56 protein-coding genes and 1 riboswitch (1 of these 57 running past the window's edge) are annotated in these 56739 nt (G+C 57.5%); of the genes, 22 read left to right on the top strand and 34 right to left on the bottom strand.

The window, feature by feature from the left end; genetic code table 11:
* The 8 genes from GOV53_RS16165 to dnaK all read right to left on the bottom strand — a co-directional run.
* Window positions 1-954: the 5' portion of a HesA/MoeB/ThiF family protein gene (locus tag GOV53_RS16165; protein WP_170468305.1), read on the bottom strand. Its footprint begins 9 nt before the window's first position; only the first 954 of its 963 coding nucleotides appear in the window; its start codon is at window positions 952-954; its stop codon lies off the left edge, out of view.
* Window positions 951-1547, bottom strand: coding sequence for a thiamine phosphate synthase (locus tag GOV53_RS16160; protein ID WP_170468303.1), 597 nt, complete (start codon window positions 1545-1547; stop codon window positions 951-953). Before GOV53_RS16160 ends, GOV53_RS16165 begins: the two co-directional genes overlap by 4 nt.
* Window positions 1544-2308 (bottom strand): thiazole synthase, encoded by a 765-nt coding sequence (locus tag GOV53_RS16155; protein WP_170468301.1) that lies wholly within the window; start codon window positions 2306-2308, stop codon window positions 1544-1546. Before GOV53_RS16155 ends, GOV53_RS16160 begins: the two co-directional genes overlap by 4 nt.
* A gap of 3 nt (window positions 2309-2311) precedes the next feature.
* Window positions 2312-2506: a sulfur carrier protein ThiS gene (thiS, locus tag GOV53_RS16150; RefSeq protein WP_170468299.1), complete on the bottom strand. Its 195-nt coding sequence runs from the start codon at window positions 2504-2506 to the stop codon at window positions 2312-2314.
* Complete coding sequence (locus tag GOV53_RS16145) at window positions 2490-3467, bottom strand: FAD-dependent oxidoreductase (RefSeq protein ID WP_170468297.1); 978 nt, start codon at window positions 3465-3467, stop codon at window positions 2490-2492. Before GOV53_RS16145 ends, thiS begins: the two co-directional genes overlap by 17 nt.
* Entirely contained in the window at window positions 3464-4267 is an 804-nt protein-coding gene (thiD, locus tag GOV53_RS16140; protein ID WP_170468295.1) for a bifunctional hydroxymethylpyrimidine kinase/phosphomethylpyrimidine kinase, read from the bottom strand. The genes GOV53_RS16145 and thiD overlap by 4 nt, the downstream gene beginning before the upstream one ends.
* A gap of 46 nt (window positions 4268-4313) precedes the next feature.
* Window positions 4314-4420, bottom strand: a riboswitch (TPP riboswitch).
* A 130-nt stretch (window positions 4421-4550) separates the two neighbouring features.
* On the bottom strand, window positions 4551-5705 hold the full coding sequence (dnaJ, locus tag GOV53_RS16135; protein WP_170468293.1) for a molecular chaperone DnaJ: 1155 nt from the start codon (window positions 5703-5705) through the stop codon (window positions 4551-4553).
* Window positions 5706-5779: 74 nt separating this feature from the next.
* On the bottom strand, window positions 5780-7690 hold the full coding sequence (gene dnaK / locus GOV53_RS16130; RefSeq protein ID WP_170468291.1) for a molecular chaperone DnaK: 1911 nt from the start codon (window positions 7688-7690) through the stop codon (window positions 5780-5782).
* Between the two features lie 213 nt (window positions 7691-7903).
* On the opposite strand from dnaK, the gene GOV53_RS16125 reads away from it, so the two are divergent.
* Window positions 7904-8506, top strand: coding sequence for an alpha-ketoglutarate-dependent dioxygenase AlkB family protein (locus tag GOV53_RS16125; protein WP_170468289.1), 603 nt, complete (start codon window positions 7904-7906; stop codon window positions 8504-8506).
* Here GOV53_RS16125 and GOV53_RS16120 read toward each other — a convergent pair.
* Window positions 8503-9330 carry an ABC transporter permease gene (locus tag GOV53_RS16120; protein ID WP_170468288.1) on the bottom strand — a complete coding sequence of 276 codons (828 nt, stop codon included), beginning with the start codon at window positions 9328-9330 and terminating at the stop codon, window positions 8503-8505. The two genes, GOV53_RS16125 and GOV53_RS16120, sit on opposite strands and share 4 nt — an antisense overlap.
* 122 nt (window positions 9331-9452) lie before the next feature.
* Here GOV53_RS16120 and cysQ point away from each other — a divergent pair, with 122 nt between their 5' ends.
* The 7 genes from cysQ to GOV53_RS16085 all read left to right on the top strand — a co-directional run bounded on the left by cysQ (window position 9453) and on the right by GOV53_RS16085 (window position 17451).
* Window positions 9453-10250 (top strand): 3'(2'),5'-bisphosphate nucleotidase CysQ, encoded by a 798-nt coding sequence (gene cysQ, locus GOV53_RS16115; RefSeq protein WP_170468286.1) that lies wholly within the window; start codon window positions 9453-9455, stop codon window positions 10248-10250.
* Complete coding sequence (locus tag GOV53_RS16110) at window positions 10250-11050, top strand: 3-deoxy-manno-octulosonate cytidylyltransferase (protein ID WP_170468284.1); 801 nt, start codon at window positions 10250-10252, stop codon at window positions 11048-11050. The genes cysQ and GOV53_RS16110 overlap by 1 nt, the downstream gene beginning before the upstream one ends.
* Before the next feature lie 69 nt (window positions 11051-11119).
* On the top strand, window positions 11120-12103 hold the full coding sequence (gene galE / locus GOV53_RS16105) for a UDP-glucose 4-epimerase GalE (RefSeq protein ID WP_170468282.1): 984 nt from the start codon (window positions 11120-11122) through the stop codon (window positions 12101-12103).
* 7 nt (window positions 12104-12110) lie between these two features.
* Complete coding sequence (locus tag GOV53_RS16100; protein ID WP_437436798.1) at window positions 12111-13169, top strand: glycosyltransferase family 2 protein; 1059 nt, start codon at window positions 12111-12113, stop codon at window positions 13167-13169.
* 146 nt (window positions 13170-13315) lie between these two features.
* Entirely contained in the window at window positions 13316-14302 is a 987-nt protein-coding gene (locus GOV53_RS16095) for a glycosyltransferase family 2 protein (protein ID WP_170468280.1), read from the top strand.
* Window positions 14299-15999: a DUF5927 domain-containing protein gene (locus GOV53_RS16090; protein WP_170468278.1), complete on the top strand. Its 1701-nt coding sequence runs from the start codon at window positions 14299-14301 to the stop codon at window positions 15997-15999. The genes GOV53_RS16095 and GOV53_RS16090 overlap by 4 nt, the downstream gene beginning before the upstream one ends.
* 6 nt (window positions 16000-16005) lie before the next feature.
* Window positions 16006-17451 (top strand): nodulation protein NodH, encoded by a 1446-nt coding sequence (locus tag GOV53_RS16085; RefSeq protein WP_170468276.1) that lies wholly within the window; start codon window positions 16006-16008, stop codon window positions 17449-17451.
* Here GOV53_RS16085 and GOV53_RS16080 read toward each other — a convergent pair.
* The 8 genes from GOV53_RS16080 to GOV53_RS16045 all read right to left on the bottom strand — a co-directional run bounded on the left by GOV53_RS16080 (window position 17435) and on the right by GOV53_RS16045 (window position 26657).
* Window positions 17435-17953 carry a L,D-transpeptidase family protein gene (locus GOV53_RS16080; protein WP_170468274.1) on the bottom strand — a complete coding sequence of 173 codons (519 nt, stop codon included), beginning with the start codon at window positions 17951-17953 and terminating at the stop codon, window positions 17435-17437. The two genes, GOV53_RS16085 and GOV53_RS16080, sit on opposite strands and share 17 nt — an antisense overlap.
* A gap of 57 nt (window positions 17954-18010) precedes the next feature.
* Window positions 18011-18796: an ion transporter gene (locus GOV53_RS16075; RefSeq protein ID WP_170468272.1), complete on the bottom strand. Its 786-nt coding sequence runs from the start codon at window positions 18794-18796 to the stop codon at window positions 18011-18013.
* Between the two features lie 15 nt (window positions 18797-18811).
* On the bottom strand, window positions 18812-20041 hold the full coding sequence (locus GOV53_RS16070) for a class I SAM-dependent RNA methyltransferase (RefSeq protein WP_170468270.1): 1230 nt from the start codon (window positions 20039-20041) through the stop codon (window positions 18812-18814).
* A gap of 39 nt (window positions 20042-20080) precedes the next feature.
* A complete protein-coding gene (locus tag GOV53_RS16065) occupies window positions 20081-21913 on the bottom strand; it encodes an ABC transporter ATP-binding protein (protein WP_170468268.1) in 1833 nt (610 codons plus the stop codon).
* Window positions 21910-23748 carry an ABC transporter ATP-binding protein gene (locus GOV53_RS16060; RefSeq protein WP_170468265.1) on the bottom strand — a complete coding sequence of 613 codons (1839 nt, stop codon included), beginning with the start codon at window positions 23746-23748 and terminating at the stop codon, window positions 21910-21912. Before GOV53_RS16060 ends, GOV53_RS16065 begins: the two co-directional genes overlap by 4 nt.
* Before the next feature lie 161 nt (window positions 23749-23909).
* On the bottom strand, window positions 23910-25094 hold the full coding sequence (locus GOV53_RS16055; RefSeq protein WP_170468264.1) for a CCA tRNA nucleotidyltransferase: 1185 nt from the start codon (window positions 25092-25094) through the stop codon (window positions 23910-23912).
* Complete coding sequence (locus GOV53_RS16050; protein ID WP_170426270.1) at window positions 25091-25696, bottom strand: CoA pyrophosphatase; 606 nt, start codon at window positions 25694-25696, stop codon at window positions 25091-25093. The genes GOV53_RS16055 and GOV53_RS16050 overlap by 4 nt, the downstream gene beginning before the upstream one ends.
* Entirely contained in the window at window positions 25680-26657 is a 978-nt protein-coding gene (locus GOV53_RS16045) for an Hsp33 family molecular chaperone HslO (RefSeq protein ID WP_170468262.1), read from the bottom strand. Before GOV53_RS16045 ends, GOV53_RS16050 begins: the two co-directional genes overlap by 17 nt.
* 76 nt (window positions 26658-26733) lie before the next feature.
* On the opposite strand from GOV53_RS16045, the gene GOV53_RS16040 reads away from it, so the two are divergent.
* Window positions 26734-27177, top strand: coding sequence for an NUDIX hydrolase (locus GOV53_RS16040; protein WP_170468260.1), 444 nt, complete (start codon window positions 26734-26736; stop codon window positions 27175-27177).
* Here GOV53_RS16040 and GOV53_RS16035 read toward each other — a convergent pair.
* Window positions 27174-28445, bottom strand: coding sequence for a PP2C family protein-serine/threonine phosphatase (locus GOV53_RS16035; protein ID WP_170468258.1), 1272 nt, complete (start codon window positions 28443-28445; stop codon window positions 27174-27176). The genes GOV53_RS16040 and GOV53_RS16035 overlap by 4 nt on opposite strands.
* A 151-nt stretch (window positions 28446-28596) precedes the next feature.
* Between GOV53_RS16035 and GOV53_RS16030 the strand changes: the two genes are divergently transcribed.
* Window positions 28597-28920 (top strand): Hpt domain-containing protein, encoded by a 324-nt coding sequence (locus GOV53_RS16030; protein ID WP_170468256.1) that lies wholly within the window; start codon window positions 28597-28599, stop codon window positions 28918-28920.
* A gap of 24 nt (window positions 28921-28944) precedes the next feature.
* Here GOV53_RS16030 and GOV53_RS16025 read toward each other — a convergent pair whose 3' ends face one another.
* From GOV53_RS16025 to GOV53_RS16015, 3 genes are all read right to left on the bottom strand, one after another.
* Window positions 28945-29826 (bottom strand): glycosyltransferase family 2 protein, encoded by an 882-nt coding sequence (locus tag GOV53_RS16025; protein ID WP_170468254.1) that lies wholly within the window; start codon window positions 29824-29826, stop codon window positions 28945-28947.
* Window positions 29827-29931: 105 nt separating this feature from the next.
* Window positions 29932-31158 (bottom strand): threonine ammonia-lyase IlvA, encoded by a 1227-nt coding sequence (gene ilvA / locus GOV53_RS16020; RefSeq protein WP_170468252.1) that lies wholly within the window; start codon window positions 31156-31158, stop codon window positions 29932-29934.
* A gap of 58 nt (window positions 31159-31216) precedes the next feature.
* Window positions 31217-31984: a hypothetical protein gene (locus tag GOV53_RS16015; RefSeq protein WP_170468251.1), complete on the bottom strand. Its 768-nt coding sequence runs from the start codon at window positions 31982-31984 to the stop codon at window positions 31217-31219.
* Window positions 31985-32126: 142 nt separating this feature from the next.
* Between GOV53_RS16015 and GOV53_RS16010 the strand changes: the two genes are divergently transcribed.
* The 3 genes from GOV53_RS16010 (at window position 32127) to msrA (ending at window position 34555) form a co-directional block, all read left to right on the top strand.
* A complete protein-coding gene (locus GOV53_RS16010; RefSeq protein ID WP_170468249.1) occupies window positions 32127-33353 on the top strand; it encodes an argininosuccinate synthase in 1227 nt (408 codons plus the stop codon).
* A 150-nt stretch (window positions 33354-33503) separates the two neighbouring features.
* Window positions 33504-33785, top strand: a complete 282-nt coding sequence (locus GOV53_RS16005; RefSeq protein ID WP_170410878.1) for an SCP2 sterol-binding domain-containing protein — start codon at window positions 33504-33506, stop codon at window positions 33783-33785.
* 98 nt (window positions 33786-33883) lie between these two features.
* The gene (gene msrA / locus GOV53_RS16000) at window positions 33884-34555 is read left to right on the top strand and encodes a peptide-methionine (S)-S-oxide reductase MsrA (protein ID WP_170468247.1); all 672 of its coding nucleotides are present in this window, start codon (window positions 33884-33886) and stop codon (window positions 34553-34555) included.
* Here msrA and GOV53_RS15995 read toward each other — a convergent pair.
* Entirely contained in the window at window positions 34552-35424 is an 873-nt protein-coding gene (locus GOV53_RS15995; RefSeq protein ID WP_170468245.1) for a ribokinase, read from the bottom strand. The two genes, msrA and GOV53_RS15995, sit on opposite strands and share 4 nt — an antisense overlap.
* 3 nt (window positions 35425-35427) lie before the next feature.
* Complete coding sequence (locus GOV53_RS15990; RefSeq protein ID WP_170468243.1) at window positions 35428-37683, bottom strand: NADP-dependent malic enzyme; 2256 nt, start codon at window positions 37681-37683, stop codon at window positions 35428-35430.
* A 163-nt stretch (window positions 37684-37846) separates the two neighbouring features.
* Here GOV53_RS15990 and mutS point away from each other — a divergent pair, with 163 nt between their 5' ends.
* A complete protein-coding gene (gene mutS / locus GOV53_RS15985; protein ID WP_170468425.1) occupies window positions 37847-40462 on the top strand; it encodes a DNA mismatch repair protein MutS in 2616 nt (871 codons plus the stop codon).
* Between the two features lie 58 nt (window positions 40463-40520).
* Here the strand turns inward: mutS and GOV53_RS15980 are convergent, their stop codons facing one another.
* Together GOV53_RS15980 and hrcA are read right to left on the bottom strand one after the other, a co-directional pair.
* Window positions 40521-41084: a nucleotide exchange factor GrpE gene (locus tag GOV53_RS15980; RefSeq protein WP_170468241.1), complete on the bottom strand. Its 564-nt coding sequence runs from the start codon at window positions 41082-41084 to the stop codon at window positions 40521-40523.
* A 10-nt stretch (window positions 41085-41094) separates the two neighbouring features.
* A complete protein-coding gene (gene hrcA, locus GOV53_RS15975; protein ID WP_170468239.1) occupies window positions 41095-42159 on the bottom strand; it encodes a heat-inducible transcriptional repressor HrcA in 1065 nt (354 codons plus the stop codon).
* 112 nt (window positions 42160-42271) lie between these two features.
* Between hrcA and rph the strand changes: the two genes are divergently transcribed.
* The 4 genes from rph to GOV53_RS15955 are packed head-to-tail and all read left to right on the top strand — an operon-like array spanning window position 42272 to window position 45097.
* Window positions 42272-42985, top strand: coding sequence for a ribonuclease PH (gene rph / locus GOV53_RS15970; protein ID WP_170468237.1), 714 nt, complete (start codon window positions 42272-42274; stop codon window positions 42983-42985).
* Window positions 42982-43596 (top strand): RdgB/HAM1 family non-canonical purine NTP pyrophosphatase, encoded by a 615-nt coding sequence (rdgB, locus tag GOV53_RS15965; RefSeq protein ID WP_170468235.1) that lies wholly within the window; start codon window positions 42982-42984, stop codon window positions 43594-43596. The genes rph and rdgB overlap by 4 nt, the downstream gene beginning before the upstream one ends.
* Entirely contained in the window at window positions 43586-44740 is a 1155-nt protein-coding gene (hemW, locus tag GOV53_RS15960) for a radical SAM family heme chaperone HemW (protein WP_170468233.1), read from the top strand. The genes rdgB and hemW overlap by 11 nt, the downstream gene beginning before the upstream one ends.
* Window positions 44741-44743: 3 nt before the next feature.
* Window positions 44744-45097: a YbaN family protein gene (locus tag GOV53_RS15955; RefSeq protein WP_170468231.1), complete on the top strand. Its 354-nt coding sequence runs from the start codon at window positions 44744-44746 to the stop codon at window positions 45095-45097.
* Here GOV53_RS15955 and GOV53_RS15950 read toward each other — a convergent pair.
* From GOV53_RS15950 to GOV53_RS15920, 7 genes are all read right to left on the bottom strand, one after another.
* On the bottom strand, window positions 45087-45983 hold the full coding sequence (locus GOV53_RS15950; protein ID WP_170468229.1) for a ParB/RepB/Spo0J family partition protein: 897 nt from the start codon (window positions 45981-45983) through the stop codon (window positions 45087-45089). The genes GOV53_RS15955 and GOV53_RS15950 overlap by 11 nt on opposite strands.
* A 20-nt stretch (window positions 45984-46003) precedes the next feature.
* A complete protein-coding gene (locus GOV53_RS15945; RefSeq protein WP_170426306.1) occupies window positions 46004-46804 on the bottom strand; it encodes a ParA family protein in 801 nt (266 codons plus the stop codon).
* On the bottom strand, window positions 46797-47411 hold the full coding sequence (gene rsmG, locus GOV53_RS15940) for a 16S rRNA (guanine(527)-N(7))-methyltransferase RsmG (RefSeq protein WP_170468227.1): 615 nt from the start codon (window positions 47409-47411) through the stop codon (window positions 46797-46799). Before rsmG ends, GOV53_RS15945 begins: the two co-directional genes overlap by 8 nt.
* The gene (mnmG, locus tag GOV53_RS15935; RefSeq protein WP_170468225.1) at window positions 47408-49276 is read right to left on the bottom strand and encodes a tRNA uridine-5-carboxymethylaminomethyl(34) synthesis enzyme MnmG; all 1869 of its coding nucleotides are present in this window, start codon (window positions 49274-49276) and stop codon (window positions 47408-47410) included. Before mnmG ends, rsmG begins: the two co-directional genes overlap by 4 nt.
* 12 nt (window positions 49277-49288) lie before the next feature.
* Window positions 49289-50575 carry a tRNA uridine-5-carboxymethylaminomethyl(34) synthesis GTPase MnmE gene (gene mnmE / locus GOV53_RS15930; RefSeq protein ID WP_170468223.1) on the bottom strand — a complete coding sequence of 429 codons (1287 nt, stop codon included), beginning with the start codon at window positions 50573-50575 and terminating at the stop codon, window positions 49289-49291.
* A gap of 30 nt (window positions 50576-50605) precedes the next feature.
* Window positions 50606-51877, bottom strand: a complete 1272-nt coding sequence (gene rho / locus GOV53_RS15925; RefSeq protein WP_170468221.1) for a transcription termination factor Rho — start codon at window positions 51875-51877, stop codon at window positions 50606-50608.
* Between the two features lie 122 nt (window positions 51878-51999).
* Window positions 52000-52449 carry a CopD family protein gene (locus GOV53_RS15920; protein ID WP_170468219.1) on the bottom strand — a complete coding sequence of 150 codons (450 nt, stop codon included), beginning with the start codon at window positions 52447-52449 and terminating at the stop codon, window positions 52000-52002.
* Between the two features lie 404 nt (window positions 52450-52853).
* Here GOV53_RS15920 and GOV53_RS15915 point away from each other — a divergent pair, with 404 nt between their 5' ends.
* Genes GOV53_RS15915 through dnaQ form a run of 4 tightly spaced genes read left to right on the top strand, consistent with a single transcriptional unit; the run spans window position 52854 to window position 55588 of the window.
* Window positions 52854-53453 (top strand): Maf family protein, encoded by a 600-nt coding sequence (locus GOV53_RS15915; RefSeq protein ID WP_170468218.1) that lies wholly within the window; start codon window positions 52854-52856, stop codon window positions 53451-53453.
* A complete protein-coding gene (locus GOV53_RS15910) occupies window positions 53450-54283 on the top strand; it encodes a shikimate dehydrogenase (protein ID WP_170468216.1) in 834 nt (277 codons plus the stop codon). Before GOV53_RS15915 ends, GOV53_RS15910 begins: the two co-directional genes overlap by 4 nt.
* The gene (gene coaE, locus GOV53_RS15905; RefSeq protein ID WP_170468214.1) at window positions 54280-54873 is read left to right on the top strand and encodes a dephospho-CoA kinase; all 594 of its coding nucleotides are present in this window, start codon (window positions 54280-54282) and stop codon (window positions 54871-54873) included. Before GOV53_RS15910 ends, coaE begins: the two co-directional genes overlap by 4 nt.
* Window positions 54866-55588 carry a DNA polymerase III subunit epsilon gene (gene dnaQ, locus GOV53_RS15900; protein ID WP_170468212.1) on the top strand — a complete coding sequence of 241 codons (723 nt, stop codon included), beginning with the start codon at window positions 54866-54868 and terminating at the stop codon, window positions 55586-55588. Before coaE ends, dnaQ begins: the two co-directional genes overlap by 8 nt.
* A 27-nt stretch (window positions 55589-55615) precedes the next feature.
* Here the strand turns inward: dnaQ and secB are convergent, their stop codons facing one another.
* Complete coding sequence (secB, locus tag GOV53_RS15895) at window positions 55616-56113, bottom strand: protein-export chaperone SecB (protein ID WP_170426326.1); 498 nt, start codon at window positions 56111-56113, stop codon at window positions 55616-55618.
* Between the two features lie 54 nt (window positions 56114-56167).
* Window positions 56168-56668 (bottom strand): FxsA family protein, encoded by a 501-nt coding sequence (locus tag GOV53_RS15890; protein WP_170468210.1) that lies wholly within the window; start codon window positions 56666-56668, stop codon window positions 56168-56170.
* Between the last annotated feature and the right edge of the window lie 71 nt (window positions 56669-56739).

Below are 56739 nucleotides of genomic sequence, written 5' to 3'. Positions count from 1 at the left end.
TGAGGCCGCGACGAGGACGATCTCGCCCGGCCAATCTGGTTTCAGTTGTTCCGCAGCACGCCAAGCACGCAGGCCGGTGGCACAGCAAAGCGCTAGTCTTTTGCCTGTGTTAGGCTCTATTTTGATAGTTTCCGGTGACTGGCGGCAGGCGTTAGGGTGGATAGGATCAGGGGCTTCATCCGGGCCACGAAGCTCTATGATCAGATCGTTCGCGGTCAGCTGGCTCGCTGAGATGAAAGAGAAATGATCAGCGGGCTCAGGCGCGTCGTCGAAGCGAAACGTACTGCTGCGCAGGGTGCGGGCATCAAACTGCACCATTAAACCCAGTGGAGAGGGGGCCAGGCCGAGTATCACACTCAGCGCCATCTGGGCCTGCATCGCGCCGATCATTCCGACGACAGGCCCCAGCACCCCGGCACTGGCACAGCTGGCTCCGCTTTCCGGCGCATCCGGGAACACGGCCCGCAAAGACGGCGCGCCACCGCAGAAGCCACCAACGTAGCCCGACAACCCCAGAACCGAGGCGCTGATGAGCGGCTTGCTCAGGGCGTGGCAGGTATCGGACAGAGTGTAGCTGGCCGCATAACTGTCCGCACAATCGAGCACGATGTCCGCCTGACCAACGAATTCTGCAGTATTTTCGTTTGTTAGAGCCTGTTTCTCGGCGATTATTGAGATATCGCCATTCAAAGCAATGCAACGCTCAGCGGCGACTTCGGCCTTGGGACGGCCGCAGTCTTGTTCGGAAAACAAAGTCTGTCTGTGCAGGTTCGACAGCGCGACCTCATCGCGGTCCATGATGGTGATTTGACCGACCCCTGCACCGGCCAGCAGTGGCAGCTCGGGGGCTGCCAGCCCCCCGGCCCCGACTACCAGAACGCGTGCGTCAGACAGTTGAGCCTGACCTTCTGCACCAACCTCGGGCAAGATCATTTGTCGGCTATAACGGCTCATCTGGTGGCCTCGATCCACGCCCGCACCCGAGCCTCGGGATCTGCAATCAGCGTGATGTCGGTCACGACCGAGACAATGTCCGCCCCCGCCGCCAACACACCCGGCGCGCGCTCGACGCTCATGCCGCCGATACCTACCAGCGGAATATCCCCCACCCGCGCTTTCCATTCGGTCACACGGGGCAAGCCCTGCTGTTCCCATTTCATCTTTTTCAGGATCGTAGGGTAAACCGGACCCAAAGCGATGTAATCGGGGTCCATGGCCAGCACGCGCTCGAGCTCATCATCGTCATGGGTCGAAACACCCAGTTTCAAGCCCGCGCGGCGGACGGCCTTCAGATCGGCATCGTCCAGATCCTCCTGCCCCAGATGAATCCAGTCGCACCCCGCGTCGATGGCCGCCTGCCAATAGTCGTTCACCACCAGAACCGCCCCATGTTCGCGGCACAGGTCACGAGAGACCGCGATCTGCTCGTGCACCACCGCATCCGGCTGGTCCTTGATGCGCAGCTGCACCAGCTTCACGCCAAGCGGCAGCATCCGGCGCAACCAGTCAGAATGGTCGAAGATCGGGTAAAACCGGTCTAGCTTCATGACAGAAACGCCTTTCCAATCACAGGGGTCGAGGGTTCAGCCATGTCGCGCGCCTCGATCGGATCGGCTTGATGGGCCAGTTGCCCGGCCTCAATCGCCAATTTCATCGCTTTGGCCATCATCACCGGATCCCCGGCGCGGGCCACAGCGGTGTTCAGCAGCACTGCATCAAAGCCCAATTCCATCGCGCGCGCAGCATGGCTGGGTAGACCAATCCCTGCGTCGATCACCAGCGGGACGTCCAGGAATTCCGCGCGCATCGAACGCAGGGCGTATTCGTTGTTTAGCCCCCGACCTGACCCGATGGGTGCCCCCCAGGGCATGAGAACCTCACAGCCTGCCGCCAACAGACGTTCACCCACGATCAGATCGTCGGTGGTATAGGGAAAGACATGAAACCCGTCCTCGGTCAGGATGCGCGCGGCTTCGACCAGTTGGAAGACGTCGGGCTGCAGGCTGTCTGTGTGACCGATCAGCTCCAGTTTGATCCATGTGGTGTCAAAGACCTCATGAGCCATATGGGCGGTGGTCACCGCCTCCTTGACCGTGTGGCAGCCTGCCGTGTTGGGCAAAACCAGAACGCCCAGGTCACGGATCATCTGCCAGAATGTCTGGCCGGCTCCGGACTCGCGTCGCAGCGATACGGTTGCCACCCCAGCGCCGCTGTCGCGAAAGGCCTGCTCCAGGATCGCCGGGCTGGGATATTGCGCGGTTCCCAACATCAGAGGGTTCGGCAACCGCGTGCCATAGAACTCTTTCATCGCTCAGCCCCCCTGCATCGGAGCGACGACTTCGACCCGATCACCGTCTTTGATCTTGTGGGAAGCGCGCAGGCTGGAGGGGACGAAATCCTCGTTCACCGCCGTGGCAACACGACCGGAGAACCCGCATTCCTGCAGAAGTTCCGCAAGAGTTTCGGCACGCACCGCGCGCGATTCACCGTTAAGCACGATCTTCATCGACCATCTCCGAATGTTTGTTGTCCAACGCCAAATCGGCCACGCCCTGTGCCAGCGCCGGGGCAAGAAGGTAGCCGTGGCGATAGAGGCCATTGGCGTAAATTGTCCGCCCCAACCGCCTGATACGCGGCAGGTTGTCGGGGAAAGCAGGGCGCAGATCGACACCGATCTCCAGCACTTCGGCCTCGCCAAAAGCCGGGTTCAGCGCATAAGCCGCGCTGAGCAATTCCAGCATTGAGCGTGCCGTGATCCGGCCGCTGTCCTCGGATTCGATCATCGTCGCGCCCAGCATGTAGACGCCATCACCGCGCGGCACGATGTAAAGCGGCATCCGTGGATGCAGTAGGCGCACGGGCCGGGTCAGGGTTACGTCGGGGCAGCGGATCACCAGCATTTCGCCCTTCACGCCGCGCAGGTCGTGCAAATATTCACGCGCATGCAGACCCCGACAATCAATCGCGTTGTGCAACTGCGTCGGTGCCATTCTTTGGTGGAACGTGACCCCGTGGTCCCGAAGCTGCCGGGCCAGATCCCGCAATGCCTGACGGGGGTCCAAGTGAGCTTCGTCACCAAAGTAGAGACCATTGGCGAAACCGTGTAGATCAGGCTCTAATTCGGTTATTTCGTCCCGAGTGGTTTCAGAAAAGCCTTCCGTTCGGCGTGCAAAACGGCGCAGGTCTGGCAGGTCCCGCGGGTTGGCAACCACCAGCGTACCACGTCTGTGCACCTGAGTGCGCGACGACCACCAGTCGATTGCCGTCTGCCCCAGGCGCAGCACCGGTTCCTCGGTATTCTCATACTCACACCAAGGGGCCAGCATACCGCCCGCCCACCAGGAACAGCCATGCGGGCCGGGAGGACCACCGGGATCGTACATCTGCACACTCGCTCCGCGCGCCACCAGCTCGGATGCGACAGCCAGACCAGCCACGCCAGCGCCTATGACCGACCAGACGGTCATGCAGGCCAAACCTGATGGAAGTGATGCACCGGCCCGTGACCCTGACCGATATTCAAAGCGTCAGCCTTGGTGATCGCACCCTGAAGATAGCCATGCGCCTCGGCAACCGCGCGGTCTAGCGGCAAGCCTTTGGCAAGCCCGGCCGCAATGGATGAGGACAAGGTGCAGCCGGTACCATGCGTGTTGCGCGTCTGTTGACGCGGGGCCTGAAACTCATCGATAACGCCATCTGCCGACACCAGAATGTCGTGACAAATGTCACCTCTTCCATGCCCGCCTTTCATCAAGACCGATTTGGCACCCATGGCGCACAGATTATGGCCTTGTGCGACCATCTGATCCCGATCAACTGCAGGCCCAACCTCCAACAAACAGGCGGCTTCGGGCAGGTTCGGGGTCAACACAGTAGCCCGTGGCAAAAGAACGCCGCGCAAGGTCTGTACGGCCTCTTCTGCCAAAAGCGCATCACCAGATTTGGCGATCATGACCGGGTCCAGAACCACTGGCCCCTGAAACGTTGCGATGCTGTCGGCCACGCAGTGAATGATCTCAGGCGTTGCCAACATGCCGATCTTGACCGCGCTCACGTTGAGATCAGACAAAACGGCCTCGATCTGCGCGGCAATGACATCAAGTGGAACACCGTGGACGGAGGTCACCGCCCGCGTATTTTGCGCTGTCACGGCCGTGATCACACTGGCACCATAAACGCCCAGAGCGGACATGGCCTTGAGGTCGGCCTGTATTCCGGCCCCTCCCCCGCTGTCGGATCCTGCAATTGTTAAGGCAATGGGTGCCATCTCGTTGCTCCAGTTCAAAAGGGGCAACGGGGCATAAAAAACGTCTGTGCACTGCGAGACCGTTCCCTACGCCGGTATTGCCCGGATCAGGTTCGATGGGTTAGCGCAGCTGCGCCTCTCAGCCCTTCAGACAGGGCACCCCAACGGTTGGGCGGACAATCTCAGGGGTTGAGTCCGGAATCAAGGGCCAATTTTGGCGCAGATGATGGTGAAACTGGACTTATAAAAAGCAAAGAGCCGATCCCTTGGACCGGCTCTTGAATGACATTCGAATGAGAGCGTTTCAGCCCTTCATACCGTCCCAGAAGGATTTGACGGATGAGAAAAAGCTTTTTGATTCCGGGTGGTTGTCTTCACCCAAATCGTCGAACTCACGCAGCAGCTCTTTCTGGCGACTGGTCAGGTTGACCGGGGTTTCCACAGCCAGTTCGATGAACATATCGCCCACACCGCCACCGCGCAGGGCAGGCATACCTTTGCCACGCAGGCGCATCTGACGTCCCGACTGGCTGCCCGCCGGGATTTGCACGCGACCACGGCCGCCATCGATGGTGGGCACTTCGATGGAACCGCCCAGCGCCGCCTTGGCCATGCTGACCGGCACGCGGCAATAGAGGTTTACGCTGTCGCGCTCGAACAGCCGGTGTTCCGAGACTTCGACGAAAATGTACAAATCGCCCGGAGGGCCACCTCGCATCCCGGCTTCACCCTCACCAGCAAGACGGATTCGGGTGCCGGTTTCGACGCCTGCGGGGATGTTGACGGACAGCGCGCGCTCTTTTTCAACGCGGCCTGCACCGTTACAGGATTTGCAGGGGTTCTTGATGATCTGGCCCAGACCCGAACAGGTCGGACAGGTGCGTTCGACGGTAAAGAAGCCCTGCTGCGCGCGCACTTTGCCCATGCCGGAACAGGTCGGGCAGGTTGTGGGCTCGACGCCGCCTTCGGCACCGTTGCCGTCACAGGACGAACAGGCGACTGCAGTCGGGACGTTGATTGTTTTTTGCAATCCGGCATAGGCGTCTTCTAACGTCACACGCAGATTGTAGCGCAGGTCCGACCCGCGCGCGGCCCGGCGCCCGCCACCGGCCCCACCGCGTTGCCCTCCCATGAAATCGCCGAACAGGTCGTCGAAAACGTCCGAAAACGCACTGGAGAAATCACCTTGACCGCCAAATCCGCCACCGGGACGGCCACCGCCACCCATGCCGTTTTCAAAAGCGGCATGACCAAAGCGGTCATAGGCGGCCTTTTTGTCTGCATCGCGCAGCACGTCATAGGCTTCGTTCGCTTCTTTGAACTGCGCCTCGGCATCCGGGTTGTCTTTGTTGCGGTCGGGATGCAATTCCTTGGCCTTCTTGCGAAAGCCTTTCTTGATCTCGTCCGCCGAAGCGCCCTTGGATACTCCGAGCACCTCGTAGTAGTCGCGTTTTGACATCAGTTCTTCCTTCTGCCTCAACGTAAATAGGCCGGCCCGGCGAGCGGACCGGCCCACATTGGCCCGGTTACCCGTTATTTACGCTTGTCGTCGTCCAGATCTTCGAACTCGGCATCGACAATGTCATCATCACCGGCCGGAGCAGCATCAGCTGCCGCAGGCTCATCTTCGGCTTCTTCGGACTGCGCCTTGTAGATGGCCTCGCCCAGCTTCATAGCGGCTTCGGTGACGTTCTGGATGCCCGACTTGATCTTGTCGGCATTTTCAGTTTCCAGCTCGTCCTTCAGCGCGGCAATCGCCAGCTCGATGGCTTCGATCGTGGTCGGGTCAACCTTGTCGGCATGCTCTTCCATCGACTTCTCGGTCGAGTGGATGAGGCTTTCCGCCTGGTTCTTGGCGTCGACCAGCTCGCGGCGCTCCTTGTCGGCTTCCGCGTTCTCTTCGGCGTCCTTGACCATCTTTTCGATGTCGTCATCCGACAGACCGCCAGAGGCCTGAATGGTGATCTTCTGCTCTTTGCCGGTGCCTTTGTCCTTGGCCGAAACCGAGACAATGCCGTTGGCGTCGATGTCAAAAGTCACCTCGATCTGAGGCATGCCGCGCGGTGCCGGCGGGATGTCTTCAAGGTTGAACTGACCCAGGATCTTGTTGTCCGCAGCCATTTCACGCTCACCCTGGAACACGCGGATGGTCACGGCGTTCTGGTTGTCTTCGGCGGTTGAGAAGACCTGAGACTTTTTGGTCGGGATCGTGGTGTTACGGTCGATCAGACGGGTGAATACGCCACCCAGCGTCTCGATACCCAGCGACAGTGGGGTCACGTCCAGCAGAACCACGTCTTTGACGTCGCCTTGCAGAACACCGGCCTGAATGGCGGCGCCCATGGCAACCACTTCGTCAGGGTTCACACCTTTGTGCGGCTCTTTACCGAAGAATTTGGTGACCTCTTCGATCACTTTCGGCATCCGGGTCATACCGCCGACCAGAACAACTTCGTCCACGTCAGCAGCCGACAGACCGGCGTCTTTCAGAGCAGCCGCGCAGGGCTTCATCGACTTCTTGATCAGATCCGAGACCAGCGATTCCAGCTTGGCACGCGTCAGCTTCATGACCATGTGCAACGGCTGACCGTTCGAACCCATCGAGATGAACGGCTGGTTGATTTCGGTCTGCGAGGTTGAAGACAGCTCGATTTTGGCTTTTTCAGCAGCTTCTTTCAGACGCTGCAGGGCCATCTTGTCCTGAGACAGGTCGACACCGTGTTCCTTTTTGAACTCATCCGCTAGGTAGTTGACGATGCGCATGTCAAAATCTTCACCACCCAGGAAGGTGTCACCGTTGGTCGATTTGACCTCGAACAGGCCGTCGTCGATTTCCAGAATGGTCACGTCGAAGGTACCGCCGCCAAGGTCATAGACCGCGATGGTTTGGGTTTCTTCCTTGTCCAGACCATAGGCCAGCGCAGCAGCCGTCGGTTCGTTGATGATCCGCAGCACTTCCAGACCGGCGATTTTACCGGCGTCTTTTGTGGCCTGACGCTGTGCGTCGTTGAAGTATGCCGGAACGGTGATAACCGCCTGCGTGACTTCCTCACCCAAATAGCTCTCGGCGGTTTCCTTCATCTTACCCAGAGTGAAGGCCGAGATCTGGCTTGGGGAGTACTTTTCACCGCGGGCTTCAACCCACGCGTCGCCATTGCCGCCATCGACGATGGCGTACGGCACCATTTTCTTATCTTTTTCGACTTCTGCATCATCCACACGACGACCGATCAGACGCTTGACGCCAAAGATCGTGTTGTCGGGGTTGGTGACCGCCTGACGTTTTGCAGGCTGACCGACCAGTCGCTCATCTTCGGTGAAGGCGACGATCGAGGGCGTGGTCCGCGCCCCTTCGGCGTTTTCAATGACCTTCGGCTGCGAGCCGTCCATGATGGCCACACACGAGTTTGTGGTTCCGAGGTCAATCCCGATTACTTTTCCCATATGTTCAATCCCTTTCTCTTCAAGGCGATGTCCCGAGGTCCGGACCCGTTATGGCATCTGGCCCCGATCTGTTTTGCGCAACAGCCCTACACCATTGCGCGTCCCGGCGTATATAAGGGCGAGACCAAAAGCCTGCAAGCGGTGTAAATCGCAGGTTTTCGGGAATCTGTGGCCTTTTTGGGCAAGGTTTTGGCAAGGATTGGGGAATCTTGGATGGCGCGGCTGCTCTTGCGCGGATTTGATATCAGAAAAGCCTATCTGGATGGGGCCGCACAGAGCCAACTGATCGAGGAACTGCGCCCGATTCTGAAATCCGCACCGCTATTTCGCCCTGTCACGCCCTCGGGCAAAGAGATGTCGGTGCGCATGACCTCGGCCGGGGCGCTTGGCTGGGTCACCGACAAAGGCGGCTATCGCTATCAGGCCCAACACCCCAAAGGAATGGAATGGCCCGAGATTCCGGACACAATCCTGAACATCTGGCGCAACTTGGCCAGCCCGGACCGCGACCCTGACTGTTGTCTGATCAACTATTATGCGGAAGGCGCTCGCATGGGTCTGCATCGGGACAAGGATGAGGCTGATTTTTCCTGGCCGGTCCTGTCGATATCGCTGGGCGACGACGCACTGTTTCGCATCGGTAACGAAACACGCGGCGGCAAGACCGAGTCCATCTGGCTGAGCTCGGGCGACGTGGTGATCATGGGCGGGCCAGCCCGCCTGACCTATCACGGGGTAGACCGGATCCGGTTCGGATCATCCAAGCTGTTGCCCAAAGGCGGGCGGATTAACCTGACATTGCGCGTCGCAAATTAACTGCGCGCACCCCAGCTTTTGGATACGTGTTGACGGGTGAAGAAAATGCCCAGCAGCCCGATCAGCAGCAAGACAAGACCGACCCACAGAGGATATTCCCAGCTTGTATTGCGCGGAAAGTAGTTGCGAAACACAAACCCGCGGCACTGGTCAATAATGTGAAACAACGGGTTCCAGATGAAAATCAATAAAGTAAACCCTCCCAAACTGTTTGCTACAAACATCTTGCCCGAGAAAATCATGTTCATACGCCGGTACACGGTCGAGGAAATGGACACAAAAGTTGGCAGCCAAGGCTTCAGCGCCATGAATACAACGCCTACAGCGCATCCCGTGAACCATGCCAAAACCAGCATGTAGAACGCACCACCCGGATCTTGCACCTCAAGCGGTTCGATCGCGACGTGGTATACAAACAGGATCACCAGGATCGAAACGAGCTGAGTATAAAATGTCCCAAAGGCCGCTGCCAAAAGCGACACCATCATGTTCATCGGAGAATGCAACATCATCGGATTGTTGCCCGTTGAAACCCCAGATACACCGCTTACAGATTTCACATGGGTCAGAAATAGAAATACCCCGGACAGCAAAAACAGGATCTGGTTACCGCGAATCTTCGCAACACCCGTGATTTTACCGACCAAGGTCATAATCAGGTAGAAAACCGTTACCAATGCAACGACCTGTATAATGTTCATGATTACGGCAAGGACAGCATTCGAACGTTGCGAGCGAATACTGCGCACAACGGCGTGGTAGATGAGCTCGGAGGTCGTGAAGGCACCGCCAGCCAGCGACTTGTTTCGCTCAAAATAATACACGTAAGCACTCTTTCCCGCTGAATTGCCTGCAACTTGCCACGAATTTCTTGCCGTTCCGTAACCGCCGCATCATAAGGCCGTCAGGAATTTCAATCAATAAACCTCAGGAACGGAGCATTTTTGTGACCTATGACGCCCTTATCCCCGTAATCAGACGTCTGGCGCTGGAAGCCGGGGACACGATCATGCAGATTTATGAGGCAGATGACTTCGACGTCAAAGTCAAATCCGATGCCAGCCCCGTGACCGAGGCGGACGAGGCAGCGGATGCATTGATCTCGGCCGGTCTGCGCGCCGCCTTCCCGGATATTTTGCTGGTGACCGAGGAACAGGCCGCTTCGCATTCCGAGAAGGGTGAGACGTTCCTGATCGTTGACCCGTTGGACGGCACCAAAGAATTCATAAACCGGCGTGGCGATTTCACGGTCAACATCGCGCTGGTCGAAAACGGGGTTCCGACGCGCGGCGTTGTCTATGCGCCCGCACGGGGCCGGATGTTCTATACTCAGGCCAATGGTCAGGCGGTCGAAGAAACCGGTGCGTTGGACAAAGAAACCGTTGGCGAAGTCACTCCGATTTCAGTGTCTAAACCGGACAATTCAGCGCTTTTGATCGTGGCTTCCAAATCCCATCGTGATCAGGCGACCGAGGATTACATCAACAAATACCAGGTTCAGGACAGCAAAAGCGCGGGTTCGTCGCTGAAGTTCTGTCTGGTGGCGACGGGTGAGGCCGACCTGTATCCCCGTGTGGGTCGCACAATGGAATGGGACACCGCCGCAGGCCATGCCGTTTTGGCCGGTGCCGGCGGTAAGGTTGTCCGCTTTGACGACCACACGCCGCTTACCTATGGCAAGGACGGCTATGCAAACCCGTTCTTTATCGCCTACGCTCCGGGTGTTGAATTGAAGGAAGCCTGATGTCCGTTCTTATTGCCATCCCCGCGCGCTATGCTTCGACCCGCTATCCCGGAAAACCTCTCGTTCCTCTAACAGGCGCAAATGGCAACGCCATGACGCTGATCGAGCGATCCTGGCGCGCCGCCTGTTCCGTATCTGGAGTAGATAAGGTGGTCGTTGCCACCGACGACGACCGCATCCGCGACGTCGCCGAAGGCTTCGGGGCCGAAGTTGTGATGACCTCGGAATCCTGCGGAAACGGTACCGAACGCTGCGCCGAAGCACATGAGGCGCTCGGCTCGGGCTTTGACATCGTTGTGAACTTGCAGGGCGATGCGCCATTGACACCGCACTGGTTCGTTGAAGACTTGATCGCCGGTCTGCGCGCCGCGCCCGAAGCCGGGGTCGCTACGCCAGTTCTACGTTGTGACGGCGATGCGCTGAACAGCTTGCTGAATGACCGCAAACATGGGCGCGTCGGAGGCACCACGGCCGTCTTTGCCGCTGACCACAGCGCGATGTACTTTTCGAAAGAAGTGGTTCCCTTCACCGCCGAGACCTTCGCGGGCGATGCATCCACGCCCGTGTTCCACCATGTTGGTGTCTATGCCTATCGCCCCGATGCGCTGGCCGCGTACCCAACGTGGCCTGTGGGACCGCTGGAGCAACTGGAAGGTCTGGAACAGCTGCGTTTCATGGAAAACGGTCGCAAAGTTCTCTGCGTCGAAGTCGAGGCGAAAGGGCGTCAGTTCTGGGAGCTCAACAATCCTCAGGACGTGCCAAAACTGGAAGAAATGATGGCCGCCATGGGGTTGGAATGACCGTTTTTCCCCCTGCAAGCCACAGCAAGAACGTCTAGTGGGACATTGAGCTACAGTCTGGAACAAAGAATGAAGAATATCCTGGTCACCGGCGGTGCCGGATACATCGGATCCCACGCCTGCAAGGCATTGTCGCAGGTCGGATACACGCCCGTGACCTTCGACAATCTCATCACCGGTTGGGAGGACGCGGTGAAGTTTGGCCCGTTCGAGCAGGGCGATCTTTTGGACCGCGCCCGGCTGGATGACGTATTCGCCAAATATGAACCCGTGGCAGTGATGCATTTCGCCGCCCTCAGCCAAGTCGGCGAGGCGATGTCAGAGCCCGGAAAATACTGGTCGAACAACGTGACCGGCTCTTTGACCCTGATCGAAGCAGCAGTGGCGGCGGGATGCCTGAACTTTGTTTTCTCTTCCACCTGCGCCACTTATGGCGAGCACGACAATGTGGTGCTTGATGAGGATACGCCGCAACTGCCGCTGAACGCTTACGGTGCTTCGAAACGAGCGATCGAAGACATCCTGCGCGATTTCGGGGCCGCGCATGGGCTGAACCACGTAATCTTCCGCTATTTTAACGTAGCTGGCGCAGACCCGGACGGAGAGGTGGGCGAGTTCCACCGCCCCGAAACCCATCTGGTGCCGCTGATGCTGGACGCCATCGACGGCAAGCGCGATGGGCTGACAGTGTTTGGAACGGATTACGACACGCCCGACGGCACCTGCATCCGAGACTATGTCCATGTATGTGATCTGGTCGACGCCCACGTCCTTGGGCTGAATTGGCTGGAACAGGGCAAAGGAAGCCGCGTGTTCAACCTTGGAACCGGGTCGGGCTTTTCAGTAATGGAAGTGATCAGCCACTCCAAAGCGGTCACCAATCGCGACGTCCCTTACACCGTTGGACCGCGGCGGGCTGGGGATTGCACCAAGCTGGTCTCAGGATCGGTCCGAGCCGGACAAGAGCTGGGCTGGACACCGAAAAAGTCCACGTTAGAGACAATGATTGCCGACGCGTGGCGCTGGCACCAGAACGGCCACTACGACAAATGAGGCAACCGTGACCGGTACAAAGGAAGATACGCTTCCGCCCATCTCATGGGTGCAAATGTACCGGTTGCGACTGAAACGACGGCGTCTGTTGTGGCGGTCCTTTCGCAGCCGCCATCAACTGTCGTGTCTGGTGGATCGCACGCAGAATATCGGGCCAAATGACATTCTCGCCTTTACCACTCTGCGCAATGAGGTCACCCGACTACCCTGGTTCCTGCACCACTACCGTGCACTTGGTGTCGACCACTTTCTAGTCGTCGACAATGGCAGCGACGACGGTTCGGTCGCCTATCTGAACGATCAACCAGACGTGTCGCTATGGCAGACCCAAGACAGCTATCGTGCGTCGCGCTATGGGTTGGATTGGCTGACATGGCTGCAGATGCGCTACGGCAATGACCATTGGTGCCTGATGGTCGATGCCGATGAGTTGCTGATCTACCCCGATCACGAGGCACGGCCCCTGCGCGATCTGACGCATTGGTTGGACGGACAGGGGCGTGCGGCATTTGGCGCGCTCATGCTGGACCTGTACCCCAAGGGTCCGCTGGGCGCAGACAGCTACGATCCGCAAACCGACCCGACCCGGGTAGTCGGGTGGTTTGATGCAGGCCCCTACCGGACCACCCGGCAATGCCCGCTGGGCAACCTTTGGGTCCAAGGCGGAGCACGTGAACGCATGTTCTTTGCCGATGCCCCACGCCAGTCACCGACCCTGAACAAGATACCCTTGGTCCGCTGGTCGCGGCGCTATGCGTATGTGAACTCGTGCCATTCCGCCCTGCCGCGCCACCTGAACGCTGCATACGCAGGCCCAAACGACGTATCCCCGTCGGGCGTTTTACTGCACACCAAATTCCTGCCCGAGGTCGTGGAAAAATCACAGATCGAAAAACAGCGCCGTCAGCACTTTCACGACCCGGATCAGTTTGCGGATTACTACGACAAAACAAGTCAGCGGCCAGTGATGTGGACTGCAGACTCGAAACCTTACACCGGGTGGAGAGACCTGCAGCGTGAGGGTCTGATGGGCACAATCAACTGGGAAAGTCACAGCTCGGACTAACGGTTTTTAAAGTCGTTGCTTCGAAAGATGTAAAAATGGCATAAAACGGCAATTGTCCGGCACCACTCTGGCTTGTTCAGACCCCGGGCACGCTCGCGTTAGGGAAAAGGTTGGGCAGTCGCGTGGGCCTATTGGATTCATACCGGATGAGACTGCGGCGCAAGCGCCGTATCTTGCGCTGCCTTCGAAGACGGCGCGACCTGGCACCGGTATCTGTTAGAACAGACCAGATACGACGCAAAGACATCCTTTTGGTCAGCGTGATACGGAACGAGAAAATTCGCCTGCCGTATTTTCTGGACTACTACCGCAAGCTGGGCATCAATCACTTTCTGTTCGTGGACAACAACAGCGAGGACGGCTCGGGCGAGTATCTGGCGGCTCAACCCGACGTGTCGGTCTGGCGGGCGGACGCAAGCTATAAGCGTGCAAGCTTTGGTGTCGACTGGTCGAATTACTTGCTGCGCAAATTTGCCCATCGCCACTGGGTGCTGACGGTCGATCCGGACGAATTCTTTATCTACCCGTTCTGCGACACTCGTCCTATCCGAGCGCTGACAGACTGGCTGGATGGATGCGCCGTGCGCAGTTTCAGCGCGATGCTGATTGATATGTACCCCGAAGGACCGGTCGAAGACGCGATCTATACCGAAGGGCAAAACCCGTTCGAAATCGCCAAGTGGTTTGATACCGGAAACTATACGATCACCAAGAATCCAACTTACGGAAATCTCTGGATTCAGGGCGGACCGCGGGCGCGGGTGTTCTTTAAAGAGACTCCCAAAAAAGCCCCTGCGCTGAACAAGATCCCGCTGGTGAAGTGGGACAGGCGCTATGTCTATGTCAGTTCGACCCATTCGCTGCTGCCACGCGGATTGAACCAAGTCTATGACGAGTGGGGCGGCGAAAAAACAAGCGGCGGCTTGCTGCATGCCAAACTGATCAGCACGCTCAGCGACAAGGCCCGCGAAGAGTTGGAGCGCGGCCAACACTACCGCGGCTCGGGCGAGTACCGCGCCTATGCCGAGCAACTGCAGGACAAACCGGTATTCTGGTGCGACACATCCGAAACCTACATCAACTGGCGGCAGCTTGAGATCCTGGGCCTCATGTCGAAAGGAAATTGGGCATGAGCGGTCTTGGCGTCATCATGCTGGTCCACACCGCGCTGAACCGCGCCGGACAGGTCGCGCGGCATTGGACGGCCTCGGGGTGTCCGGTGGTGATCCACGTGGATCGCAAGGTGTCGAATAAGACCTACGATGACTTTGTTGCTGCCTGTGCCGATGATCCACTGATAAGGTTTTCGGACCGCCACGTTTGTAACTGGGGGGGATGGGGCATCGTTGCCGCCTCGCAATCTGCTGCGGCGCTGATGCTTGAGACCTTTCCAGATGTGCACCACATCTATCTGTCTTCCGGCGCTTGTCTGCCGCTGCGACCGGTGGATGAGCTGGTGAACTATCTGGCCGCCCGACCGCGCGTGGATTTCATCGAAAGCGCAACGACCGCAGACGTCAGCTGGACGATCGGAGGGTTGGATCAGGAACGATTTACCCTGCGTTTCCCCTTTTCCTGGCGCAAACAGCGTAAACTGTTTGATGGCTATGTGAAGCTGCAGCGCGCGCTTGGTATCCGCCGCCGCATCCCCGAAGGTCTCGTCCCGCATATGGGCAGCCAGTGGTGGTGCCTGACCCGCCAAACCCTTTCGGCAATCCTGCAGGACCCTAACCGAAAAGTTTATGATCGGTATTTCCGACGCGTCTGGATCCCGGATGAAAGCTATTTCCAGACACTGGCCCGGCTGTATTCCACCCATATCGAAAGCCGGTCCCTGACTTTGTCCAAGTTCGACTATCAGGGCCGCCCGCATATTTTCTACGACGACCATTTGCAGTTGCTGCGCAGGTCGGACTGTTTTGTGGCCCGCAAAGTCTGGCCCAGCGCGGATCGTCTGTATCAGGCATTTCTGACCGATCAGGCCGGAGCAATGAGACCTACAGAACCTAACCCAAGCAAGATCGACCGGGTCTTTTCCAAAGCGGTTGAACGGCGGACACGTGGGCGCGACGGCCTGTATATGCAAAGCCGCTTTCCCCGGCATGGCAATGAAAACGGGCTGACCTCGTCGCCTTACGCGGTCTTTCAGGGCTTTACCGAACTGTTTGAGGATTTTGAGCCCTGGCTTGCAAACGTCACCGGTACTCGGGTTCACGGCCATCTTTTCGCCCCGGATCGCGCCCAGTTCGCCGGAGGGGAAACCATCATCAACGGCGGTCTCAGCGATTGCGCAACGCTGCGAGATTATAACGCAACGGCGTTCATTTCGAACCTGATCTGGAACACGCGTGGCGAAATGCAGTGTTTTCAGTTCGGCCCAGCGGACACGCAAAAGATCAACTGGTTTTTGGCTCGGGATAAGAACGCCCAAATCTCGGTCATTACGGGGGCCTGGGCCATTCCGTTGTTCCGGTCGAACAGGAATTTCGCCGATATCCGGGCTGAGGCCGCCCGCCTGCAACAGATCGAAACCAAACAGCTGGAAGTCTTATCCTCTGTCTGGACCAAAGCTCGTGTCCGCACCTGGTCGCTGGCAGATTTCGTCGAAGCACCGGGCGAGCCGCTGCAGACCGTGGTTGAAGAGACCGGTTTGACACCCACAAGCCACCTGACCGAAGCGCCCAAGATGGTCGATTTGACGGGGTTTGGCCAATTCCTGCAGAACCTCAAGAACCAAGGCATGCATCCCTATCTGATGGGCGATTTCCCACCGGATGACGTTTTTTCCAACCGGGTTCGGCCGTACCAAAAACCCTATCTGGTGCAATAGACCGGTATGACGCCCCAATTCGACTATTTCATCATCATTGCGGCCATGCGCACCGGGTCCAACCTGCTTGAGGCCAACCTGAATGCGATTGAGGGCGTCACGGGCTATGGTGAGGCGTTTAATCCCCATTTCATCGGTCGACTGAAATCCGAAGAGTTGCTGGGCATCACGCTGGAACAACGCGATGACGATCCTGCGGCACTGCTGCAGGCGATCCGTCAGGCCCCGGGCGAAATGAACGGGTTTCGCTTTTTTCAAGGCCACGATCAACGCGTGTTAGAGCCTGTTTTGAATGATCCCCGCTGCGCCAAGATCATTCTGACGCGCAATCCGGTGGACAGCTATATCTCGTTGAAAATTGCGCGTGAGACCAAGCAGTGGCAGCTCAAGAACATCAAACGTCGGCGCGAAGCGCAGGTCGATTTCGATGCCGAGGCTTTTGTCAAATACCTGAACCGCCAGCAGGAGTTTCATCTGTCCCTTACGCACCACTTGCAGAAAAGCGGCCAGGTGCCTTTTCACATCACCTATGACGACTTGAATCAGATCGATATTCTGAACGGGTTGGCTGCGTGGCTGGGCGTCTCCGGCAGGTTGTCGGCGATTGACGATACACTCAAACCGCAGAACCCTGATCGGGCACTGGCCAAGGTGACAAACCCGGACGAGATGGAGCAGGCCCTTTCACAGATCGACAGCTTCAACTTGCACGCTGCGCCGAATTTTGAACCGCGCAGGCGTCCCATCGTTGCGAATTACATCGCGACTCCAAAGACGCCACTTATGTTCATGCCAATTCGCGGTGGAACTGAGGGACCGGTCACAAACTGGATGGCTGCGCTGGATGCCATAAGCGTTGACGGCTTGCTGACAAACCAGAACAGAAGGCAGACGCGTCACTGGCTTCAAACCCATCCCGGGCATCGGAAGTTCACAGTATTGCAGCATCCATTGGCACGGGCCCACCATGCGTTTTGCCGCCATATCCTGAACACCGGACCCGGCGCTTATCTGAAAATCCGACACTTTCTGCGCAACCGACTAAAGGTCCCGATCCCAGGTCAGCTGCGTGACGGAAACTATCCAGTCGAGCAGCATTACGAAGCGTTTTCTGCGTTCCTGACGTTTCTACGCCAGAACTTGGCCCTGCAAACGTCCGTGCGCGTGGATGGGTCCTGGTGCAGCCAATCCCGCGCGTTGGAAGCGTTTGCGGGGTTTGCCCATCCAGACCTGATCCTGCGTGAGGATGAAATCATCACGGCTCTGCCTGATCTTGCACGGCGAATGGGGCACACCAACCCGCCCAAACCGGAATCGGCCGCGCCTGATACTCCGTTCACCCTCGCCGACATCTATGACGACAAGCTCGAAGCGCTGGTCGCCGAGGCATACCAGCAAGACTATGTGCAATTCGGATTTGACGCTTGGAAACCGCTTAAGGGCGCAGAGTGATCAGTGTGCCCCGGCTGACCATCGAATAGATCTCTTCCATCTCGTCATTCTTGACGGCGATGCAGCCTGCGGTCCAATCCGGCGTCTTTTTGGCGCGCTTACGCTCTTTGCGACGGTTCGGCTGTCCATGGATAAAGATATCACCGCCCGGATGAACTCCGGCGGCCTTGGCTTGTGCGATATCTTCCGAATTCGGATACGAAATTCCCAGCGACAGGTGATAGCGGCTGTTCGGGTTGCGGCGGTCGATCAGGTATGTGCCTTCCGGCGTACGACCATCACCCTTTTTGGTTTTGGTTCCGTTGGGCGCAAAGCCAAGATCGACCCTGTATTCCTTCAGGATTTTCTCGTGGTGCAAAAGATATAGCTTCCGCGCACTCTTATTGATGACCAATGAGGTCACCTCGGGTCCATCATAAGTCAGAAATCTGGGGCTAGCCGAGGCGCAAGCTGAGAGGCTCAGCGTTGCCATTGCGCCCAATCCAAATGCTCGACGATCCATGTTCACTGCCTGCTGCTCTTTTTTTGGGTATTATGCCAGAAAACGGAAAAACTGAAATCACTTTTTGATGTATTGCTGCTCGGTCAGGCGGCGCTCGATGCTTTCCAGCCGCTCCAGGACCTCATCACGATAGGCATCGGTTTTAACTTCGTCCTCGGCGTGGTGGGCATCCTGCATCGAATTCACGATCAAACCAACCAACAGGTTCACCACGGCAAAAGTGGTGACCATGATGAACGGGACAAAGAACAGCCAGGCGTAGGGGTAGACCTCCATCACCGGACGCACGATACCCATGGACCAGCTTTCCAGCGTCATGATCTGGAACAGCGTATAGGCCGAAAGACCCAGATCGCCGAACCAATCCGGGAAGGATTGCGAGAACAGTTTGGTCGAGATTACCGCGCCGATGTAGAACAGGATCGCCATCAGAAGGAACACGCTTGCCATGCCAGGCAGGGCCGAGATGAATCCTTCGACCACGCGACGCAGGCGTGGCGCGACCGAAATCACCCGCAAAACCCGCAGAATCCGCAACGCCCGCAGAACGGATAGCGCGCCCGCGCTGGGTACAAGGGCCACACCCACAATCACGAAATCAAAGACATTCCAACCGCTGGTGAAGAACCTTCGCCCGGTGGCAACCAGCTTCATGGCGATTTCTGCGACGAAGATGGCAAGGCACAGTTTGTCGAGCAAAACGATAGCCGGACCAGCGATCTCCATCAGTGTTGGCGATGTCTCCATCCCCAACAGGACCGCATTGAACATGATCACACCGGTGATGAATTTCCCGAAAATCGGCGCTTCGATAATGGGTAGCAAGCGTTGGGCGATCCCCATTCGGGTGGTCTCCTGTCAGGTTTTTGGGTTCAAAGTGAACCGAGCGGCGAGTTCGGTGTGTGACGACCATCGAAATTGGTCAACGACTTGTACCCATTCAAGGGTATACCCGGCGTTAACCAGGTTTTTTGCGTCGCGGGCAAATGTCACCGGGTTGCAGGACACATAGGCAATCACCGGGCGCAAGGCCTGCGCCAGCTCGGCCACCTGCGCCTCGGCGCCCGCGCGCGGCGGGTCGATCACCACCGCATCAAAGGATTTTAGCTCGTCCGGCATCAGCGGACGCCGGAACAGATCGCGCGCCTCGGTCGTCACCCGCTTGAGGCCCTGCGCTCTGCGCCATCCCTGATCCAACGCCTGCGTCATAGCGGCCTCACCTTCGACAGCATGAACCTCGGCATTCTCGGCCAAGGGGAGTGAGAACGTGCCGCTGCCCGCGAACAGGTCAACGATACGTTTGGACGCCCCCACTGCTTGGCAAACCGCCTTTAACAGAGCCTGTTCTCCATCTTTGGTGGCCTGCAGAAACGCGCCGGGTGGTGGGACAACACCGGCCTGACCAAAGCGTTGAACCGGTGGCTCACGCATGGCAATGACTTCCCCGTCCCAGCTGAGCCGCGCCAGACCATGCTTTTCTGTCGCTTGCGCCAGTGCCAGCTCCAGCGGACCATCCAGGGGCTTGCCGCCCTTGACTGCCACATCCAGCCCGCTTTCGGACAGGGTCATCGTAACGGCCAGCACACCCTTGCGGCTGCCGCCCAGAACGGCCAACGCTTCGGCCACAGGAATGGCATCGATAAGAGCGGGGTCCAACAGATGGCAGTCGGGAATCTCGGTGATCGTGTCCGAGGCGCGGCCATGGAACCCGGCCAGCGTACCCTTTTTCGTCCGCCGTACTGCAATCGTTGCCCTGCGGCGTGACCGTTCCGGCGAGGTGTGGATTGGGCGCATCTCGGCCTCAATCCCTTGCGCCGCCAGCGCGGTTCGAACCACTTCGACCTTCCAATCGGCTACAAACGCATCTGCGGCGTGCTGCAACTGGCATCCGCCGCAGGATTTGTAGTGCCGACACGGTGCCTTGACTCGCTGGTCCGAGGGCGTTTCGACACGAATACCGCTGAGAACCTGACCCACTAACGTGCCCGTGACCACTTCACTCGGCAAAGTGCGAGGAGCGTAAATAGGGCCATCAGCGATACCGTCGCCCTGATGGCCGAGGCGGGTAATGGTAAAGGTCTGCGTCATGAGGGGCCTGATAGCGGGGCTTGGCCCACAACAAAACCCTTATTCCGCAGCTTCTGCCTGAATGAACCCACCCGACTGGCGATGCCAGAACCGTGCATACAGCCCACCCTGATCCAGCAAGGCGTCATGAGTGCCGACCTCGACAATACGGCCCTGATCCAGAACGATGATCCGGTCCATCTCGCTGAGCGTGGACAGGCGATGCGCAATTGCCAGCACGGTTTTGCCCTGCATCACCCGATGCAAGGCGGTCTGGATCGACGCCTCAACCTCGGAATCCAATGCCGAGGTTGCCTCGTCCAGCACCAAAATGGGCGCGTCCTTGAGAATGGCACGTGCCAGGGCGATCCGCTGACGCTGACCACCGCTCAACGTCACACCACGCTCGCCCAGATGCGCGTCATATCCCTTGCGCCCTTGTGCATCCTCAAGGCTTAGGATGAACTCATGCGCTTCGGCCTTCTTGGCGGCCTCGATCATTTCGTCTTCAGATGCGTCGGGGCGACCATACAGAATGTTCTCGCGGGCCGAGCGGTTGAACATAGCCGTTTCCTGCGTGACCATGCCGATCTGGCGGCGCAAACTGTCCTGAGTCACCTTGGAGACGTCCTGATCATCGATCAGGATTGCGCCCTTTTCGCCGTCATACAGGCGCAGTAGCAGCGACACCAAGGTCGATTTACCAGCGCCCGACGCCCCGACAATGCCCAGCTTTTCGCCGGGGTGGACCGTGATTTTCACATCCGAAACGCCGCCGACATCTCGTCCGTAAGAAAAGCTGACATGATCAAAATCGATTTGACCATTGGGTACGGACAGGTCCGTCGCACCGGCCTGATCTTCGACCCGTTCACGCTTGGCCAGCGTTTTCATACCGTTCTCGATCTCGCCCACATTCGCGTAAAGGCCCATCAGAGTGAAACTGACCCAACCCGTCATCTGAGCGATCCGGATCGACACGGCCCCCGCCGCCACAATATCCCCCGCAGTGGCCGCGCCAGCTTGCCAAAGCCCCAAGGTGGCACCGATCAGAATAACTGGCAAAACCCCGGCCAGCACCATCAGGATAAAGCGGAAGCTGGCGGATAAGCTGCCAAAAGCCAGCATCTTTTCCCGAAGATCAACCATCGAGTTCCGTGCGGCCCGATCTTCAAATTGGGAATGGGCGAACAGCTTGACGGTCTTGATGTTGGTGATCGTGTCAACCACCTGCCCCGACACCATCGCCCGCGCTCCGGCCCGCGCCGCCGAGCGTTCGCGGATGCGCGGAAGATACCAGCGGATCAACAGGAAATAGACCACAAGCCATGCAGTGAATGGCAACATGACCAAGGGGTGAATCGACCCTAACAAAAGCAAAGAGCCCACAAGAGAGGCCAAAGCGAACACAATCGCGCTGATCGTTTCGGACACGACCGAGGCCATCGCGTTGGATGTCTGCATCTGCTTTTGCGCGATCCGGCCCGCGAAATCGTCATCGAAATAGGTGACGGACTGGCCCAGCGTCCATCGGTTCAACTTGGCCAGCACCAGAGGTGTGATGTTGGGCATGACCACATAAGCGTTCGAGAACGCTGACAGGCCAAACAACGCCGGGCGCAGCAGCATGAAAAACGCAACCACCGCCAACATCATCCAGATATTGCCAGCGGTCCAAAAGCTCTCGGCTCCACTTGTGGTCGCAAGGTCGATCACCAATCCCAACACCCAGGCCGTGCCCGCCTCCATCGCGCCGGCCATGGCCGAAAAGAAGGCCGCGACAAAGATCATCGGCCAGGCGCCGGACAGGCTCCAGCGAATGAACGCCCCCAGCGTTTGCGGCGGGGGCGTTTCGATGTTCTTAAATGGGTCTATGAGGTTGCCGAGCTTCATTCCGCGGCCTCCGGGTTCAGGAAGCCCCCAGATTGCCGCGCCCAGAATTGGGCGTAAAGACCGCCATGAGCCAATAGTTCGGAGTGCCCGCCCTGTTCCACGATCCGACCCCCATCCATGACCAGAATGCGGTCCATCTGCGCGATGGTGCTGAGCCGGTGGGCGATGGCGATCACGGTTTTACCTTGCATCATGCCGTAGAGAGTTTCCTGAATCGACGCTTCGACCTCGGAATCTAGGGCAGAAGTCGCCTCGTCCAACAACAAGATCGGCGCGTCTTTCAAGATCACCCGCGCCAGTGTCACCCGCTGCCGCTGCCCGCCGGACAGCTTCACGCCGCGCTCACCCACATGCGCGTCATAACCGGTGCGCCCCTGCGGGTCTTGCAGATCGAGGATGAAATCATGCGCCTCGGCCTGTTTGGCCGCGGCGATCATCTGTTCCTCGGTCGCATCCGGACGGCCATACAGGATGTTGTCACGCACTGACCGGTGCAGCAGGGCGCTGTCCTGCTGAACCATGCCGATATGGCTGCGCAAACTGTCCTGCGTGACCTTGGCGATGTTCTGATCGTCGATCAGGATCGCACCCTGTTCCACGTCGTAAAACCGCAAAAGCAGCTTAACCAGGGTCGATTTCCCGGCACCGGACCGCCCGATCAAACCAATCTTCTCACCGGAATGAATGATCAGATTGATGTGGTCCAGACCACCGGTTTTACGCCCGTAGTGGTGCGAGAGGTCCTGAATGTCGATCTGGCCATTGGTTAACTGCAGAGGCTTCGCATCCGGGGCGTCCAGCAGGTCGATGGGCTGGGCAATCGTCTCCATCCCCTCGGCAACAACACCAAGCTGGCGGAAGAAACTGGTCAACGCCCACATGATCCAACCGGTCATCGCGTTCAGCCGCAATGTCAGAGCGGTCGCGGCCGCGACCACACCGACAGACGCACTGCCCTGCATCCACAAGGCGATCGCCCAGCCGACCACACCGACGATCAGCAAACCGTTCAGGGTGACCAAAACCGCGTCCATGATAGTGAAGATCCGCATCTCAACCTGGAATGTGCGGCGGGTTTCCTCGATGGCCTCGCGGGCATAATCCAGCTCTTGCTCGTCATGTGCGAACATCTTGACCGAATGAATGTTGGTATAACTGTCGACCACTCGACCCGTCACAGCCGAACGCGCGTCCGATGCCGCCTGTGACGCCGGACCCACCCGCGCAACCGTCCAGCGCACCAGCAGCCCATAAAGCACCAACCAGATCAACAGCGGCAACAACAGACGCGGATCCGCCGCCATGAGCAACACCGCTGCGCCGATCAGATAGGCGATCGAGAACGAGATGGCGTCAAACACCTGAAACACGGCCTCACCCGCGGCAGGTGGCGTCTGCATGATTCGGTTCGCAATGCGCCCGGCAAAATCGTTCTCGAACCACCCAACCGATTGGCGCAGCACGTGCTTATGCGCCCGCCAGCGGATCAACGTACCAAAGTTCGGCAGGATCGTGTTGTTCAGCAGCAGCACGTCGACGACATGCAGCATGGGACGCAGCAGCAGAACAAACACTGCCATCAGGATCAGTTCGGTGCCATGAGCCTGCCAAACCTCGGCAGGGGGACCTGACAACAGGTCTACAACGCGCCCCATGTAGTAGATCAGACCGACTTCGACCGCCGCAACGATGATCGAGATCAGCCCTGCCCAGAAGAACACCCGCATAAATGGCTGCGAGTAGTCCAGCATGAACGGCCACAACCGCGTCGGAGGTGTGTCGGTTTCCTTGTAGTCAACAAAAGGGTCAACGAGGTTTTCGAAATAGCGAAACATGGAGAGTGCTCCGATTGAGCAGAAAATAAGTCATGCGAAGAAAGATGGCGCCAGAACACCACCCCTACGGGTCGAAGTGTTCCAGCCTTAGCTGTCCCAGATCCCGTAATACATTCGCATCCCTCCATTCATGTGACAGGGGCAAGTAACCACAATCTTTTTTACTTGTCATCCCTTTTTGAGACGTCACCCTCGCCTGATAGCAGATCATCGCGGTCCAGTGTGAACCCTGACGCGATCCATTGCGCCTCTAGTTGAGCCAGTTTCTTGCCCAGTGCGGGGCCAGTGAAATCAGGTATCAGGTCAGCGGCTTTGATCGGGAACGTTGCAGCCGCCCCCAAGCGCAGCTCGTGTGAAATCGAGTCTAACCAAGGCTGTTCCAGAAATGCACAGCGCAACAGCGCCTCACTTAACCCGCTCTCTTCACCATAGCGAAACCCCAGCTCGGCAAAACCCGCGACGCCCGCTGCCTCATCCCGCATGCGTGTCAGGCGTTGCAGCTGTGCTCGGCTAAGGCGTAGCGTCTCGGCAACCTCAGGTGGCGCGATCGCTGCTAGCCGCCGTATCGGTTCCGGTTCGGCGCCCGCTTGCTGTTCCAGCGCGATCAAAGGGGCCAGAGCGCGATCATCTGCCCCCGGCAGGACCTGCGCCAGAACACCGGCGCTGCGCATTGTGGACACGGAAGGCGCGGGGTCCGGGGCACCCAACAGCTTCAAAAGCTCTGCGCCGACGCGTTCGCGCGACAGGCCCGCCAACCCCTCAAGGTTCGACGCAATTGCATCCAGGGCGTCAGGGTCAAACCCGGCCTCGGTATCTCCGTACCAGGCATGAAATCGAAAGTACCGCAGAGAGCGCAGGTAGTCCTCGCGAATACGGTTTGCGGCGGTGCCAATGAAGCGGACGCGGCGTGCCTGCAAATCCGGCAACCCGGTCAGAGGGTCCAAAACCGTTCCATCAGGCCGCGCATAAATTGCGTTCATTGTGAAATCGCGACGTGCAGCATCCTCTTCAACCCTATCCGAGAACGCGACTACAGCGCGGCGGCCATCTGTTTCCACGTCGCGGCGGAAGGTCGTGATCTCATGCGGGATGCCCTCGCTGACCACGGTGATCGTGCCGTGTTCGATCCCGGTCGGAATCGCCTTGAGCCCAGCCTTTTCGGCCAGTTCCACGACCTTGTCCGGCCGCGCGTCGGTCGCGATGTCGATATCCGAAACAGGTGCGCCCAAAAGCGCATTTCGCACGCACCCGCCCACAAACAGGGCCTGGAAACCAGTGTCCGTAAGCGCGTTGCACACTCGTTGCGTTGCAGGTTTGGACACCCAGCTTTCTGTGATCTGCGTCATTCGTTGATCCGTGCTGCCAATCCCCGCAGGATGCGTGCCGTTGCGCCCCAAATGTAATAGGGGCCGAAAGGTACCGTAAAATAATACCGTCTTTGCCCGCGCCAACGGCGCGATTCGACGATATAATTCGCAGGGTTGAGTACATGTTCAAGTGGAACCGAAAACACCTCGGCCACTTCGCCCGGTTCGGGCACGGATTGGAAAGGTTCGCGCAGGATCGCTATGACCGGTGTGACGGTGAAAGACGTCACTGTCTCGTGTGTAGGCAGGTGGCCAAGAACCTCGGGCATTTCGGGCGGCAGACCAATCTCTTCGCGCGCTTCTCGCAAGGCCGTTGCGGTCACATCCGCGTCGCCTTCGTCCTGTTTGCCTCCGGGAAAGGCGATCTGTCCCGGATGATGTTTCAAAGCCGACGATCGTTTTGTCAGGATCAAACGCGGAGCGCCATCCGCGACCGAGATCGGGACCAGTACTCCGGCAGGTCGCAATTTGCGCCCTTCGGGTAGGACAAAATCGGGATTCAGGTCGAAATCGCTCGACCCGTGGCCGGGGCGGCGCAGGGCCGCCCTCAGCTGATCGGTTGGATCAAGCGCCGTCAGCATCAAAGCCGACCGTGGCGGGATCCAACACATAGTGTGCACCGCAAAACTGACAATCAGCGGTTACCTTGCCTTCGGGCGTGGTCATCTTTTCGATGTCCTTGGCCGAATAGATCGACAGGCTTTGCCGCACGCGGTCTTCGGAACAGGTACAGCCAAACTGTACCGGTTGCGCGTCATAGACCCGAGGCTGTTCCTCGTGAAACAGGCGGATCAAGAGATCGGTCGGCGCGACAGACGGGCCGATCAGTTCCAGATCCTCGACCGTGTCCAGCAGGATGTTCACGCGGCCCCAGTTTTCACCCTCATCACCATCGACCAGATCGTTGGCTGTCAGGATATTCCCGTCACCCTCGCCAGACGCCACAAAGGGCGAAGCTTTGGGCATGTGTTGCAGCATCACTCCGCCCGCACGCCAGTGTTCGCCGAAACCGGGTTCAGTCGATTTGCCGAAGCTCAGCGAAAACCGCGTCGGCAACTGTTCGGACTGGGCAAAGTACGCCTCAGCACAAGCGCTTAGCGACCCGCCGGCCAGCGGGGTAATCCCTTGGTAGGGCTGCGTGCCTTCGCCCTGATCGATCATGATCGCAAAATACCCTTCACCGACCTGGTCGAAGGGCGCACTGTCGGTCAGGCGATCCCGGTCGAAACTGGCGTAGGCGCGGATACGGGCCGGTTCGCCCTCGGTCTTGGGGGCAAAGTAATCGGTCGCAATCATGCGCACCGCCCCTTTGGACTGAACCTGCAACGACAACTTCCAGCGCAGCGATACAGTCTGGCCGATCAATGCAGTCAGCAGGGCCATCTCGGCCACCAGAGCTTCGACCTTTTCGGGATAGTCATGCTGCTTCAGGATGCCGTCAAGCACGCCATCCAGACGGGCCACGCGGCCGCGCATGTCCGAGACATCGAGTTGAAAGGGCAGGACGGTATCGTCCCACGCGATTTTTGTTCCAAGAGACATGGGGTTTCCTTACACGCCACAGGTTGGCATACCGCCAGCATATAGGTCGAACTATTCGGGTTGTAAGGGGCCATACATGATCAGACGGTTTGGTGAAACCCCTCAGGCCGGGCGAAAATACACGCGCAGGGTCGGAGTTTATGCACTATTGCCCCGCGGCAGAAGCCTGTTGCTAACCTGCCAGACACAGCCCGGGCCCGACCTGCAACTGCCCGGTGGCGGCATTGATCCCGGCGAATCACCAATCACCGCGCTGCACCGCGAAGTGTTCGAGGAAACGGGCTGGCTGATTGCCTCTCCGCGTCGCATTGGGGCTTTTCGCCGGTTCACCTTCATGCCCGAATACGATCTCTGGGCCGAAAAGGTCTGCCTGATCTATCGCGCCCGCCCGGTTCGGCCTGTGGGCCCGCCGACCGAGCCGTTTCACGACGCCCTGTGGATGGACACCGCTGACGCAGCACAGATGTTGGGGAATGCGGGCGATCGCCATTTTGCTGCACAGCACGAGCAACAACTTTAGGGGCCGTTGTACTCGAAAAAAACGGCCGAGACGTCATCATCCATTCCACTGCCTGGAGGCATCGCCTGGGTCAGCCGCCAGAACATGTCGTCCAAGAACTCTGTGCCGCCGCGCCCAGGTCCGCAATCCAGCGCCATCTGACGCAAACCTTCTTCTTCCAGCAAGCTACCATCTTCCAGACCGCATTCCGTGAACCCGTCTGAAAACAACAAAAGCCGATCGCCGGGCTGCATGTAAAATTCGGTCCGCTGAAAACTGACATCGGGCAACAAACCTATTGGCAAACCGCCCTCACCCAGAAACTCGGTTCTGCCATTTTGGCACAACAGCAACGGGTGTGGATGCCCGGCCTGAACCATTTTCACATGCCCGTTGCGCAAATCGACGATGGCGTAAACCATCGTGAAATACTCTTCGATCCCAGTATCTGCCATCAGCCGCGAGTTCAGAGTTTCGGCCACCTGCTCGGGCGGCAACAGCGCGTAGAATTTGTCAAAGCGCCGCTCCATAGCGACGTTTTGTTCAAAATGGCTGCTGGAAAGGTAACTGCCCAAACGCGCTGTCATCATGGCCGAGGTGATACCGTGGCCGGACACGTCGATACTGTAGAAGCCCAACCGGTTAACGCCCGGCGAGAACATGCCCACCAAGTCACCACCGATATGCCCGCAGGTTTTCAACAACATACTGACCTGGGACTTGCCGAATTGGCGCGTCAGCTCGGGCACCAGAGATTCCTGGATCTTGCGTGCCTGAATCAGATCTTTGTCGATCGCATCATGTGCCACACGCAGCTCTTCCAGCGCGTTTTCGATCATCTGGTTTTTGCGCGATAGCTCGCGCTGCATGCCCAAGATACGCGCCCCGGCCGAAATACGCGCGCGCAGCTCGTCTGCCTCAAGCGGTTTGATCAGAAAATCGTCCGCACCGGCATCCAGACCCCGCGCTACTTCTTGTTTTTCGCTTTTTGACGTCAACAGGATGAAATAGCTGTATTGCTTGCTGTCCAGCGCACGAAACGCTTTGCAGAAATCCAGCCCACTCATCCCCGGCATGACCCAATCGCTCAGTACAAGGTCGGGCGGATCGGTGGCGCACAATTCGATGGCGGCGTCCCCGCTGTCGGCCTCGAGAACCTCGAATCCCCATTTTTTGAGCGATGCGACCAGAATGCGGCGCTGAAGGCGGCTGTCGTCAACGACAAGCACCTTCTGAATTACACCAAAATCCTGTTCCGATCTGGTGTCTGCCTGACTGACCTCTGCCACCTTAACCCTCTGCACAGCAACGCATATTGGAATGCGGTGACCCTATCGTGGGGCTGTTTAACATAGGATGAAGGCCGGAAATGATTTCGCTTAACCTGCCCTTTACCCGCTTCGGACTAGGAAGAAGCATGGCAGGCAAAGCGAGGATGGCATGATCAACTGGTCCAGGGTCAGGCAACTAAGGGACGAAGTTGGCGCCAGCGAGTTCGACGAGGTGGTCGAGATCTTTCTTGATGAGGTGCAAGAGGCCCTGACCCGACTTTGCAATGACACCGCACGCGCCGAATTCGAACAGAACCTGCATTTTGTCAAAGGCAGTGCCCTGAGCCTGGGCTTTGAAACGCTTGCAAAGCTGTGTCAGGACGGCGAGCGGCAATCGGCGCAGGGGCAAAGCCAAACGGTCGATCTGCCGGGTATCGTCGACACTTTCGAAAGCTCGTCCGTTGCATTCAAGTCAGGGCTTGGCACCCTCTGACCGCCATCCAGGTCGGTTCACAGGCTAAATCCGAACAGGAAAACCTTCTGGGAAACGAAATTTTTTCAGGTCGAATTGCATGCTCCGGTCATGCGTAAAATAGCCGTCGTCCATTGTCTTGAGCGTTTGCAAGGCATCTTTCCTGCACTCTTCGACACAGTCTTTCAGCGGCAATTCGGCTGCATTGATCGACTCTCGCGTCAACCGCCTGAAGCGCCGGGTTCGTCGACGCCAGCCAACAATTCCGACCGACTGACCTGGGGATTTCCTGATTTTCACCCCTTCGGCCATGGTTTCATCCACCAGCGGCGACCGTTCCTGTTCACGGCGCTGCATTTCCAGCCAATTTCCGTAGTGGAAGTGCATGTTGAACAGTCCCGGCAGCAGGTCAAAGCTGTCGCGCATGATCCCATGCCCACCAGTCCCAAAGGACACACGGCGCTGCACCAGACAGGGTTTTGAATAGGGAATTTCGAACACACAGAACTTACTGTCAGAAATCAGAGCGCCTTGTTCGTCGTTGTCCAGAGTCGCAACGAGGTTGAAACCCACAGCACCTGCCGCGTTTTCCTCAAACTCGAAAGGGTAATCGGTCAATAAACTACCATCGACCGTCATCAGCAGCTCATCACAATCCGAAACGATGACCCGATCATAGAACTGGGTCAGCATCGCGGAAAAATCCGACAGCATCCGCCAACGGGCGTAGTCAAAAGATTGATGCAGACCGTCGCGCAATATGGCGATCACGTTACAGCCTTCGCCAATGCGATCAATTTCGGGATCGGCACCATGTGACAGAATATAGACATTCTCGCGGCCAAGCTGAGCAGAATAATATGCGACCCATTTTTCAAGGTACCAATAGTCGCGCCAAACCATAGTCACTGCAGCAAGCGGTTTCATATATCTGCTTTCCGGTCACAAATGTCCTGAGTTGCCTAGGTGAATTCCATCCAACCAACAAGGTCATCAACGCGTAGGTGCTGAGGAATGTGGCACGAAGCGCGCTCAGATCACGAACTGGGCCAGCGTTTCGTCCTCGGTGATATCAGTGTAGGTAAATCCCGCTTCGTCCAGATGCGCGAAGAGGCGCACAAAATTCTCGGGCTTTCGCGTTTCGATCCCGATCAGGACCGAGCCGAAATTGCGCGCCGATTTCTTCATGTATTCGAACCGGGCGATGTCGTCCTCAGGACCGAGAATGCCCAGGAACTCTTTCAATGCGCCGGGCCGCTGCGGCAGGCGCAGGATAAAGTACTTTTTGACCCCCGAATAGCGCTGAGCACGTTCCTTAACCTCGGGCAGGCGTTCGAAATCAAAATTCCCTCCTGAAGTGACGCACACAACAGTCTTGCCTCGGATGAAGCTTTGAATATCGCCCAGCGCCTCAATCGCCAAAGCCCCCGCAGGTTCCAACACGATGCCCTCCACATTCAGCATTTCGATCATCGTCGTGCAGATCCGGTCTTCGGACAGGACCAACACGTCTGACAGGTGACGGGATTTCAGCAACTCGAAAGGCTTTGCGCCAATCCGACCAACTGCCGCGCCATCGACGAAATTGTCGACATGATCCAGCGACACCGGATGGCCTGCCGCCAGAGCCGCGCGCAAACAGGCCCCGCCTTTGGGTTCTACAAACAGGCAATGGGTGCGATCCCCAAACCAAGTCGCAACACCGGAAGACATGCCGCCGCCGCCAACCGGCAAAAGGACGTGGTCGGGCACCTGACCCAGTTGTTCTTCGATTTCGACCGCCAAAGATGCCTGACCTTCGATCACGTCCTCATCGTCGAACGGAGACAGGAAATGCCCGCCCTGCTGCGCACACCACTTCTGCGCAGCTGCCAGGGTGTCGTCGAAATAGTCCCCGGTCAGATGGATTTCGATGTTTTCCCCACCAAAAATGCGGGTTTTCTGGATCTTTTGCTGCGGCGTCGTCACCGGCATGAAAATCACACCGCGTACATCAAGGTGCTTGCACATATAGGCCACGCCCTGTGCATGATTGCCCGCGCTTGCGCAAACGAACAGCTTTTGTCCCTGCTGCTTGCGCATCGCGTTGAACGCACCACGGATCTTGTACGACCGCACCGGGCTGAGGTCTTCGCGCTTCAGCCAGATATCAGCCCCATAGCGGTCAGACAGATGTGCATTCCGCTGCAACGGAGTTGCCGGAAACACAGATCGCATCGCCTCTTCGGCAGCGCGGGCGCGGGTTTTGAAATCAGTCATGCCAAATTCACTGCCGCATCATCGCGAAGAGGGCAAGGAATACATATGTGTACGCGGCTCAGGAAAGTTGACGCTTTTCGATGAAGACGCCGTACATCGTTGTGAAAATGCTGACGCTGATCATCGGCAGAATGAGCGTTCCAAGGAACACGGTCAGCAAAATGCCCAATACGGGAATGAACACCAGCACCGAGAAGACAAGCTGAACAAGCAGCTGAAACAAGAACGCGACAACCAGAAGAACCAGTATCGACCCGGCGACACCTGTTGTGCTGTTCCACGCCTCGCCAAGCGTAATCGGTTCGCCAATCGCTGCTGCAGGTAGAATGATCGACAGCCGGTAGAAACAAACGATCAAAAAGACCCCGTATGCCAGCGTCAGGATGATAGACAGCGGCAAAAGGGTTTCGCCCAGCACAGCGATAACCACTCCAACCGGGATCCAGGCAATCATCATCAGAATACCCAGCAACAAGATACGGCCGAAATACGCCAAAATCCTGTCGAACCGGAATGCGGGGAAAATCCCGCCCGGATACTCTTCCAGCAGGATGAAACGGTGCCACGAAACGGCTATCCAAAATACGACAGCGGCGATTACAGCGAACAGACCGAACAGGAAAAAAGTAACCGAGGCAGCTGATATCCCATCCGGCAATGAGTCAGCGCTTTCATCAAAAGCCTCTAGCGGAATTCCAGTCACCATGAACAGCGCGACGATCAAACCAGTGGCGATCAAAGCGGGACCCACGGTGATCTGAAGCACCTGTTTGAGGTTCCCGAATACCATGCGAACGGAATGTACGAAAATCTGCCAACCCAACATCCGAAAACTGCCCTTCTCAACCAATTGTTGTTTTGTATACGATTGTTTCAGCGCAATTAGCCCCCTGCGTCAACGCTGATAACTTGCCCCCGCGTTCAAAACCCGCTAGGGGCCAGTCGTTCTACGCATAAAGGGAAGTCAGATGTCCGCGCCCAAGAAAGTTGTTCTGGCCTATTCCGGTGGCCTTGATACCTCGATCATTCTGAAATGGCTGCAGACCGAGTATGGCTGTGAGGTTGTCACCTTCACTGCCGATCTGGGTCAGGGTGAGGAACTGGAACCCGCCCGCCAAAAGGCCGAGATGCTGGGGATCAAGCCCGAGAACATCTATATCGAGGACATCCGCGAAGAGTTCGTTCGTGACTTTGTCTTCCCGATGTTCCGCGCCAACGCGCAATACGAAGGCCTGTACCTGCTGGGCACCTCGATCGCGCGCCCGCTGATTTCCAAACGTCTGGTCGAGATCGCCGAAGAAACCGGCGCCGACGCCGTGGCGCATGGCGCTACCGGCAAGGGCAACGACCAGGTCCGCTTTGAACTGGCGGCCTATGCGCTGAACCCAGACATCAAAGTGATCGCGCCGTGGCGTGAGTGGGACCTGACCAGCCGGACGCGTCTGTTGGAATGGGCCGAAGCGCACCAGATCCCGATCGCCAAGGACAAACGTGGTGAAGCACCCTTCTCGGTCGATGCAAACCTGCTGCACACCTCATCCGAGGGTAAGGTTCTGGAAGACCCCGCCGACATGGCACCGGTCTATGTTTACCAGCGCACCGTTCACCCCGAGGACGCACCGAACGAGCCCGAGTTCATCGAGATCGGTTTCGAGAAAGGTGACGCGGTCAGCATCAATGGTGAGGCGATGAGCCCCGCGACCATCCTGACCAAGCTGAACGAATATGGCGGCAAACACGGCATCGGCCGTCTTGATCTGGTCGAAGGCCGTTTCGTCGGTATGAAATCACGCGGTATCTACGAAACTCCGGGCGGCACCATCCTGCTGGAAGCGCATCGCGGTATCGAGTCCATCACCATGGACCGCGGCGCGATGCACCTGAAGGACCAGCTGATGCCGCAATATGCCGAGCTGATTTACAATGGCTTCTGGTACTCGCCCGAGCGCGAGATGCTGCAGGCCGCCATCGACAAAAGCCAAGAGCATGTGACCGGCACGGTTCGTGTGAAGCTATACAAAGGCCTGGCCTCAACCGTTGGCCGCTGGTCCGATCACTCGCTGTACTCCGAAGAGCATGTGACCTTCGAAGACGATGCTGGTGCGTATGATCAGAAAGACGCGGCGGGCTTCATCCAATTGAACGCCCTGCGCCTGAAACTTCTGGCCTCACGCGAAAAGCGTCTGTCCAAGTAATTCAGGACATCGCTAAGTTGAGCAACCCGGTGTCCTTTATGGATGCCGGGCTTTTCTTTGCCTTCACGCGCCTGTCAGTTCCAGTAGCGTCACCCTTGCCTGTTTCGGCTATTTTTCTTTACGCAAAGGTCAACAGGGAAAGGGTACTCAATGCTTCAGGACATCGCTGACGGAATCCAAAAGGGTCTGAACGGCAAAACTTTTGATGGCTCGCTCAAGTTCGATTGTGGTGACGATGGGGTGATCGTTCTGGTGGATAACCAGGCCACCACCCAAGATCAGGATACCGATTGTACGATCCGGATCTCTCAGGAAAACCTGACCAAACTGCTGACCGGCAAGCTGAACCCGATGACTGGCGTGGCGCTGGGTAAGCTCAAGATTTCGGGCAATATGGGCGTGGCGATGAAGCTGGGGCAGCTGCTGGGCTAAGTGCCGATAAACTCGTCTCACCAGCGCGTGACAAACGATGTCAGCGGATTGCAACGACGGGAAAGTCCGGGCAGCCTGACCTCAGAAGGAGATCTGCCATGAACCGGACTGCTTACCTCGATTTCTTTAAACCGACGCTTCTGTTTGTCCTCATTACGTTGGCCGCGATGCTACGCGCCCTGCCCGCGCCTGCCGCAGGCACGGAAACCCTGACCGTTGCCGGAGGATGTTTCTGGTGTGTCGAATCCGATTTTGAATCCGTACCGGGCGTGATTGGGGCCGTATCGGGCTATACCGGCGGTAAATCAGCCAACCCGACATATGATCAGGTGTCAAAAGGCGGCACCGGCCATTACGAGGCCGTTCAGATCACGTTCGATCCGGCCCGCGTTTCCCGCGAAACGCTGCTGAACATGTTCTTCCGCTCGGTCGATCCAACGGATGCGGGCGGTCAGTTCTGCGACCGCGGCGACAGCTATCGCACGGCAATATTCGTCTCTAACGCTGGGGAAAAGACGCTGGCGCAAAAGGCCAAAGCCAATGCACAGCAGGCATTGGGTCAGACCGTTGTCACCCCAATTCTGGACGCGGCCGCCTTTTATCCGGCTGAGGCTTACCACCAGGACTACTACAAAGGTGACAAGCTGGTGCTGACGCGCTTTGGACCCAAACGTCAGAAGAACGCGTACAAAGCCTACCGCAAGGCCTGCGGACGCGACGCACGCGTCAAGCAATTGTGGGGCAGCAACGCACCCTTCGTTGGATCCTAAGTAAACCGGGCCTCAAGCACCTCTTTGAGGTCCGGAATCACATCTGCCGTTCCGTGCCGCGTGACCATCAGGGCCGCGGCACGATTTGCTTGTGCAATGGCCTGAGGCATCGGCAGCCCGCGATCCATTCCGGCCAGAACATACCCGGTAAACGTATCCCCCGCGCCTGTAGTATCCACGGCTTTGACCTTGTGGGCAGGAATCTCAAGCACCTCGCCATCTTTGGGAAGATAACGTGCACCTTTCGACCCCAACGTCACTAAAACATGCTGTACCGGCAGATCGGATACTGACAGACCAGTGCTTTCGCGCAGTTGTTCGGCCTCAACCTCATTCAGGATCAGAAAATCGAGATAGGGCAAGACGGCCTGTACCGCATCAGCCTGAAACGGTGCAGCGGCGTAGCAGACGGTCAGACCCAAATCGCGCCCCATGCGGGCCGCTTCGACCTGCGCGTTGGTTTCGTTCTGCAGGACCAGCAGATCGCCCGGAACAGCCTGCGATAGCGCCTGCCCCAATTGGTCCTGCGCGATTGCGTGGTTGGCTCCGGGATACAAAATGATCTGGTTCTCGCCCTCAGCATCCACCGCGATGATGGCGTGACCCGTTGGTACGTCGACCTGCGCGATGAACCGCGTATCGACGCCATATTCGGTCATGCGATCCAGCGCCCACCGCCCGTCGGACCCGATGCCTCCGACATGCGCCACCCGCGAACCCGCCCGCGCCGCGGCGACAGACATATTCGCGCCTTTGCCGCCCAGAAACCGCTCAAGGGTCAGGGCAGCCAGGGTTTCGCCGGCACTGGGCAGATGCGGCAGGCCATAGACCATGTCCGCGTTGATCGAGCCTAGGTTCCAGATCGTCACGGCTTATCCAATATCGCAAGCGGCCAGAATGGCCATGTTCAGGATGTCATTCGCGGTCGACACGGTCGAGCAAATCTGGATCGGCTTGTCGATGCCCGAAAGGATCGGGCCGATGACGGTGGCCTCACCCATTTCTTGCATCAGCTTGGTCGAGATCGACGCCGAGTGGCGCGCAGGTACGATCAGGATGTTCGCTGGCCCGGTCAGGCGCGAGAACGGATAGGCCTCTTGCTGATCGACGTTCAGCGCGACATCCACGGTCATTTCGCCTTCGTATTCGAAGTCGACACCGCGCTGGTCCAGAACCTCGGGCGCGACATGCATCTTCTCGGCGCGCTCAGACACCGGATAGCCAAAGGTCGAGAAACTGACAAAGGCCACGCGGGGTTCCAGACCCATGTGGCGGGCCACTGCGGCGGACCGTTCGGCGATGTTAGCCAAATCGTTTTCGTCCGGCCATTCATGCACCAGAGTGTCACCGATCAGGACGATACGTCCCTTATGCAGCAACGCGGTTACACCTACCGCACCATGTTCCGCATCTGCATCGAAGACGTGGTTGATCCGGTCCAACACATGCGCCGATTTGCGCGTCGCGCCGGACACGAGACCGTCCCCGTGGCCATGCGCCAGCATCAGCGCCGAAAAGACATGGCGATCGGTCGCGGCGAGGCGGTGAATGTCCTTACGGTCAAACCCTCGGCGCTGCAGGCGTTTGTAAAGGAAGTCCTTGTAGGTATCGAGATGGGTGGTTGTGCCAGCGTTCACGACTTCAAGTTCGCGCACAGCATCGCCCAGACCTGCGGCCTCGAGCTTTTCTTTGACGTCATCCGGACGGCCGACAACCAACGCTTTGCCGAAGCCCGAGCGCTGATACATGACCGCTGCGCGCAGCACGCGGGGATCGTCGCCCTCGGCGAAAATCATCCGGCTTTGCGCCGCACGGGCGCGGGCGTTCAGACCGCGTAGGATGCTGGCGGTTGGGTCCATGCGGGATTTCAGGCTCAGCTCGTACGCGTCCATGTCGATGATCGGACGCCGGGCCGCGCCGGTATCCATCCCCGCCTTGGCAACGGCAGGTGGGATACGATGGATCAGACGCGGGTCAAACGGCGTTGGAATGATGTAGTCGCGCCCAAAGGTCAGCGACTTGCCATAGGCCATGGCAACCTCATCCGGGACATCTTCGCGCGCGAGATTGGCCAAAGCGTGGGCGCAAGCGATCTTCATCTCGTCATTGATGGCGCGCGCATGAATGTCCAATGCGCCGCGGAACAGGTAAGGGAACCCCAACACGTTGTTCACTTGGTTCGGATAGTCGCTGCGCCCGGTGGCGACGATGGCATCAACACGTACCTCATGCGCCTCTTCCGGTGTGATCTCAGGGTCCGGGTTCGCCATGGCGAAGATCACCGGGTTATCAGCCATGCTGGCAACCATGTCCTGGGTCACCGCCCCTTTGACCGAAACGCCCAGGAACACATCCGCGCCTTTCATGGCATCTTCCAGGGTCCGCAGTTCCGTGGTGATCGCGTGGGCCGATTTCCACTGGTTCATACCCTCGGTCCGGCCTTGATAGATTACGCCCTTGGTGTCGCAGACAATGCAGTTTTCATGCCGCGCGCCCATTGCCTTGAGCAATTCGATGCACGCAATACCCGCCGCACCGGCCCCGTTTAGAACGATCTTTACGTCCTCGATCTTCTTGCCCGAAATGCGCAGCGCATTCAGCAGACCCGCCGCACAGATCACGGCCGTACCGTGCTGGTCGTCGTGGAAGACCGGAATGTCCATTTCTTCCTTGAGGCGCTGTTCGATGATGAAACACTCGGGCGCCTTGATGTCTTCCAGATTGATCCCGCCAAAAGTCGGCCCCATCAAACGCACGGCACGGCAGAACTCATCCGGGTCTTCGGTGTCCAATTCGATATCGATCGAATTCACATCCGCGAACCGTTTGAACAGGACGGATTTCCCCTCCATTACCGGTTTTGATCCCAGCGCACCAAGATTGCCAAGACCCAGAACGGCCGTCCCGTTCGAGATCACCGCAACAAGGTTTCCTTTGTTGGTATAGTCATACGCAGTCTCGGGCGCTTCGGCGATTGCTTCACATGGTACAGCGACGCCGGGGCTGTAGGCCAGAGACAGATCGCGCTGCGTGGTCATGGGAACGGTGGCCTGCACCTCCCACTTGCCGGGGGTCGGGTCGAGGTGAAAGGCCAGCGCCTCTTCTTTGGTGATCTTCGCTTTGGGCATGGAATGGGTCGTTTCTTTACATCTGCGGGACTTTCGCCTCATAGCGCAGGCGCGCGCGCGTCTCAACGAGAATACGTTTTCGCCTTTCGCAGCAGAGGGGGGATTTGTAAGGTCGCGACCGGAATACGCCAGAAGGGGGCCGGTTTTGTCCACAGTCACGCCAATGATGGCGCAATATCTCGAGATCAAAGAGGCCCATGCCGACGCCCTGTTGTTTTACCGCATGGGCGATTTCTACGAGATGTTTTTTGAGGACGCGGTGAACGCCGCCGAGGCGCTGGACATCGCGCTGACCAAGCGCGGCAAGCACAATGGCACCGATATCCCGATGTGCGGTGTGCCGGTTAATGCCGCCGAAGGGTATTTGCTGACACTGATCCGCAAAGGGTTCCGCGTCGCCGTCTGCGAACAGATGGAAAGCCCCGCCGAAGCGAAGAAAAGAGGCTCTAAATCAGTCGTAAAGCGCGACGTCGTTCGTCTGGTAACCCCCGGCACACTGACCGAAGACGCCCTGCTGGAAGCCCGCCGCCACAATTTTCTGGCTACCTATTCCGAGGTACGTGATGAGGCCGCGCTGGCCTGGGCCGATATCTCAACCGGTGCGTTTCACGTGATGCCATTGACCTCGGTCCGGCTGAGCCCTGAGCTGGCACGGCTTGCCCCGTCCGAATTGATCGTGGCCGACGGTATGGAACAGCCTTTGCAGGAAACGGTACGAGATCTGGGAATTTCGCTGACACCAATTGGACGCGCCAGCTTTGACAGCACTGCGGCGGAAAAACGCATCTGCGGATTGTTTCACGTGAATGCTCTGGACGCGTTCGGGTCCTTCGAGCGCGCAGAAGTTTCCGCTATGGGTGCGTTGATTGACTATCTGGAGATTACGCAAAAAGGCAAACTACCCCTACTGCAAACGCCCCTCAAGGAATCCGAGGACCGTGTTGTTCAAATCGACGCCGCCACGCGTCGCAATCTGGAACTGACCCGATCCCTGTCCGGCGGGCGGGCCGGGTCGCTGCTATCCGTGGTGGATCGTACGGTCACGCCCGGCGGCGCACGGTTGTTGGAGCAGCGCCTGTCCAGCCCTTCGCGTAATCTGGATGTTATTCACGGACGGCTGGACGCAGTCAATTTTGCCGCCGAAGACAGCCTGATAGCTTCGGACTTGCGTGAGGCCCTGCGTAAAACTCCCGATCTGGACCGGGCCCTGTCACGCCTGTCTCTGGACCGAGGTGGCCCCCGCGATCTGGCGGCAATTCGGAACGGTCTGACACAGGCGGCAACTATCGCCCAACTCTGTGACGGTCAGGACCTGCCTGTCCTTCTGGCGACCGCGCTGCAAAACCTTATCGGCTTTGATGACCTATTGAACCTGCTGGACGAGGCGCTTGTGGCCGAGCCCCCATTGCTGGCACGCGACGGTGGGTTCATCGCCCCGGGCTACGACAGTGAGCTCGACGAGGCCCGCACCCTGCGGGACGAAGGACGATCCGTGATCGCTGGGTTTCAGCAGAAATACGCGGAACACACCGGCATCACATCGCTGAAGATCAAGCATAACAACGTGCTGGGTTACTTCATAGAAACCACAGCCACCCATGCCGAGAAAATGCTGAACCCTCCGTTCAGCGAAACTTACATTCATCGTCAAACCACAGCCAATCAGGTTCGATTCACGACCGTCGAGCTGTCCGAAATCGAAACCCGCATACTGAATGCCGGAAACTTGGCGCTGGAGATCGAAAAGCGGCTCTACAAAAGGCTTTCTGACGACATTCTGGACCAAGCCGCACGCCTTAACCAGGCCGCCCGTGGGTTGGCCGAGCTTGATCTCACCACCGCGTTGGCCGATTTGGCACGCGGTGAGAACTGGTGCCGTCCTCAGGTCGACGCGTCGCGCGCTTTTGACGTGCAGGGCGGCCGTCATCCGGTTGTAGAACACGCGCTACGCCAGCAAAACGGGGACGCCTTCATCGCCAATGACTGTGATCTGAGCGCAGATCAAGGCGCGGCGATCTGGCTGCTGACCGGTCCCAACATGGCCGGTAAATCGACTTTCCTGCGCCAGAATGCGCTGATCGCATTGCTGGCCCAGATGGGCAGCTATGTCCCAGCCGAACAGGCGCATATCGGCCTTGTCAGCCAGTTGTTCAGCCGCGTTGGCGCCTCGGACGATCTGGCACGGGGCCGCTCGACCTTCATGGTCGAGATGGTCGAAACCGCCGCCATCCTTAACCAAGCTGATGACCGCGCGCTGGTGATCCTTGACGAAATCGGTCGTGGGACAGCCACCTATGATGGCCTGTCCATCGCCTGGGCCACGCTGGAGCACCTGCACGCATCCAACAAATGCCGCGCGCTGTTTGCTACGCATTACCACGAATTGACCGCTTTGGCCGGTAAGCTTGAAGGCGTTGAAAACGCAACCGTCGCAGTCAAGGAATGGGAAGGCGAAGTCATCTTTCTGCACGAGGTCCACAAGGGTGCGGCAGACAGATCCTACGGTGTGCAAGTTGCCCAACTGGCCGGACTACCGGCATCGGTGGTCGAGCGAGCACGCATCGTGCTGGATCAGCTGGAAAAGACCGAACGCGAGGGCGGCAAGCAAAAAGCTCTGATCGACGACCTGCCTTTGTTTTCGGCCGCGCCGCCTCCGCCGCCACCAACACCCAAAGCATCACCTGTCACAGACATGCTTGATGAAATCCTGCCGGACGAGCTGACCCCGCGTGAGGCTCTCGACCTGATCTACAAATTAAAAGAGGCGGCCAGAACCTGACCGCCCCTTCATCTTTTCAAAAATACTCTCGCCAAAGGCTTGGCCTCAATGAGGCTAATCAGCTCGCAGGCGTAGAGGAAACCCCAACCTGTGCCGGACGCAGCAGGCGATCATGCAGCATGAAACCTTCGGCCGAAACCTGAATGATGTCTCCAGCACGGGTGCCGGGAACAGGTGCTTCGAACATCGCTTCATGAATATTCGGATCGAACCGGTCGCCAACCTCAGGCGTGATCACTTCGATCCCATGCTTTTGGAACACGTCTTTCAACGCGCGCATGGTCAGTTCGACGCCTTCCAGAAGCGGGCCTGCGACTTCTTTCTGCTCGTCCGTCGCGGCCTCAAGCGCGCGTTTCATGTTGTCGTAAACTGGCAGCATGTCGCGGGCCAGTTTCGATCCGCCATACTGTTCGGCATCGCGGCGCGCCTTGTCGCCACGCTTGCGCGCGTTTTCAGCATCCGCCAATGCGCGCATGAACTTGTCCTTGAAATCGTCCCGCTCAGCACGCAGCGCATCAATTTCCAACGCCTCTTCGCTGATCTCGGCAAATTCCTCGGCCAGCTCTTCCGCCTCGGCGGTTGCGATATCGTCCAGAAAATCTTCGTTCTTGGGCTCTGCCATCTCTTACCCTCTAGCTCCGGTCGGAAATCAGTTTGCCGACCAGTTGCGCCGTATAATCCACGATCGGCACGATCCGTCCATAATTTAGTCGCGTGGGTCCGATGACCCCAACCGCACCGATTATCTTTCGATCAGCGTTCATATATGGAGACACCACCAAAGAGGAACCCGAAAGTGAGAAAAGTTTGTTCTCAGACCCGATAAAAATGCGCACACCCTCGCCTTCCTCGGTCAATTCGAGGAATTCGGCGATGTCTTGCTTGCGTTCGAGGTCATCGAACAACGTCCGGATACGGTCCAACTCTTCAGCTTCGCCGGGTTCCCCCAGCAGATTCGCCCGCCCACGCACGATCAAACGGGCCGAGTCGGTCCCATCCCCATCCCAGGCGGCCATGCCACTCTCGACCATCTCACGCGCCAGCACATCGATTTCCTGCCGGCGCGCGGTGATTTGAGTCTGCATCTGACGACGCACGTCACTCAGCGTACGTCCTTCGATCAGCGAATTCAGGAAGTTCGCCGCCTCGCGCATCGAACTGGGCGTCTGCCCCGGAGGCGGTGTGAACAGGCGGTTTTCTACGTGCCCGTCCGCAAAAACCAAAACCACCAAAGCGCGGTCATGGGCCAGCGACACGAACTCGATATGCTTGATCTCGGACTCATGTTTGGGAGTCAGTACCAGAGATGCACCATGTGTCACGTGTGACAAAGCCGAGCCGACGCGGTCCAGCATTCCGCCCACATCACCAGCATTAGAGCCTAAAGTCTCATCCAGCTTCTGCCGATCGTCCGCCCCCAGATCACCAACTTCCAATAGCCCATCGACAAACATCCGCAGACCCATTTGCGTGGGAACCCTTCCAGCACTGACATGCGGGCTATCGAGCAGACCGAGAAACTCCAGATCCTGCATGACGTTGCGCACGGTCGCGGCGCTGACCTTTTCCGACAAGGTACGGGTCAGCGTGCGGCTTCCGACCGGCTCCCCACTATCCAGATAGCTCTCAACGATCAGCCGGAACACCTCGCGTGACCGGTCATTCATTTCGTCCAGAACTCTTGTTGCTTTGCTCATCGGCAATCCCCTGCTGGATTGGCATTAAATCGCAGGCATATGAAAGGTCAATCGGGGTTGCATCCTAAGGCACCGTGACGTTATCCCCAAGCCAGCAAACAAAGGATTTTCCATGCGACCCTCAGGACGTGATCTAAACGAAATGCGCGCCGTTTCAATCGAGACGGGCTTTACCAAACATGCCGAAGGTTCCTGCCTGATCAAAATGGGCGACACCCATGTGCTGTGCACCGCCACGATCGAGGATCGCGTGCCACCGTTCATCAAGGGCTCGGGTCTTGGTTGGGTGACTGCCGAATACGGTATGCTGCCCCGCGCGACCAACACCCGGATGCGGCGTGAGGCGGCCTCGGGCAAGCAAGGGGGTCGGACCGTCGAAATCCAGCGCCTGATCGGACGCGCCTTGCGCGCGGGCGTTGATCGCGTTGCCCTGGGTGAGCGTCAGATCACCGTAGACTGTGATGTGATCCAGGCAGACGGCGGGACGCGCTGTGCCTCGATCACGGGTGGCTGGGTTGCGCTGCGTCTGGCGGTGAACAAGCTGATGAAGACAGGTGACGTGATTACTGATCCGCTGGTCGACCCTGTGGCCGCGGTGTCTTGCGGTATCTACGCCGGTCAGCCGGTACTGGATCTGGACTATCCGGAAGACAGCGAAGCCGGTGTCGACGGCAACTTCATCATGACCGGTTCGGGCAAGCTGATCGAAGTTCAGATGAGCGCCGAAGGCTCGGTCTTTAGCCGCGCCCAAATGGATCAGTTGATGGACCTTGCCGAAAAAGGCGTCGGTGAACTGGCCGCCGCACAAAAGGCCGCCACTGCATGACCCGCAAGTTCGACAGCGACAGGCTGCTGGTGGCCACCCACAACAAGGGCAAGCTCGAGGAGATGGCGCATCTCCTCGAACCCTTTGGTGTAACGGTCGTTGGCGCGGCCGAGATGGACCTGCCCGAACCCGAGGAAACCGAAGATACATTCGTCGGCAATGCACGGATCAAGGCTCATGCCGCTGCCAAGGCCACTGGCCTGCCTGCCCTGTCGGACGATTCCGGGATTACCATCGACGCGCTGGACGGCGCGCCGGGCGTTTACACTGCCGATTGGGCAGAAACCGGAAATGGCCGCGATTTCCTGATGGCCATGACCCGCGCCCACAATGAGCTGGAGGCGAAGAACGCACAGCATCCGCGTCTGGCTCAGTTTCGCAGCACGCTGGTTCTGGCCTGGCCGGATGGCCATGACGAAGTGTTCGAGGGTGTGGCCCCAGGCCATCTGGTGTGGCCCATCCGTGGCGAGGGTGGTTTCGGCTATGACCCGATGTTTGTTCCCGAGGGATACGACATTACCTTTGCCGAGATGGATCGCTGGGAAAAGAACAAGATCAGCCATCGCGGCCGCGCGGTTGAGATGTTCGTGAAAGGCTGCTTTGGCGGATGATTGGCGCAACGGGGGCTTTGGCCTGTATGTGCATTGGCCTTTTTGCGAGGCCAAATGCCCTTATTGCGATTTCAACAGCCATGTTTCCAAAAATATCAATCAAAAACAATGGCTTAAATCGTATCTAAGCGAACTGCAGCGATCCGCAGCCGAAACACCAGACCGCGTTCTGAATACGATCTTCTTTGGTGGCGGCACGCCGTCTCTGATGGCGCCTGAAACGGTCGCTGCGATCATCGAAGAATCCCGCTCACTCTGGCACCCTGCCAACGACATGGAAATCACGCTCGAAGCGAACCCTGGATCAGTCGAGGCAGGACGGTTCACCGCCTATCGCGACGCGGGCGTCAACAGAATCTCGATGGGTGTTCAGGCGCTGAACGACGAGGATTTGCGCCGTCTGGGCCGCATCCACACTGTGGTCGAGGCCCGCGCGGCCTTTGACATCGCGCGCAACTGCTTTGACCGCGTCAGTTTCGATTTAATCTATGCCCGCCAGCATCAAACACTGGACGCGTGGCGGGCCGAATTGACCGAAGCGCTGTCGATGGCCGTCGATCACCTGTCGCTGTACCAGCTGACAATTGAGGAAGGCACAGCCTTCGGTGACCGTTATGCCGTTGGCAAGCTGCGCGGCCTGCCCGAGGATGACAGCGCTGCGGATATGTATCTTGCCACGCAAGAGATTTGCGAGGCCCATGGATTGCCCGCCTACGAAGTCTCGAACCATGCCCGTCCGGGTGCGGAGTCGCTGCACAACCAGATCTACTGGCGCTATGGCGACTATGTCGGCATCGGACCAGGCGCACATGGACGCGTGACGCTGGACGGGCAGAAACTGGCGACCGAAACCTATCTGTCCCCAGCTGCGTGGCTGGAAGCAGTGTCAAAAGGGACCGGCGAGAAGGAAAGAACGCCCCTTCCAACCCAAGATCAGGCAAATGAATACCTTATGATGGGCCTAAGAATCACTGAAGGACTAGATATTGATAGATTCAACACTCTTTCTTCAGAACCCCTATCAGAGAGTAAGCTGACCGACCTGCAAGAGATTGGCATGGTAGACCGGTTAAACGGTCGTTTGATTGCCACCAAAGACGGGCGCGCCGTTCTGAACGCGGTTATTCGCGAGTTGTTGGGATAAAAGATGCAGTATCTCTGGGCCGCGTTGGGATTGCTTTGCATCGGACTAGCCGTCATCGGGGTCGTTCTACCTTTGCTTCCGACCGTTCCATTCCTGCTTTTGGCGGCGTTCTTCTTTGCCCGGTCATCCTCGCGCCTGCACACATGGCTGATCACGCACAAGACCTTTGGTCCGATGATCCTAGACTGGCAGAGATCAGGGGCCATTCGTCCGAATGCAAAAAAGGCGGCCACGTTATCCGTCGCCGCCGTCTTCGGTTTGTCTGTTCTATTGGCGCTGCCGTCCCACGTTCTGATCATCCAGGCTGTCGTTCTCAGCGCCGTGATGATCTTTATCTGGACCCGCCCTAGCGGCTGAGCTTGGCGCAAAGATCGTCGAGCTGGTCCAGGTTTTCGTAGGTCAGAACCACCTGCCCGGTTTCCGATCCGGCCTTGTGATTGATTACCACTTTCATCGCCAGGATCGCCGAAAGATCCTTTTCCAGCGCGCGCGTATCCGCGTCCTTGCCCGCATTCAGGTTTCTGGACCGCGGCGCCGCTTGCGGTGCATCCCCCTGCTGCTGTTTCTTAACCAGCGCTTCGGTCGCGCGTACCGACAGGCCGTCTTTCACTACGATTTTCGCCAATTCGGACGGGTTTTCTGCAGTGATCAATGCCCGGGCATGCCCGGCGGACAGTTTGCCTTCGATCACCAGTGTTTGAACGTCTATCGGCAGCGACAGCAGGCGTAATAGGTTAGCAATATGGCTGCGGCTTTTTCCCAACGCCTCGGCTAGTTTTTCCTGCGTATGGCCAAAGCGATCCATCAACTGCTTATAGCCCGCGGCCTCCTCCACCGCGTTCAAATCCGCGCGCTGGATATTTTCGATGATGGCGACTTCCAGAACTTCTGTGTCGTCAAACTCGCGCACGATGACAGGAATGTCGTGCAACTGCGCCATCTGAGCGGCGCGCCACCGACGTTCACCCGCGACGATCTCGTATTCGCCACCGCTGATTTCCCGAACGATCAGAGGCTGAATGATGCCTTTTTCTTTGACCGAAGCTGCAAGCTCGTCCAATTGGTCGGGCGAAAACGTCCTGCGAGGCTGATTTGGGTTCGCACGCAGCTTTTCGATTGGGACTTTCATATCCGGGCGACGCGGTTCTGTCGGCATCAAACCTTCTGAATCCTGCGTCACATCCGCCATCAACGCCGACAATCCCCGGCCCAAACCTCTGGGTTTTGTTTTTTTAGCGGCCATGGCGCCCTCCTCAATGCCGCTTAAGCGGCTTTTTTGTTCTTGTGCATGACTTCGCGGGCCAAATGCCGATAGGCCATCGCACCCAAAGACCCCGAGTCATACTGGAGCACGGGCAAAGCATAAGACGGAGCCTCACTGACCCGCACATTTCTGGGTATCTTGGTTTTAAATACCATCTCACCCAGATTGTCACGCGCGTCTTTTTCAACCTGACGGGACAAGTTGTTGCGGTTGTCATACATGGTCAACACAACACCTTCGATTCTGAGGTCCGGATTCGCGGTCTGCCGGACCTCGCGAATGGTCAGCATAAGTTGCGATAAGCCCTCTAGGGCGAAGAACTCACTTTGGAGCGGAACCAGAACGGAATGCGCCGCGACCATCGCGTTGACCGTGAGTAGATTAAGCGAAGGCGGGCAGTCGATCAGAACAAAATCTAAATCAAACTTGTCGATTGCTGTCTGGCGTAAAGCGTCATGCAGAAGGTAACTACGCTTTTCATTCGAAATGAGTTCGATATCGGCCGAGCTCAGATCGACCGTAGCCGGAACCACAAATAAGCCTTCGATCTCAGTTTCCTGAACAACGGCCTCTAGCGGTGCGTCGTCCAAAATCAGGTCATAGGTCGTCCAGTCCCGATCTTCGACACCCAAACCGGTTGAGGCATTCCCCTGAGGATCCAGATCTACGACCAGTACTCTACAACCAGCTTCGGCCAGTCCAGCCGCAAGGTTGATCGCCGTTGTGGTCTTTCCGACCCCGCCCTTCTGATTGGCTACCGCTATGATCCGGGGCCCTGAGGGACGAGATAAATCAACCACGTGTGACTCCTTTGATCTTAAGGATAACGGCCTGAGGCTCAGTTAAACTTGTAATCGGGTCAACGTCGAAATTCCATTCCCTCTGCGCGTCTTCCAGCTCTTTTTTCCACCTTTCGCCTTTTGGCAGCAACGCAAGACCTGAACTGCTTAGATGTCTGTCGCAAAATGACAAAAGCTTGGAAAGATCTGCCAAGGCCCGAGCAGAAAGTACATCGGCGTTTAAGGGTTCAACTGCTTCGATTCTCTTGGAAATAACACGGCATTTCGCCCCACATTCCCGGGCAACGTTACGCAGAAACGCAGATTTGCGTTGATCACTCTCGACAAATGTAAACTGGGCATCCGGCGCATCTTCGATCGCCATGATGGCGCAGACCATTCCAGGAAAGCCCCCTCCGCTGCCAAGATCCACCCAGGATGCGTAGGGCTGCGCACATCGATAAACCTGAACCGAATCCTTGATATGACGGACCCAGATGTCATCCAGACTTTTGCGGGAAACCAAATTTATCTTTGGATTCCACTGTTTCACAAGTTTCACATAGGTGGTCAGGCGCTCGAATGTTTCACGTGAAACATCCAGATCGCCAAAAACAGCTTCACTCATGCCCTCCGCACCTTTTGGTCGCGGCGAAGTTTGGCCAGCACCAGCGTCAAAGCGGCCGGTGTAACACCCTCTACCCGACCAGCTTGCGCTATATTCTCTGGCTTTGCGTTGGAGAGTTTTTGCTTCATCTCTGACGACAACCCTTCCAGCGCGAAATAGTCGAAGTTTCGGGGAATCTCATACGATTCATCGCGTTTCATCGCCTCAACGTCTTTTTGCTGTCGGGCAATGTAGTTCGCGTACAGAGCATCACGTTCAACCTGCTTACGTATTTCTTGGTCAACGCTTGTGATTTCAGGTACCAGCGGGATCAGATCGTCGAATTGGACATCCGGAAATGCCAGGATCGCCATCCCATCTCTTCGATTTCCGTCCTGATTGACATTGATTCCAGCGGCTCGGGCTTCCTTTGGCGTGTATGTTTGCTCTGTCAGTATTGATTTTGCAGCTGTTAGCTTTTCCATCTTTTCTGTGAACTTAGCCTGCCGCTCTTCTCCAACGCAGCCAATATCCACCCCAATCGGGGTCAGGCGCTGATCGGCATTGTCCGCACGCAATGAAAGTCGAAATTCCGCACGAGACGTGAACATACGGTAGGGTTCTGCAACTCCGCGCGTTGTAAGATCGTCGATCATCACGCCGATGTAACTGTCTGCCCGCGTGAAATGAACAGGGTCCTGCCCCTTTGCTTTCAGGGCTGCATTCAAACCAGCGACGAGACCCTGAGCTGCAGCCTCTTCATATCCTGTGGTTCCATTGATCTGTCCCGCTAGATATAGCCCCTCAACATCCGGCAACGCGAGGGACGACGTCAAAACGCGTGGGTCGACATAGTCATATTCAATCGCATAACCGGGCTGCAGGATTTCTGCCGCTTCCAAACCTTTTATTGATCGCACATAATCTACCTGCACGTCCTGAGGCAGAGACGTTGAAATCCCGTTTGGGTAGATCGTGTGGTCGTTCACACCTTCGGGTTCCAGAAAGATTTGGTGAGAGTCCTTATCCGCGAAGCGAACGATCTTATCCTCGATCGAAGGGCAGTAACGCGGCCCCACCCCATCAATATGCCCACCATACATTGCCGAACGGGACAGGTTCTTTTCGATAATGTCGTGCGTCCGCGCGTTCGTATGCGTGATTCCGCAGGAAATCTGTGGCGCTACAACCTTAGTCGAAAGGAACGAGAACAGTGTCGGCTCGTCGTCTCCGTCCTGACGTCCAAGCTCACTCCAATCAATGGTGCGTCCATCCAAACGCGGTGGAGTTCCAGTCTTTAGTCGTCCCAAAGGCAACTCAAAACTGTCCAACCGTTCAGCCAGTTTCACTGACGGACGATCTCCCATGCGGCCACCCGGGCGCGAGATGTCACCAATATGGATGACACCTCGCAAGAATGTCCCCGACGTCAGAATGACCGTTTTTGCCTTGATTTCAGCGTCATCCGAGAGTCTGACACCGGAAACGCGATTTCCCACCATCAGGAAATCCGTCACCTCACCGGTCACAACAGTCAAATTGGGTTGGTTGTCTGTCTCTTTTTGCATTGCCGCCCGGTACAAGGCTCGGTCAGCTTGCGTTCTAGGGCCCTGAACGGCTGGGCCTTTGCGACGATTGAGCAGTCGAAACTGGATGCCGGCCTGGTCAGCGACCCGGCCCATCACACCATCCATTGCATCAATTTCCCGGACCAGATGGCCTTTGCCCAAACCACCGATTGCGGGGTTGCAGGACATCACACCAATGTCTGACGCCGACAAAGTGACCAACGCTGTCGCCACTCCCATTCGGGCCGCTGCATGAGCCGCTTCGGTTCCCGCATGGCCAGCGCCAATAACGACTACATCAAAATCTGAATGTTTCACGTGAAACACTCCTTACTTACCCAGGCAGAAGCTCGAGAAGATCTCGTCCAAAAGATCCTCTACCCCTATTCTGCCAACCAAGGTTTCAAGGGCACGGATAGCCGTGCGCATTTCTTCTGCTGCGATATCATACAAATCCGGGCCTGATTCCAGAACCGTTGTCGCGGACTGCAAAGCGTCTATCGCTTTGAGCAATGCTACCCGATGCCGTTCCCGTGTCGCGATACCACTGCTTGTAGTTCTATTGCTAAGAACACCCGATATCTGGGATATCAATCGATCTATGCCTTGCCCGGTTTTACCAGATACCCCGTTTTCGGAAGCATCTCGAAGGTCGGATTTGGGCAAGACCTGAATATCACCTTCCAGAATTCCTACGCCCAACTCTTCCGGATCATCGGACAAGAATACACGCAGATCGGCCGCCTCGGCGCGTTTTTTGGCCAGCTCGATCCCCAGATTCTCAACATGATCTTTGGTCTCGCGCAATCCTGCGGTGTCCAGCAAGGTGACGGGCAGTCCAGCTAAATCCATCCGAACTTCGATCACATCGCGCGTTGTTCCGGCGTATTCCGAGATGATCGCCGCCTCTCGGCCCGCCAATGCGTTCAGCAGGGTGGATTTCCCAGCATTCGGCAGCCCGACAATCGCAACCTCGAATCCGGTTCGAATGCGTTCTGCGATTTTTACACCATCCGCCTCGCGCTGCAGATCGGCCATCACACCGGACACAAGCGTATTCACTTCCGGTGTTACGTTAGTCGGAACTTCCTCATCGGCGAAATCTATAACTGCTTCCAACAAAGACGCCGCGCGGATCAGATCGCGGCGCCAGCGTTCAGCTAGTGTTCCCAAACCTCCGGCCAGAATGGTCTGGGCTTGTTTTCGCTGCGCTTCGGTTTCTGCATCGATCAGGTCGGCAAGCCCTTCGACCTGGGTCAGGTCCATCTTGCCGTTTTCCAGCGCGCGCCGAGTGAACTCGCCAGGCTCAGCCAGCCGCAGTCCTGACATATCCGACAGGCACCGCATTACTGCATTCACAGAGGCCGTGCTGCCGTGGATCTGCAATTCAGCCACATCTTCGCCGGTAAAGCTGGCCGGAGCCTGGAAGGTCAGAACCAACCCATTGTCCAACCGTGACCCGTCACCGGCTTGCAATGACCGAACCCGCATGCCTCTGGATGGCAGCGGGCTTCCAGTCAAATCAGCCGCAGCGGAGTGCGCCAAAGGTCCAGAGAGGCGGATGACCGCCACCCCGGCTTTGCCTTGCGCGCTGGCCAAGGCGAATATCGTGTCCATTCGAAGGCCTCGCGTGGGTTAAGACCTGTGTCAGGTGTTCATCGAATCGAAGAACTCACCGTTCGTCTTGGTCTGCTTCAACTTGGACAGCAGGAACTCGATCGCGTCAGTGGTTCCCATCGGGTTGAGGATGCGGCGCAGAACGAAGGTCTTGGCCAGGTCACCCTTGTCGACCAGCAGGTCCTCTTTCCGGGTACCGGACTTGAGGATGTCGATCGCCGGGAACACGCGTTTATCTGCGATCTTACGATCCAGAACGATTTCCGAGTTACCAGTGCCTTTGAATTCTTCAAAGATGACTTCGTCCATCCGGCTGCCGGTATCGATAAGCGCGGTGGCGATAATTGTCAGCGAACCGCCCTCCTCGATGTTCCGCGCAGCACCAAAGAACCGCTTGGGTCGTTGCAGCGCATTCGCGTCCACACCACCGGTCAGAACTTTACCCGAGGATGGCACCACAGTGTTAAACGCCCTACCAAGTCTTGTGATTGAGTCGAGAAGAATAACAACATCTCGTTTATGCTCGACCAAACGCTTGGCTTTTTCGATGACCATCTCGGACACAGCCACGTGGCGTGTTGCTGGCTCGTCGAAGGTCGAGGACACAACCTCACCCTTCACCGAGCGCTGCATGTCGGTCACCTCTTCCGGGCGTTCATCGATCAGCAGGACGATCAGATAGCACTCAGGGTGGTTCTGTTCGATCGAGTGCGCGATGTTCTGCAGGATCACCGTTTTACCGGTCCGCGGCGGCGCCACGATCAGCGACCGCTGACCTTTACCGATGGGGGCCACCAGGTCGATCACACGGGCCGACTTGTCCTTGATGGTGGGATCTTCGATTTCCATCTTCAGACGCTCATCCGGATACAGAGGCGTCAGGTTGTCGAACAGGATCTTGTGCTTGGCCTTCTCAGGATCTTCAAAGTTGATCTTGGTGACCTTGGTCAGCGCAAAGTAGCGCTCGTTATCATCAGGGGCTTTGATTTCACCTTCCACCGTGTCCCCGGTACGCAGAGAATGCTGACGGATCATTTCAGGTGATACGTAGATGTCGTCCGGACCCGGCAGATAGTTCGCCTCAGGCGAGCGCAGAAAGCCGAAGCCGTCCTGCAGGACTTCCAGCACACCGTCACCGCCAACGGTCCAGCCCTCATCCGCGCGTTCGCGCAGGATCTGGAACATCATTTCGCCTTTTCGCATGGTAGAGGCGTTTTCGATCTCCAGCTCTTCGGCCATCGCCAGAAGGTCTTTGGGGCTTTTGGCTTTCAGGTCGGCCAGATTCAGGGCTTCAGTTGTCATGATATATACCTTCACCGCAATCAGCGCGGCACGAAGTGGAATTTCAGTACGGAAGATACGCCGCCCGGACGGGCGTGTTGATCCCTACATAAGCGCGACAGCGGCCCGAGTCAAACAGGCCCTCAGAACTTCAGAACGACCGCCAGAACGATGATAACCATCAAAACGGTCGGGACTTCGTTCATCATACGGAACTGCCGCCCAGTGAGCTTATTTCGCCCTTCTAAGAAATCCTTGCGCCTTACCATCAGCCAGTGATGGAACCAGGTCATCGCGATAACGGCTGCACCTTTAATCCAGGGCCAGGACCAATCCCATCCGACAATACCCGGCGTGAACACCATCATAAGGCCACAGACCCATGCCACGATCATCGCTGGTCGCATGATGACGCGCAAAAGCTTCTCTTCCATTTCAAAGAAGATTTCCTGCGCTCCGTCGACGCCTTGCGCCTTTTCGACGTGATAGACGTAAAGTCGGGGCAAATAGAACAACCCTGCCATCCACGAGATCACGGCCATGATATGGAGTGACTTCACCCACGGGTAAATCGTGAAAAGAAGATCAGTCATTCTGGCTCCGGACGTTGCTCGGAACTCTCCCTAATAAAAAAATAAGAAAAGAAAAAGGAAGATGGTTTTGTAGGGTGAGTAATTTCCGTGGATTACTTTTTTACTCAAGCTTTTTCCCCAGGTGGACAGAATTTCTTCGCGAACAGGTGATTCTGTTGATTTTGAAATTAATGTATAAATATCAAATACTTGAACAATATCTTGGAAAAGGAAACTGGGGATAACTCATTGGGTAAGATGGGACATTCCGGTTTTCCCGTGCGACAAAGTTATCCTTGTCCCGAAAGGATGGGTTTCGGGCGACTCGGGTAAGATTTGCGCGAAAATCCCGGGGTTGCGTGTCAACCGGAAAACCATACAAACCATCCCAGAACGCTCAACGATTTGCTCAGGGGGTTTTCCACATGTCTGTCCCCATCATCCTTGCCTCGGGGTCATCCATTCGTGCACAGCTGCTTCGCAATGCAGCTGTGCCGTTTACGGTGCAGACTGCGCGGGTGGACGAAGACACCGCCAAGCGCGCCTTGATGGCCGAAGGCGCGCCGCCGCGCGATATCGCGGATACCCTGGCCGAGATGAAAGCCCGCAAGGTCAGCGATAAAAACCCCGGAGCGATGGTTCTGGGCTGTGACCAAGTGCTGGATTTTGACGGTCAGCTTCTGTCGAAACCAGAAACGCCCGAGGATGCGCTGGCGCAATTGAAGGTGATGCGTGGCAAGCGGCACATGCTGTTGTCGGCAGCAGTGATCTATCAGAATGGCGAACCGATTTGGCGGCACGTGGGGCAAGTTCGTTTGCGGATGCGGATGAGCTCGGACGCTTATCTGCGCGATTATGTCGATCGCAACTGGGACAGCATTCGTCACGCGGTTGGTGCTTACAAGTTAGAGGAAGAAGGCGTGCGTCTGTTCGCCAGCATTGACGGGGACTATTTTAACGTCTTGGGTATGCCCCTGTTGGAGTTGCTGAATTATCTGGCCGTCAAAGGGGTGATTGATCAATGAGTGAAACCCGAATTCCACTGGCCGGAGTGATTGGGCACCCGGTTGCGCATTCGAAGTCCCCCAAGCTGCACGGGCATTGGCTCAAAACCTATGACCTCGCTGGACACTATGTCCCGATGGATGTTGCGCCTGAGGATTTGGAATCAGCCCTACGGACCCTGCCCAAGGCCGGGTTCGTTGGAGCTAATGTCACCGTCCCGCATAAAGAGGCTGCCTTGCGTCTGGCTGATCACGTCTCGGACAGGGCCAAAAAGATCGGCGCGGCGAATACGCTTTCTTTTCAAAGTGACGGGTCGATTCATGCCGATAACACAGATGGCTATGGGTTCATGGAGAACCTGCGCGCCGGTGCGCCGGACTGGAACCCGCAGGATGGACCCGCAGTTGTATTTGGCGCAGGAGGAGCGGCGCGCGCGGTTCTGCAGGCCCTTATCGACGAGGGTGTGCCCGAGATTTTGTTGACCAATCGCACGCCTGCGCGGGCTGATCAGTTGAAGGAAGAGTTCGGGCCGCAGATCACCGTGGTTGATTGGCTGCAAGCCGGCAATGTCATCGAAAATGCTGAACTGGTTGTGAACACAACGTCGCTTGGGATGCAGGGCCAACCCGAGTTGAGGGTACCCTTGGACGGGTTGCAGCCAGGTGCCGTTGTCACTGACCTGGTTTATGCGCCGCTTAAAACTCGGCTGCTGCAAACCGCCGAAGACGCTGGGTGCACAACGGTAGATGGTCTTGGCATGTTGCTGCACCAAGCGGTGCCGGGGTTTGAGCGCTGGTTCGGTCAGCGCCCCGAAGTAACGGATGAACTGCGCGCCACGGTGTTGGGATGAGCTTTGCGCTTGGCCTGACGGGCTCGATCGGTATGGGAAAAAGCACGACGGCGCAGATGTTCGTGGATGAAGGTTGTGCACTTTGGGATGCGGATGCGGCAGTGCACAGGCTGTATTCGGTCGGAGGGGCCGCGGTCGAACCGATGCGTGCCGCATTTCCAGATGCGGTGGTCGATGGCACGGTCAGCCGGGATGCATTGAAGCAGGCCATCTCAGCCGATGCAGCGGCTTTGAAAGTGATCGAAGGTATCGTGCACCCGCTGGTGGCTGCGGACCGGGCCGCGTTTAGGGAAAACGCTACGGCGGACATTCTGGTGTTTGATATACCGCTGCTGTTTGAAACCGGTGGCGATGCAGCGATGGATGCCGTTGCTTGTGTATCGATCTCAGCCGAAGAGCAAAAACGCCGCGTGATGGAACGCGGAACGATGACTGAGGCGCAATTCGAACAGATCCGCGCCAAGCAGCTGCCAAATGACGAAAAATGCGCCCGGGCGGATTTCGTGATCGTGACGGATACGCTGGACCATGCCCGCGCACAGGTGCAGGATGTGGTAAGGCAGATACGGGCGGGGATGGCTGATGCGTGAGATTGTACTCGATACCGAAACCACGGGGTTTGATCCCGAAAGCGGCGACCGGATCGTTGAGATTGGCGCGGTTGAGCTGTGGAATCACGTGGCCACCGGCGAGACCTATCACGTCTATATCAACCCCGAACGGTCGATGCCGGATGAAGCGTTTGGCGTGCACGGTATTGGCCCCGACCTGCTGGAAAATCCGCGGCCGCCAGAAAAGGGTGAGGTTACGCTGAAGGACAAGCCGGTCTTTGCCAAGGTAGGTCAGGGGTTTTTGGACTTCGTCCGGGATTCCAAGCTGGTCATCCACAACGCGTCGTTCGACATGAAATTCCTGAATGCCGAGCTAAGATGGATGGGTTTGCCAACCCTTCCGATGGATCAGGCACTGGATACGCTGGCGATTGCGCGCAAACGGTTCCCGGGCTCGCCTGCCTCGCTGGACGCTTTGTGTCGCCGGTTCAACATCGACAACACCAACCGTGTGCTGCACGGGGCGTTGCTGGACTCGGAAATTCTGGCAGAGGTCTATCTTGAGCTGATCGGTGGACGACAGCCGGATTTTGGCCTGTCCACAAGTGCAGCGTCTGCTGCCGGTGGGGGCGATGATTGGCGTCCGACAGCGCGTCCGACCGCTTTGTCATCGAAGATCACCGCAGAAGAACGCGCGGCGCATGATGCTTTTGTCGAGAAGCTGGGCGAAAACGCCCTGTGGACCCGCGCCTAGGCCCTTGCCCGGCGCGGGTGTAACCGATCAGGCTTCGGTTTTCTGAGCTTCGGCCTGACGGCGCATCAGCTCATTGCGGTACAGCGCAACAAAGTCGATATTGTCCAGGTTAACCGGCGGGAAGCCACCGTCGCGGGTGATGTCGCTGACAATACGGCGCAGGAACGGGAACAGCATACGCGGGCACTCGATCATCAGGAACGGGTGCAGCTGGTCTTCGGCCACGCCTTCAATGTGGAACAGACCGCAGTAATCCAGCTCGCACAAGAACAGGACGTCTTCCATGCCTTTGGCTTTGGAGGTCAGGTTCAGCTTGACCGCAACTTCGTACTGATGCTCGGTCGGGCGCTTTTTGGCGTCCAGGTTCACCTGCACGGCGATCTCGGGCTGAACGTCGCCGGACACGCCTTTTTGTGCCATCACGTTTTCAAAAGACATATCCCGAATGAATTGTCCCAGAACGCGCATCTGAATTTGCGGGGCGGCCTGCGCCGCGGTGTTTTCTGCAGGGCTTTCGTCAGCCATGGATCTACTCCGAAAATGAAATTCGCCACTGCTTAGCAAGTTGGGCGCAACACCTCAATGCTGAGGCGGCCCTTCAACCCATTTGGAAGGTTTTGACGGGTTCTGACGCGGGCGAACCTCGGTGAATTCGCCGTCGATCACGTCTTCCTGATCAAACGGAGCTGGTCCTGTGTGGAACTGCGCCCCGGTGCCCATCTGGAACTGAGTGATGGTGACCTTTGATTTCAGATAGCGGAACACGGCCACCCGAACGCCTGGGATGAGCAGCGCAAAACCAATGGCATCGGTGAAGAACCCAGGCGTCAGCAGCAATACGCCGGACAAAAGGATCATCGCGCCATGGGCCAGCGGCTCGGTCGGGTCATCTAGTTCGGCAAAGGAACGCTGCAAATTAGCCAAAGCCATGCGACCTTGTGTCCTGACCAAAGCGGTGCCCAACACGGCCGTCAAAACAACGATGGCAAGCGTCGGCCACAGGCCAATCAGGCCGCCAACCTGTATGAACAGCGCGATCTCGATGATGGGCACCAATAAAAATGCCAAGAACAGGTACATTTGCGTTATCCTTTCCCATAGGCCGGGCTGTGGACTTGCCACCAACTGTCACCTACATAGTGGCATGAGGC

It is taken from the genome of Ruegeria arenilitoris, from assembly GCF_013035315.1.
Lineage (GTDB): Bacteria > Pseudomonadota > Alphaproteobacteria > Rhodobacterales > Rhodobacteraceae > Ruegeria > Ruegeria arenilitoris_D.
Note: the sequence above shows the minus strand (reverse complement) of the source record. Positions and strands in the feature narration are given on the sequence as shown.

Bases quoted from the DNA above. Each gene is read 5' to 3' on its own strand.
- GOV53_RS16160 (WP_170468303.1), bottom strand. From the start codon at position 1,547: ATGAAGCTAGACCGGTTTTACCCGATCTTCGACCATTCTGACTGGTTG.
- GOV53_RS16155 (WP_170468301.1), bottom strand. From the start codon at position 2,308: ATGAAAGAGTTCTATGGCACGCGGTTGCCGAACCCTCTGATGTTGGGA.
- thiS (WP_170468299.1), bottom strand. From the start codon at position 2,506: ATGAAGATCGTGCTTAACGGTGAATCGCGCGCGGTGCGTGCCGAAACT.
- GOV53_RS16145 (WP_170468297.1), bottom strand. From the start codon at position 3,467: ATGACCGTCTGGTCGGTCATAGGCGCTGGCGTGGCTGGTCTGGCTGTC.
- thiD (WP_170468295.1), bottom strand. From the start codon at position 4,267: ATGGCACCCATTGCCTTAACAATTGCAGGATCCGACAGCGGGGGAGGG.
- dnaJ (WP_170468293.1), bottom strand. From the start codon at position 5,705: ATGTCAAAACGCGACTACTACGAGGTGCTCGGAGTATCCAAGGGCGCT.
- dnaK (WP_170468291.1), bottom strand. From the start codon at position 7,690: ATGGGAAAAGTAATCGGGATTGACCTCGGAACCACAAACTCGTGTGTG.
- GOV53_RS16125 (WP_170468289.1), top strand. From the start codon at position 7,904: ATGGCGCGGCTGCTCTTGCGCGGATTTGATATCAGAAAAGCCTATCTG.
- GOV53_RS16110 (WP_170468284.1), top strand. From the start codon at position 10,250: ATGTCCGTTCTTATTGCCATCCCCGCGCGCTATGCTTCGACCCGCTAT.
- galE (WP_170468282.1), top strand. From the start codon at position 11,120: ATGAAGAATATCCTGGTCACCGGCGGTGCCGGATACATCGGATCCCAC.
- GOV53_RS16095 (WP_170468280.1), top strand. From the start codon at position 13,316: ATGAGACTGCGGCGCAAGCGCCGTATCTTGCGCTGCCTTCGAAGACGG.
- GOV53_RS16090 (WP_170468278.1), top strand. From the start codon at position 14,299: ATGAGCGGTCTTGGCGTCATCATGCTGGTCCACACCGCGCTGAACCGC.
- GOV53_RS16085 (WP_170468276.1), top strand. From the start codon at position 16,006: ATGACGCCCCAATTCGACTATTTCATCATCATTGCGGCCATGCGCACC.
- GOV53_RS16080 (WP_170468274.1), bottom strand. From the start codon at position 17,953: ATGGATCGTCGAGCATTTGGATTGGGCGCAATGGCAACGCTGAGCCTC.
- GOV53_RS16075 (WP_170468272.1), bottom strand. From the start codon at position 18,796: ATGGGGATCGCCCAACGCTTGCTACCCATTATCGAAGCGCCGATTTTC.
- GOV53_RS16070 (WP_170468270.1), bottom strand. From the start codon at position 20,041: ATGACGCAGACCTTTACCATTACCCGCCTCGGCCATCAGGGCGACGGT.
- GOV53_RS16065 (WP_170468268.1), bottom strand. From the start codon at position 21,913: ATGAAGCTCGGCAACCTCATAGACCCATTTAAGAACATCGAAACGCCC.
- GOV53_RS16060 (WP_170468265.1), bottom strand. From the start codon at position 23,748: ATGTTTCGCTATTTCGAAAACCTCGTTGACCCTTTTGTTGACTACAAG.
- GOV53_RS16055 (WP_170468264.1), bottom strand. From the start codon at position 25,094: ATGACGCAGATCACAGAAAGCTGGGTGTCCAAACCTGCAACGCAACGA.
- GOV53_RS16050 (WP_170426270.1), bottom strand. From the start codon at position 25,696: ATGCTGACGGCGCTTGATCCAACCGATCAGCTGAGGGCGGCCCTGCGC.
- GOV53_RS16045 (WP_170468262.1), bottom strand. From the start codon at position 26,657: ATGTCTCTTGGAACAAAAATCGCGTGGGACGATACCGTCCTGCCCTTT.
- GOV53_RS16040 (WP_170468260.1), top strand. From the start codon at position 26,734: ATGATCAGACGGTTTGGTGAAACCCCTCAGGCCGGGCGAAAATACACG.
- GOV53_RS16030 (WP_170468256.1), top strand. From the start codon at position 28,597: ATGATCAACTGGTCCAGGGTCAGGCAACTAAGGGACGAAGTTGGCGCC.
- GOV53_RS16025 (WP_170468254.1), bottom strand. From the start codon at position 29,826: ATGAAACCGCTTGCTGCAGTGACTATGGTTTGGCGCGACTATTGGTAC.
- ilvA (WP_170468252.1), bottom strand. From the start codon at position 31,158: ATGACTGATTTCAAAACCCGCGCCCGCGCTGCCGAAGAGGCGATGCGA.
- GOV53_RS16015 (WP_170468251.1), bottom strand. From the start codon at position 31,984: ATGTTGGGTTGGCAGATTTTCGTACATTCCGTTCGCATGGTATTCGGG.
- GOV53_RS16010 (WP_170468249.1), top strand. From the start codon at position 32,127: ATGTCCGCGCCCAAGAAAGTTGTTCTGGCCTATTCCGGTGGCCTTGAT.
- GOV53_RS16005 (WP_170410878.1), top strand. From the start codon at position 33,504: ATGCTTCAGGACATCGCTGACGGAATCCAAAAGGGTCTGAACGGCAAA.
- msrA (WP_170468247.1), top strand. From the start codon at position 33,884: ATGAACCGGACTGCTTACCTCGATTTCTTTAAACCGACGCTTCTGTTT.
- GOV53_RS15990 (WP_170468243.1), bottom strand. From the start codon at position 37,683: ATGCCCAAAGCGAAGATCACCAAAGAAGAGGCGCTGGCCTTTCACCTC.
- mutS (WP_170468425.1), top strand. From the start codon at position 37,847: ATGATGGCGCAATATCTCGAGATCAAAGAGGCCCATGCCGACGCCCTG.
- GOV53_RS15980 (WP_170468241.1), bottom strand. From the start codon at position 41,084: ATGGCAGAGCCCAAGAACGAAGATTTTCTGGACGATATCGCAACCGCC.
- hrcA (WP_170468239.1), bottom strand. From the start codon at position 42,159: ATGAGCAAAGCAACAAGAGTTCTGGACGAAATGAATGACCGGTCACGC.
- rph (WP_170468237.1), top strand. From the start codon at position 42,272: ATGCGACCCTCAGGACGTGATCTAAACGAAATGCGCGCCGTTTCAATC.
- rdgB (WP_170468235.1), top strand. From the start codon at position 42,982: ATGACCCGCAAGTTCGACAGCGACAGGCTGCTGGTGGCCACCCACAAC.
- GOV53_RS15955 (WP_170468231.1), top strand. From the start codon at position 44,744: ATGCAGTATCTCTGGGCCGCGTTGGGATTGCTTTGCATCGGACTAGCC.
- GOV53_RS15950 (WP_170468229.1), bottom strand. From the start codon at position 45,983: ATGGCCGCTAAAAAAACAAAACCCAGAGGTTTGGGCCGGGGATTGTCG.
- rsmG (WP_170468227.1), bottom strand. From the start codon at position 47,411: ATGAGTGAAGCTGTTTTTGGCGATCTGGATGTTTCACGTGAAACATTC.
- mnmE (WP_170468223.1), bottom strand. From the start codon at position 50,575: ATGGACACGATATTCGCCTTGGCCAGCGCGCAAGGCAAAGCCGGGGTG.
- rho (WP_170468221.1), bottom strand. From the start codon at position 51,877: ATGACAACTGAAGCCCTGAATCTGGCCGACCTGAAAGCCAAAAGCCCC.
- GOV53_RS15920 (WP_170468219.1), bottom strand. From the start codon at position 52,449: ATGACTGATCTTCTTTTCACGATTTACCCGTGGGTGAAGTCACTCCAT.
- GOV53_RS15915 (WP_170468218.1), top strand. From the start codon at position 52,854: ATGTCTGTCCCCATCATCCTTGCCTCGGGGTCATCCATTCGTGCACAG.
- GOV53_RS15910 (WP_170468216.1), top strand. From the start codon at position 53,450: ATGAGTGAAACCCGAATTCCACTGGCCGGAGTGATTGGGCACCCGGTT.
- coaE (WP_170468214.1), top strand. From the start codon at position 54,280: ATGAGCTTTGCGCTTGGCCTGACGGGCTCGATCGGTATGGGAAAAAGC.
- dnaQ (WP_170468212.1), top strand. From the start codon at position 54,866: ATGCGTGAGATTGTACTCGATACCGAAACCACGGGGTTTGATCCCGAA.
- secB (WP_170426326.1), bottom strand. From the start codon at position 56,113: ATGGCTGACGAAAGCCCTGCAGAAAACACCGCGGCGCAGGCCGCCCCG.
- GOV53_RS15890 (WP_170468210.1), bottom strand. From the start codon at position 56,668: ATGTACCTGTTCTTGGCATTTTTATTGGTGCCCATCATCGAGATCGCG.